Genomic DNA, 56,608 nt, shown 5'->3' with positions numbered 1-56,608 from the left:
CCACGACCACGAGGTCCGCACGCGCGCCCGCGCGCAGGCCATAGTCGGAGAAACCGCAGCCACGCGCGGCGGCATCGCTCACGCAATCGAATGCGATCGCGATATCGTCGTCGCGCCGCAAGTCGTAGCGCAGGCCGATCAACATGGCTCGCTCGAGCATGTCGGGCACGCCATATGGCGACCACGTGTCGCGAATGCCGTCGTTGCCGCCAAACACCGTCACGCCCTTTTCGCGGCACAGTTTGAGCGGCGGCACCGGGCACGAAGGCGGCGCGCTCGTGAGCAAGGCCACGCGCAGTTGCGCGATGCGCTCGATCAATGCGTCGCGCTCGCGCTCCGGCAACGCGCCCAGACAAAATGCGTGGCTCACGACAACCTGACCTTGCATGCCGAGCGCCTGCACGCGATCGAGCAGCAATTTAAGCGTGAACGCCCCAACCTCGCCGGGCTCGTGAAGATGAATATCGATCGGCTTGCGATGGCGCTCCGCCAGTTCGAACGTGGCGTTCAGCGAGGCGACGGGATCGCCGTCGATCAGCGCCGGGTCGAGCGCGCCGAGCACGTCGGCGCCGGCCGCCAGTGCGCTGTCGAGCAGTTCGACCGTACCCGGCCGGATCAGCATGCCCGACTGCGGAAACGCGACGATCTGCATCTCCAGGATATCGCCCATGGTGTGCCGCGTGGCGAACACGCCTTCGAGAAAACGCAAACGCGCGTCAGTGTCGATATCGACATGGGTTCGCATGCGCGTCGTGCCCGCCTGCACGAATGCGCGCGACAGTGCGAGCGACTGCGCAGCGGCGTCGTGGCCCGATGTCTTGCGCCATTCGCGCTCGTTGCCGATGCGATCGGTGAGCAGCGGCCCGACCTCGTTGCGATACCACGGGCGGCCCCAGTTGCTCTTGTCGAGGTGCGTGTGGCCTTCGACGAAACCCGGCAAGAGCAAGGCCGCGCCGCCGTCCACGACCGGCACGTCCGGCTGGGCCGCGACGTGCGGTCCGATTGCCTCGATGCAGCCGTTGGTGACCGCGACGCAAACGCGCTGGCCATCGGCGAGGCGAACGTTGGAGAGATGAAGTGAGGAAGTCATGAATGTCGTGCCGATTCTACGGAGCCAGTACGGAGCCAGGAAAGCGGGTGCCCAGTGTGCGCTGAATTGCGCTGATCGCGACGAAGACGGTTAGCCAATAGCGGAGTTTCATGTGGCTCCAGCATATCTCGTCTTGACTTATGACGCAGCAGGCGGCCAGCAGCGTCAATGAGCGGCGTGGCTGTGCAGCGATTCCCACCCCAACAAAAAAAAACGGCGGCGCCGGGCAAACCCGGCACCGCCGAAGATACTGCTTTCGGAGCGTGAAAAGACTTAGAAGCGGTGAACGATACCGATCGCACCCGCAACCTGGCTGCGCGACGAGGACGGCGCGCTGTTCTGGCCGTCGCCGATGTCGGCCGTCGCGTTGATGATGCTGCTTGCGCCGGTCGCGCTAGGCGTGCCGAGCGTCTGGCCACCCGCGCGCTGGTACGCTTCGACGAAGTAGATACCCGTGCGCTTCGAGAGCGTGTAGTACTGCGACATGTTGTACTGTGCGTACGAAGCGGCGCTCTGGATGCCGTTGGCCTTGGTCGCGCGCGTGTACGCGAAACCGGCCGCGAGGTCGAGCACGGTGATCGGCTTGTAGTGCAGCACGACGCCGCCCGTGTTCCAGATCTGCGTGTCGCCGAAGTGCGAATTCACGCCCGGGATGTACTGAACGTTCGAGTAGGCCACCGAAATATCCCACTGCGAGCTGAACTGGTAGCCGGCCGTCACGGCGAGGCGTTGTTGCGTCTGCGCCCACTGGAAGCCGTTGGTGAGCGCCGAAACGCCCGGCTCGCCGGCGCTGTTCGCCGTCGAGTTCGCGTCCCACGGGCCGCCGCCGTTCGCCGCGTTGCTCAGGCGCTCGAAGCCCACTGCGATGCCTGCCGGACCATGCAGATACTGCGCGGCCAGGCTCCACGACTGGCCTGCACCGGTCGCGCCCGCCACACCGCCCAGCGCGTACATGCCGCTCACGGTCAGGCCCGCGATGTTCGGCGACGTATAGACCAGCGAGTTGTTGATGCGATAGATCGTGTCCATCGAGTCGATATCGCCCGGGTGCGCGCCGTATGCGCCGGTCAGCCACGTGGTCGGGCTGTACGGCGAGAGCAGCGTGTAGTACGGCGCGTACTGGCGGCCAGCCGTCAGCGTGCCGTAGTTGGCGTTCGCGACACCGATCCACGAAGCGCGGCTGAACATCAGACCCGAGGTCGATTGCGCACCGGTTGCCGAGTTGTAGCCCTCTTCGAGCTGGAAGATCGCGCGCGTGCCGCCGCCCAGATCTTCGCTACCCTTGAAGCCGAAACGCGAGCCGGCCCACACGCCCTGCACCATCTTGACAACGGAAGCGCCGCCGGCGTTGCTGCCGAGCTTCGCCGAGCTGCTCTGATAACCAATACCGGTATCGACGATACCGTACAGCGTGACGCTGCTTTGCGCGTGTGCGCCCAGCGCCGCGAGTCCAAGCGCGGAAGCGAGGATAGTTTTTTTCATCGGTAGTCCTATCTTTAGTCGTTGTGGTTTGATACTCGTTAAAACCCTGGTTGCTACATTGCCTCCTGTCCGGCAGGGAGCGCGACACCCCTGAAGCGCTCCTTGCCGAAGGTGTCTCCTTAGTGAATCTCGGGTTCGCCGCCCGCGCTGGCGCACGCGCCGCCCACGCCGTCACGCTGCATGAAGTCGAATTCGCAGCCGTTGTTGGCCTGCATCACGTGCATCTGGTACATCGCGCCATAGCCGCGCTTGAAGCGCGGTTCCGGCGCGACCCACGCGGCCTTGCGGCGCGCCATCTCTTCGTCGGAGATCAGCACGTTCAGGCGGCGCTCCGGCACGTTCAGCTCGATCAGGTCGCCGTCCTGCACGAGTGCGAGCGGACCGCCGATAAACGACTCCGGCGCCACGTGCAGCACGCACGCGCCGTAGCTCGTGCCGCTCATGCGGGCGTCGGAAATACGCAACATGTCGCGCACGCCCTTCTGCAGAATCTTTTGCGGAATCGGCAGCTGGCCCCACTCGGGCATGCCCGGCGCGCCCACCGGACCCGCGTGCTGGAGCACGATCACGCTGTTCTCGTCGCAGTCGAGATCTTCGCTGTCGATGCGCGCGGCCATGTCGTTGTAGTCCTTGAACACGACCGCCTTGCCCGTATGCACGTGCAGGTGCTTTTCCGCTGCGCCCGGCTTGATCACCGCGCCGTCCGGCGCGAGGTTGCCGCGCAGCACGGCGAGACCCGTATCCGGCATGAGCGGCTTCGCACGGCGATAGATCACCTCTTCGCTGTAGATTTCGGCGTCGGCAATGTTCTCGCCGAGCGTCTTGCCGTTCACGGTCATCTGCGTGCCGTCGATCAGGTCGCCCAGTTCCTTGAGCATCGCGCGCAGGCCGCCAGCGTAGTAGAAGTCCTCCATGAGGTACTTGCCGGTCGGGCGGATATTCGCGAGCACCGGCGTGTGGCGTGCGATTTCGTCGTACTGCGCGAGCGTGAGATCGACACCGGCGCGGCGCGCGAGCGCGATCATGTGCACGATCGCGTTGGTCGAACCCGAGAGCGCGAGACACGTGGTCACGGCGTTATCGACCGACTTGCGCGTGATGATGTCCGAAGGCTTCAGGTCTTCCCACACCATTTCGACGATACGCATGCCCGTTTTCGCGGACATCTGCGCATGGCGCGAGTCCGGCGCGGGGATCGAGGCGAAGCCAGGCAGCGTGAAGCCGAGCGCTTCCGCGGCGCTCGTCATCGTCGACGCCGTGCCCATCGTCATGCAGTGGCCCGGCGAGCGTGCGATGCCGCCTTCCACGCCCTTCCAGTCTTCTTCCGTGATCTTGCCCGCGCGCAGGTCGGCCCAGTACTTCCAGGTGTCCGAGCCCGAGCCGAGCGTCACGCCGTTCCAGTTGCCGTTGAGCATCGGGCCCGCGGGCAGGAAGATCGTGGGCAGGTCCATCGAGATCGCGCCCATCAGCAGTGCGGGCGTGGTCTTGTCGCAGCCGCCCATCAGCACGACGCCGTCGGCCGGGTACGAGCGGATCGTCTCTTCCGCTTCCATGGCGAGGAAGTTGCGGTAGAGCATCGTGGTGGGTTTCTGGAACGGCTCGGAGAGCGTTTGCACCGGCAGCTCGATCGGGAAACCGCCCGCTTGCCAGATGCCGCGCTTGACCTCTTCCACGCGCTGCTTGAAGTGCGTATGGCAAGGGTTGATCTCGCTCCACGTATTGAGGATCGCGATCACCGGTTTGCCCGCGTACTCTTCGCGGCTGTAGCCCATCTGCGCGGTGCGCGAGCGGTGGCCGAACGACCGCAGGTCGTTCACGCCATACCAGCGGTGGCTGCGCAGTTCTTCGGGGGTCTTTCGCTTCTTGCTCATCTTGCGTTGCTCCAGGTGTTTCCAGTAAAGCCGCCGGCACTGGCCTAGCGTTGCTCCTTCACGCGCGACACGAGCTGTGTCGGGCTGACGAACTGCAGGGCGACCAGCACCCACGCAAGCGTGATGGCCATATAGATCATCGCCATGGCGTCGATGGATTGCGGCGCACGCACGCCCGTCGAGAAGACGGCGTAGTACAGCGCAACCACCAGCGTTTGCGTGTCGGGTCCGGCGGTAAAGAAAGTGAGTTCAAACATGCCGATCGTGCGCACGAGCACGAGCAGCCCCGCCGCCAGCATCCCGGGCACGAGAAGCGGCAGCAATACATAACGGAAATAGCGCAGCGTGTTTGCGCCGAAAATGCGCGCGGCCGATTCCAGATTCGGATCGATCTGCTCGATGAACGGCGTCATCACGAGGATCACGAACGGCAGCGCGGGCACCAGGTTCGCGAGGATCACGCCGGGCAGCGTGCCCGCGAGGCCGACCTGGTACATGGCGGTCGCCATCGGAATGCCGTACGTGACGGGCGGCACCATGAGCGGCAGCAGGAACACGAGCATGGCCATGCGCTTGCCGGGAAACTGCGCGCGTGCCAATGCGTACGCGGCGGGCACGCCCAGCGCGATGGAGAGCAGCACGACCGAGCCCACCACTTCGAACGTCACCCACAGCACGCTCGAAAGCTGGAAGTCGCGCCACGCCTGTGCATACCAGTGCAGCGTGAAGCCTTGCGGCAACGGCGTGCCGAACCAGCGCGTGGCGATCGAGTTCACGCCCACGGTGGCGATCAGCAGCACCACGTTGAGCAGGAAGAACACCACGCCGCCCCAGATGAACACTTTCCAGAGCACGTCGGGCAGGCGCGAAGCGGGCTTTGCCGGCGCGGCATTGGCGGCGGGCGTGGCACGTTCCTCGCCCACCTGCGCACCCGAACCGAGGCCGGCCGCGTTACGTTGATGTGCGGTCATCAGCCTTTCCCTCCACTCACCGGGCCCGAGTAGAAGAAGCGCTTCGCGCTCAACATCGCGGCCACGACGACCAGCTGCACGAAGCCCATCACGATCGCGATGGTCGAGGCGAGCGAGTAGTCATAGCTCTCGAACGCCGCTTCCGAAGCCGCGATGGAGATCACGCGCGTGGGGCCGGCGGGCGCACCGAGCAGCACCGCCGAAGGGAACACCGAATACGCCTGCACGAACGAAAGGCACGCGGCCATCGTGAGACCGGGCGCGAGCAGCGGCAAATAGATCTGGCGGAACTGCTGCCACGGGCCTGCGCCGAGCGTTGCCGCCGCGCGCGCGAGCGTCGGGTCGATGCCGGTGACGTACGAAAGCGTGAGCAAAAACGCGAACGGGAAACCCGAAACGATCAGCGAGATCAGCACGCCCCAGTAGTTGTGCGTGAGGCGGATCTCTTCGCTCGTGTACAGATGCAGCGCGTGCAGCGCCTGCGGGAACCAGCCGTTCGGGCCGAAGTAGCTGAGCATGCCATCGGCGATCAGCACCGTGCCGAGCGTGACGGGAATCACGAGCAGCGTGGTCACGAGCTTCTGGTACGGCGACTTGCGGCGCAGCGCAAAGGCCACCGGCAGCGAAAGCCCGACGTTGATGAGGGTCGCGGGCACCGCCAGCTTGAGCGTGACGAAAACCGTGGGCCACAGCGCGAGGTCGTGAATGAACTGCAGATAGTTCGCGAACATGCCGCCGCCATTCATCGGCTTGAACGACAGCACGAGACCATAGGCGAACGGATAGAGGAACATCGCGATGATGAAGCCGAGCGCAGGCGTGATGAGCCAGCCGCGCGAATCGCGCGGCGCCCGGGTCAACGACGCAATGAGCGTGCTCACGACGCACGCTCCGCATAGGCCAGCACGTGCGAAGGCGCAACGCGCAGCGTGGCGCGCTCGCCCGCTGCGAATTCGCCTTCCACGCGCGCCCACAACTTGCCGAACGGCGCGTTGGCGAGCAGCAGCGAATCGCGGCCGCCGTACTCGACCATTTCCACTTCCACGTCGAACGCGTTGGCGTCGCCCGCGTTCGCGCGCTCGAAATCTTCGGGACGCATGGCCACCGAGATCTCGCCGCCGTTCAGTTCGCCCATCGGCACGCCAGTGAGCGTGATGCCCGACGACGACATCGCGATATGGTCGCCCTGCTCGCCCGTAATGGCAAACGGCAGCACGTTGCGAAAGCCCATGAAGCGCGCCACATGCAAATTCGACGGCCGGCTATAGACTTCCTTCGGCGTCGCCACCTGCTGCACGGCGCCCTCTTTCATCACGACGATGCGGTCCGCCATCGAAAGCGCTTCGTCCTGATCGTGCGTCACGTAGATGGTGGCGCGTTCGAGCTGGCCGTGAATGCGGCGGATTTCCGCGCGCATTTCAATGCGCAGCTTGGTGTCGAGGTTCGAGAGCGGCTCGTCCATGAGCACGAGCGGCGGCTCGATGACGATGGCGCGGGCAATCGCCACGCGCTGCTGCTGGCCGCCCGAAAGCTGGCCGGGCAGCTTGTTTTCATGACCGACGAGTTGCACGAGCTGCAGTGCCTCGCGCGCGCGGCGCTTTGCCTCTTCGCGCGGCACGCCCTGCATCTTCAGGCCGAAGCCGACGTTTTCCAGCACCGTCATGTGCGGGAACAGCGCGTAGTTCTGGAACACCATGCCGAAGCCGCGCTTCTCGGGCGGCAGCACGTCGATACGCAGGTCGTCCAGCCAGATGCTGCCGCTCGTGAGCGGTTGCAGACCGGCAATGCAATTGAGCGCCGTGGATTTTCCGCAGCCCGAAGGGCCGAGCAGCGCGATGAATTCGCCGCGGCGAATGTCGAGGTCGAGATCGCGCAGCGCGGCGAGCTGCGTCCCCTCCGCGTTGGTGAAGCTACGGCATACCGAGTCGAGGCGCAGACGATCGAAAGAATGCTTCATGACACGTTCCTGACCAACAAGACTATGAGATCAACCTGCGTGAGCAGGGATCGAGGACGGCGCTCGCCAGGCGAAACGACACAAGCACCGTCCGTCCATTGCTGAGTCTTCCTCTTCCTTCCTCTCGTTACTGCGACTTCTGCGAACCAACTTCGCGGTCCCATTTCTGGAATGCCGCGACCATGGCCTGGGCCGAAAGCGGCTGGACATGCGGATAAGCCGTGAGCCACTTCGCGTACTCGGGGCGGCCGTACTTCGCGATCACGTCCTGGCTTTCCTTCGGCGCCATTTGCAGCGTGACGTCCTTCACCGCGGGGCCCGGGTAGAAGTAGCCGTCGTCATACGTCATGGCCTGCTGCTGCGGCTCGAGCATGAAGTTCATGAGCTTGAGCAGCACGGCGAGCTTCTCCTTCGACACGCCCTTCGGCACGACCATGAAGTGGGCGTCGTTCACCCACGTCATGTTGTTGAACGCCTGCACCTTGAAGTCAGCCGGCACGATGCCGAGCGCGCGCGGGTTGATGTCCCAGCCCGTCACGGTCACCGTCATGTCGCGTGTGCCCTCGCCCAGTTCCTTCATCACCGCCGAGGTGCCGCCCGGGTAGTACGGCACGCACGAGTTCAATTCCTTCAGGAACGCCCAGGTCTTGTCCCATCCGTTGATCGGGTCTTGCGGGTTCTTGTCGCCGAGCAGATACGGCAGGCCCATCAGGAACGTGCGGCCCGGGCCTGAGTTGGCCGGACGCGCATAGATCAGCTTGCCGGGGTTCGCCTTGCACCACGCCAGCAGTTCCTGCGGCGTTTGCGGCGGCTTGGCGACCTTGGCCGGGTTGTATTCGATCAGCGGACCGGCCGGCATGTACGACACTTCGAGGCCATAGCCTTGCGCGAGATCCTGCATCTTGCGCGGGCCCGGCGCGTACTTGTCGAGCACGCCCGGCAGCGCTGCCTGCTGATCCGGCAGCAGCTTCATCCACAAATTCTGTTCGATGCCGGCGGCGAGCGCGTCAGTGCCCGTCAGCACGAGATCGATGTCGGCGCGGCCGGCGGCCTGCATTGCCTTGATCTTGCCAGGCAACTGCGGCGCGGGCGCGTTGGTGTAAGTGATATTGGAGACGAGGTTCGGGTTCTTCGCCTTGAACGCTTCGAAGGCCTTCTGCGTGAGCTGCAGGTTACCGGCCACGTCGACAATGTTCAGGGAAACGGGATCGGCCTTGGCCGCGCTCATGCCGAGCGCCGTGGCGGCCGCCACACACACGGCCAGCACGCTGGCCTTCAAGCGTCCATCGAACATCGCATCTCCTCACACTTGTTATGGAATTTGTTCTAACGCGGCCATTTTTTGTATTGCCCAAGCCGGACACAGGATGCCGAACCACGCACCAAGTTGTCAAGCAACGTCAGGCTCTTTGTGAGACTACTGTGAGCCTCTTGTCGGCATCCGTTTGGAGAAAGCGCCTGCAAAGCTTCTGCAGGCGCTTCCCCGACCGCCTTCGCGGGATTACTGCTTCACCAGCTCGCCGTCGCGCAAACGCCACAGCGCGAGCGGATTGTCGTTCTGCAGTGTGACCGGCAGAAGTTCAGCCGGCAGGTCCTGATAGCAGACCGGACGCAGGAAACGCTCGATCGCCATCGCGCCCACCGAAGTCGTGCGCGCGTCCGAGGTGGCCGGGAACGGGCCGCCGTGAACCATCGCATACGAGACTTCGACGCCCGTCGGGAAACCGTTCGCGAGAATGCGGCCGGCCTTGCGCTCGAGAATCGGCATCAGGCGCGCAGCCATTGCGTAGTCGTCGCGGTCGATGTGCAGCGTCGCCGTGAGCTGGCCTTCGAGGTGCTCCGCCACGCGCGCGAGTTCGGCTTCGTCGCGGCACGCCACGACCACCGAGGTCGGCCCGAAGATCTCGTCGGACAACGCGTGCTGCGCGAGGAATTGCTCGGCGCTCGCTTTGAAGAGCACCGGCAGCGCGTCGCAATGCGCGTCCGTCTTCGTGCCTTCGGCCAGGTTCTCGATGCCGGGCAATTGCTTGCGCGCGGCAACGGCTTCGCCATACGTCGAGGCGATGCCCGCCGTCAGCATGCTTTGCGAGGGCTTCTGCGTGAGCGCGGCGCTTGCCGCCTTCACGAAGCGGTCGAGTTCCGGCGAGTCGATCGCGAGCACGAGGCCCGGGTTCGTGCAGAACTGGCCCACGCCCATCGTGAGCGAATCGACGAAGCCTTGCGCGAGCGCTTCGCCGCGAGCGGCCAGCGCCGCGGGCAGCACGAACATCGGGTTGATGCTGCTCATTTCGGCGTAGACCGGAATCGGCTCGGGGCGCGCGGCCGCGATATGCGAAAGCGCGAGACCGCCGCGGCGCGAACCCGTGAAGCCCACCGCCTTGATGGCCGGATGCGCCACGAGCGTTTCGCCCGCTTCATTGCCGCCGCCGAAGACGAGCGAAAACACGCCTTCGGGCAGACCGACGTCAGCCACCGCCTGCTGGATCGCACGGCCCACGAGTTCCGAGGTGCCGGGGTGCGCCAGGTGCGCCTTCACGACGACTGGGCAGCCGGCGGCCAGCGCCGAAGCCGTATCGCCGCCCGCCACCGAGAACGCCAGCGGGAAGTTGCTCGCGCCGAACACGGCCACGGGGCCGACCGGGATGCGATGCGCGCGCAGGTCCGAGCGCGGCAGCGGCTTGCGCTCAGGCAGCGCCGAGTCGAGCACGGCGCCGCACCAGCGACCGTCACGCACGAGCGATGCGAAAAGACGCAGTTGGCCAACCGTGCGGCCACGCTCGCCTTCGAGGCGCGCCTTGGGCAGCGCCGATTCGAGATGCGCGCGCTCGATCAGCGCGTCGCCAATGCCGAGAATGCGTTCGGCGATCGCTTCGAGCAGGCGCGCACGCGTTTCGTGCGGGGCTGCGCGGAAGGCGTCGAACGCCTGCGCCGCGAGTTCGCAAGCGCGCGCGACTTCGGTCTTACCGCCGAGGCCGAACGACGGCTCGATCTCCTGACCGAGCGCCGGCGCGAAGGCGCGCATCTCGCCCGCCTCGCCGCGCACCGCTTGCGCGCCCAGCAGCATGGCTCCAGTAATCTGCATGTTCGCTCCGTTCAATTGCTTTTCGCCGCCGCTTACGCGTTGGCCGTCTGGGCCGAAGCGGCCAGCTTCTGCTCGAATGCGAGCAGCGCCTTGGCAGCCGCGCCGATCGCCGGCAGTGCTTCAGCAGGCGACTGCGAGAGCAGCGGCAGGATCGGACCCATGTCGGCGATGCCTGAGAGCGTCACGGCGTCATGCAGCACGCGGATCAGCGAGATGTCGTCGCGCAGCGTTTCGAGCGGCATGAAGGCATCGTAGAGGCGTTGCGCTTCTTCCGCACGGCCTTCCTTCGCGGCCTTCAAGAGCGCCATGATGGTGTTCGAAGCGATACAGCCCGAGCCCGTGGTCCAGGCGGCCAGACCGAAGTCGCGCACGTGAACGAGCGCCGGGCGCTCGCCCATGCCCGAGACGACCTTCGAAGCCGGCACGCTTTGCAGCAGGCGGCGCAGATACGGGTCGTTCGCCGGGTCCTTGCGCACGATGGCGTACTTGACGGCGATGAGCGTGCCACGGTCGATCAGGCGCACGAGCGTGTCCACGTCGACATAGTCTTCGCTCTTGATATAGAGCGTGAGCGGAATGCCTGCGGTGTCGGCGATGCGCGTGAGGCCCGCTTCCACGCCTGCGGGCGTGGTGAAGCCGGACAACGGCAGCACCATGGCCGTCTTGTACGACGTTTGCGCGAGGATGCGCGCCTGGTCGAGCATCTTGCCGTAGTCGGGACCGATGGCCGGGATCACGCGCGTTTCGGGCGCGGTGAGGTCGGCGAGCATGTCAAGCAACTCACGGAATTCGCTCACGGCGACGTGGTACAGGTTCGCATTGCCGCCGTACAGCAGCGTGCGAATGCCGCCCGCTTCCATATGGCGGATCAGCTTGCCGTTCTGTTCAACGTCGAGGGAGAAGTCGGGGCGGCGTGCGAGCGGCGGCACTGCCATCACAGTCGAGGCGAATTCGCTCTCGACAATCGGGGACACGTTCATGAGGCCTCGTGCTGGGATGGAGGGTTGTCAATACCGTGCACAGTAGCATCGGCCCGCCTTAGTTGTCAAACAACTTGTTGCATTTGTTAGGGTTTGTTCGGAGAGCCCCGTTGCAGGGCCCGCCCCGCCCCTGCGCGGCCGGTACAGGCCCCGTAAAGGAATATTGTAGAATCGCGTCCCAATCGTGGAACCGGTTCCATTTAACATCTGCGTTCCTTGGCCGTCGCGGTGGCATGTCGCGCGCAGCGGGCAAGATCGCTACGCGGACACGATCGAATCACGCCGCGCCGAACTCATACAGAATCCCACAATGTCTGAATCTCCTCTCACGACACGCCGCGGCTTCCTACGCACGGCAGCGGTGCTCGTGCCGGCCAGCGCCCTGGCGGGCTGCGAGGGCGGCAAAGCGCCGTCGGGCGCAACCGCCACGGCGGGCAGCGCCGCCTCTGCGCCGAACGCAGCGCCTCAAGCCGGGCAGGCCGCCGCCTACAAGCCGCGCTTCTTCGACGCGCGCGAGTGGGCCTTTGTCGAAGCCGCCGCAGACCGCCTGATTCCCGCCGATTCCGAAGGCCCCGGCGCGCTGGAAGCGGGCGTGCCCGAATTCATCGACCGGCAGATGGACACGCCCTACGCGCACGGCGCGCTCTGGTACCTGCAGGGGCCGTTCCAGCAAGGCGTGCCCGAACTCGGCTACCAGTTGAAGCTCGTGCCGCGCGACATCTACCGGCTCGGCATCCAGGCCGTGAACGCGTACTGCACGAAGGCGTACGGCAAGGACTTCGACGCGCTCGACGCCAGCACGCGCGACAGCGTGCTCGGCGCGCTCGAAGCGGGCAAGGTCGAACTGGACGGCGTGCCGGCCTCCGTGTTCTTCGGCCAGTTGCTGCAGAACACGCGCGAAGGCTACTTCTGCGACCCGATCCACGGCGGCAACCGCGACATGGCCGCGTGGAAGATGATCGGTTTCCCCGGCGCGCGCGCCGACTTCATGGATTTCGTCAACCAGAACGGCAAGCCTTACCCGTACGGCCCGGTCTCGATCAACGGAGAGCGTACGTAAATGGCGATCAAGAAACCTCACGTCGATGCCGTGGTTGTCGGCTTCGGCTGGACCGGCGCGATCCTCTCGAAGGAACTGACGGAAGCGGGCCTCACCGTGGTCGCGCTCGAGCGCGGCGAGTATCGCGACACCTACCCGGACGGCGCGTACCCCAACACCATCGACGAACTCACGTACAACATCCGCAAGAAGCTCTTCCTCGACCTTTCGAAGACCACCGTCTCGATCCGCCACGGTGTGAACGACACCGCGCTGCCCTACCGCCAGCTCGCCGCGTTCCTGCCTGGCGAAGGCGTGGGCGGCGCGGGCCTGCACTGGTCGGGCGTGCATTTCCGCATCACGCCCGAAGAGCTGCGCCTGAAGAGCCACTACGAGGAGCGCTACGGCAAGAAGTTCATCCCCGAAGGCATGACGATCCAGGACTACGGCGTGAGCTACGACGAACTGGAGCCGCACTTCGACTTCGCGGAGAAGGTATTCGGCACCTCGGGCCAGGCGTACAAGGTCAAAGGCAATGTGGTTGGCGACGGCAACGTGTTCGAAGCCGCACGCAGCGACAACTTTCCGTTGCCCGCGCAACTGAATACGTATTCGGCGCAGCGCTTCTTCGACGCGTCGAAGTCCCTCGGTCTGCATCCGTACCGGCTGCCTTCGGCCAACACGTCGGGGCCGTACACGAACCCGTATGGCGTGCAGATGGGCCCGTGCAACTTCTGCGGCTATTGCAGCGGTTACGCGTGCTACATGTATTCGAAGGCTTCGCCGAATCTCAACATTCTGCCCGCGCTCAAGCAGGAAAAGCACTTCGAATTGCGCTCGAAGTGCCACGTGCTGCGCGTGGAACTCGACGACACGAAAAAGCGCGCCACCGGCGTGACCTACATCGATCCGGCAGGCCAGGAAGTGTTCCAACCCGCCGACCTCGTGATCGTCTCGGCGTTCCAGTATCACAACGTACACCTGCTGCTGCTCTCGGGCATCGGCAAGCCTTATGACCCGGTCTCGGGCGAGGGCGTGGTGGGCCGCAACTTCGCGTACCAGAACCTCTCGACCATCACGGCGTTCTTTGACAAGGACACCTGGACGAATCCGTTCATCGGCGCGGGCGGCAACGGCGTGGCCGTGGACGACTTCAATGCCGACAACTTCGACCACGGGCCGCTCGGTTTCGTGGGCGGCTCGCCGCTGTGGGTGAACCAGGCGGGCGTCAAGCCGATCAGCGGCATCGCCACGCCCGCGGGCACGCCGAACTGGGGCGCCGGGTGGAAGAAGGCCGTGAAGGACCACTACGCGCACACCATTTCGATGGATGCGCACGGCTCCAACATGTCCTACCGCGACGTGTACCTCGACCTCGACCCGACCTACCGCGACTCGTACGGCCAGCCGCTGTTGCGCATGACCTTCGACTGGAAGGACAACGACATCAAGATGGCGCAGTACGTGACGGGCCAGATGCAAAAGATTGCCGAGGCGATGGGCCCGAAGGCCATCAACGTGTACACGCGCGAATTCGGCGCGCACTTCGACTCGCGCCGCTACCAGACCACCCACCTCGTGGGCGGGGCCGTGATGGGCAACGACCCCAACACCAGCGTCATCAACCGTTATCTGCAGAGCTGGGACGTGCACAACGTGTTCGTGATGGGCGCCTCCGCGTTCCCGCAGGGGATCGGCTACAACCCGACCGGCCTCGTCGCCGCCCTCGCCTACTGGAGCGCGAAAGCCATTCGCAACCAGTATCTGAAGAACCCCGGTCCGCTGGTGAGCGTGTGAAGAGCCGCATGAAGAAGAATCTTTTCTCCGCGTGGGCGAACGTTGCACGCGCAACGGTATCGGGTGCGGCTGTCGCGGCGTTCACATCATTCGCGGCGCACGCGGCCGAACTGCCCAACGCCGCGCTCGTCGCGCATGGCGAATACCTCGCGCGCGCCGGCGACTGCATTGCCTGCCACACCGCACAGGGCGGCAAGCCGTTCGCGGGCGGCCTGAAGTTCGACACGCCCATCGGGGCGATCTACTCGACCAACATCACGCCCGACGCGAACACCGGCATCGGCAAGTGGCGCTACGACGACTTCGCCAAAGCCGTGCGCGAAGGCGTGCGGCCGAACGGCGAGACGCTTTACCCCGCGATGCCCTACCCCTCGTACGCACGCCTGAGCGATGACGACATGAAAGCGCTGTACGCGTACTTCATGCGTGGCGTCGGGCCCGTACACGTGCAGAACCGCGCCGTGGACATTCCCTGGCCGCTCTCGATGCGCTGGCCGCTCGGCGCCTGGCGCATGCTGTTCGCACCGAAGGTGCAGGCGTTCGACGGCGCGCACTACAACGATGCGATCGTCGCGCGCGGCGCGCATCTCGTGCAGGGCCTCGGCCACTGCGGCGCGTGCCACACGCCGCGCGCAAGCACGATGCAGGAACTCGCGCTCACCGATCTTGAAGGCGACGACTTCCTCGCAGGCGGCGGCCCGATCGACGGCTGGGTGCCTTCGAGCCTGCGCGGCAACCCGCGCACGGGCTTAGGCAGCTGGAGCGAGGACGACATCGTGCAGTTCCTCAAGTCCGGGCGCAATCTGCATACCGCCGCGTTCGGCGGCATGACCGACGTGGTTCAGCACAGCATGCAGCACGTGAACGACGCGGACCTGCTCGCCATCGCGCGCTACCTGAAGACGCTGCCCACGAGCGACCCGAAGGAGACGTCGTACGCCTACGATCCCGCCGCCGCGAACAAGCTGCAAAACGGCGATGCGAGCGCACGCGGCGCGGCGGTCTATCGCGACAACTGCATGGCCTGCCACCGCAGCGACGGACGCGGCTACACGCGCGTGTTCCCGGCACTCGGCGGCAACCCGGTCGTGCAGGGTAAGGACCCCACTTCGCTGATTCACGTGCTGCTCGCAGGCAGCGCGCTCGAAGGCACGAAATCCGCGCCCTCGTCGTTCACGATGCCGCCGTTCGGCTGGCGTCTGTCCGACCAGGAAGTGGCCGACGTGTCCACCTTCGTGCGCACGAGCTGGGGCAACGCCGGCGCGCCAGTGAGCGCCGAAGACGTCGCGAAGGTCCGCAAGACCGTCACCGTGAGCACGCCGGAATCACCGCCCGGCGCAACGCTCAAGCGCTAACGCACTTAGCGCCGCCCCTTTTCCTCCCCCGCGTTTCGCGCTTGCGGTCTCGTCTACGAGGCCGCGAGCGCGTGCGCGCATAACCAGAAAATCGCTCACGAGGCGATCTATAGACGTTGAAACAACAAATGATGAGAAAACACCTGCTCGCCGCACCAGTTCTGTTCTCGCTGGCCGGCGTCGCGCTGGCGCAAGGTTCGGTCACGCTCTATGGCATTGCCGACGCCGGCATCACGTATCGCAGCAACGAGCGTACGGGCACCACGGGCGCGTACACGGGCCATTCGAACGTGGCGCTCTCCACCGGCAATCTCTCGGGCAGCCGCTGGGGCATCAAGGGCAAGGAGGATCTGGGCAACGGGCTCGCGGCCATCTTCCTGCTCGAAGACGGCTTCGACATCACGAACGGCACCTCGGGCCAAAGCGGGCGCCTGTTCGGCCGCCAGGCCTTCGTGGGGCTCGCGGACCAGCGCTACGGCTCGCTCACCATGGGCCGCCAGTACACCTCGCTCGACGACTTCGTCGGGCCGGTCGCGCCCGTGAACTTCATCGGCGGATTCGGCGCGCATCCGGGCGACATCGACGACCTCGACCAGACCACGCGCGTGGACAACTCGATCAAGTACACGAGCGCGAATTATGCGGGCTTCACGTTCGGCGCGCTGTACGGATTTGGCGGCCAGCCTGGCAGCATGAAGCGCAAGAACACGTGGAGCGTGGGCGCGGGATATGCGAACGGACCGCTGCGCATAGGCGTGGGCTATGAGCGCTCGGACAACAGCAAGACCGGCCTCGACGATCCCACCTACGGCAAGTGGCAGGGCACGTACGACGGCACTTTCAACTCGTCAATCAACGAAGGCTATGCGAGCGCGCAATCGCAGCAGGTCGTGGCGGCAGGCGCGACGTGGGACTTCGGCCCGGCCGTGGTCGGCGTGAACTACAGCAACGTGCAGTACCGCTCGGGCGCGAATTCGCTGTTCTCGGGCAACGCGATCTTCAATATCGCGGGTATTTTCACGCAGTGGAACGTGCAGCCGCGCACCCATTTGTTCGCGGGCTACAGCTACACCCGTGGCAGCGCCGTGGAAGGCGTGGATGAGGACGCGCAGTACCACAACGTTTCGGTAGGCGCGACTTACGATCTTTCGACGCGCTCGACGGTGTATCTGCTCGCGGGCTACCAGCATGCATCGGGCATGACGCTCGACGCCGCCGGCAATCCGGTCGCGGCGACGGCTTCGGTGTCCGACAAGGGCAACGGTCACTCGTCGGCCACGCAGTCGCAAGCCATCGTGAGCGTGGGCTTGCGTCAGAAGTTCTAAGCAAACTTCGACTTCGTTGCCGATGCAACGAAGCTGCGGGCGCTCACGGCGTGAGCGCCCGCTTTTTTTCAGCGTCGCTGCCGTTCAGTGCAGCACCTCGGGCCGGTCCAGCAGGCCGTAGAACTCGTCGATCGTCACAGTAGGCGCGAACTGCGAAAGCGTGGCGGCGATCACATCGTCGCAAATTGCCGATCCTGCCGCCGATTCGAACTGAACCCCGGCCGCGGCGGCCTGGCTTTCGGCCAGTTCGAGGGCGATCGACAGGATGAAGCGTGCGTCGGTCTGGGTGAGTAGGGTTTTCATGCATGCTCTAACGGCGCACGCGCGGGGAATCTTTAGGGTTTTGTGGGGTTTCGTGAGGTCTGGTAATGGTTGCGCGCGCCCCTATGCTTAACGCGTACGCGCCACGAACTGCCCGGGACTCGTGCCCGTCAATCGTCGGAACATTGCAATGAAAGCCGACGACGTGGCGTACCCCAAATCCAGCGCCACGGCCTCGACGCTGCGCCCCGCGTGCAGCATGGGCAGCGCGTTCACGAGCCGGATGCGCTGGCGCCACTCCGTCAACGACATGCCCAGCTCGTTTTGCGCGCGGCGCATGAGCGTGCGCTCGCTCATGTGAAATGCATCGGCCAGTTCAGCGAGCGAGCGATTGTCGGCAGGATTCTGGCGCAGCACCTGGAGGATCGCGTTGAGATCGGCGTCGTCGGTATGCGGCACGAAGCTGCCCGTGGTCGCGCAGGTCGACAGCTGATCCACGAGCACGCGCAACAGACGCGCGCGCGGCGCTTCCCCCTCTTCTTCCACCGGCGTCACGCGCAGATGCTCGAGAATCGCGCGCACGAGCGGCGACACCATGACCGCGCAACTCGTTGCCGGCATGCGCGAGCACAGGTCGCGGCTGATGTACACCGAGCAATGCACCGTCTCCTGCTCGTTGAAGCCCACGTGTTCCGTGCCCGGCGCGATCCAGAGCCCGAGATGCGGCGGCGTGATGTAGTGCTCGTCGCCCGCCTTCACCTCGGTCGTGCCGCTGAACGCGTAGACGAACTCGCCCCACGGGTGGCACATCTGCGGATAAGTGGCGTGCGAAGGCATGTGCTCCATGCGGAAGAATACGGGCGTGGGCAGCACATCGGTAAAGGGCGGCAGGCGCAGATGGCGCGCCGGGCGCGCACGGTCAGGCACTTTAGGCATGTTGGGCATGGCGGTCTGAGGCTATCGATTGTCAGTTTTGCGCTATATGCGCGCATCCCGACGCATCAATACTACGCCCACTGCCAACAAACTTCAGCCGAATCCTTCAAGTCAGCGAGTCCGCAATGAGAAAGCAAGTCGACGCAACGGCCGTGGCCATCATGGTGGCGCTATGCCTCGCATGGGGTCTGCAGCAGGCCGCGATCAAGGCGGTGGCCGGGGACATCCCGCCCATGCTGCAGATCGGGCTGCGCTCGGGCGTGGCGGCGGCGCTCGTCTGGCTCTTCAACCGGCTCGTTTCGCGCGAGCGCTGGCTGCCGGGCGTCGCGCGCGGCGCCGGGCTCGTCACGGGTGGCCTGTTCGCGATCGAATTCGTGTTCGTGGCGATGGGCCTGCGCTGGACCAATGCCTCGCACATGGCCGTGTTTCTCTATACCGCGCCGATGTTCGCCGCCATCGGCCTGCATGTGCGCCTGCCAGACGAACGCCTCGCGCGGCTGCAATGGGTCGGCATTGCGATCGCCTTCGCGGGCATCGCCATCACGTTCCTCGGGCCCGCGCTGCTGGGCGACGGCACACCGGGCTCGCCGTTGTGGCTGCTCGGCGACTTCATGGGCCTGTGCGCGGGCGCGGCGTGGGGGCTCACCACCGTTGTCGTGCGCACGAGCCGCCTGAGCGAGGCCCCCGCCACGCAAACGCTCTTCTATCAACTGGCGGGCGCTTTCGTCGTGCTGATGCCGTTCGCGTTTCTGACCGGCCAGGCGCATTTTCGGGGCACGCCGCTCGCCTTGGCCTCCCTCGCGTTCCAGACGCTGCTCGTCTCGTTCGTCAGCTATCTCGTGTGGTTCTGGCTGCTGCGCCGCTATCTGGCCGCGCGCCTCGGCATTCTCTCGTTCATGACGCCGCTGTTCGGCGTGGCGTTCGGCGTCGTGCTGCTGCACGAGCGCGTGGAGCCCGCGTTCCTCTTTGGCTCGGCGCTCGTGCTGGTGGGTCTGCTGGTGGTGAACGCGCAAAGCTGGGTCCGCCAGGCATTCGGCCGCCGCGCCGCCAACGCGCGCGGCGCGCAGGCTTCCTGAGCGGAAGTCGTACGCTACGCCACCGCGTCGCCGCGCTTGCCCATCGGCAGTTCGCGCACGACCACATACTCCGGATCGCGCTGCTGGCGCGCGAAGATCCCAAGAATCTCGCGCCACGCTGGCCACAGTCCCGCGTAGGGCTTCGGCATTTGCGAAGCTACCGCAGCATGAAAACCGGGCAGCGCGTGAAACGGCACGCTCGGAAACATGTGATGCTCGATGTGATAGTTCATGTTCCAGTAGAGAAGGCGCACCACGGGATTGAGCAGCACCGTGCGGCTCGACACGCGGTGATCGAGCACATTCTCCTTGAGCCCCGTGTGCTGCGTGAGCGCGCACAGCTCATGCAGCCAGGTGCCATAGGCACGCGAAACGAACAGGAACAGGACTGGCAGCCCGCTATGCGCGAGCAGCGCCCACGCGAACACGGCCACGTAGCACGCGAGCAGCACGCGTGAATTCGCGCACATCTTGCGGTACTCGGCTGGCGGCACCACGTCTTTCGCGCCCTTCGTCACGATGCCGAAGCTGTGCAGCACGATCGCGCCGAGAAACTGGATGCCATGCGAAATGCGCAAGAAATCCGTCACGAGCTTCACGTAACTGAGCGGCCGCTTGAACGCCAGTTCGGGGTCCTGATAAGGTTCGGCGGTCAGATGCGTGAAGGTGTGGTGCCGCGCATGCAGCCAGCGGCTGTACACCTGTTCGCGCCACGACATGAAGCAAATGATCCAGTAGGCGGTCTCGTTCATCCAGCGCGTCTTGAACGCGGTCCCGTGCCCCAGCTCGTGCGCGGCGGCCTCGCTGAACGCGAACACCGTGCCGTACAGGAAGAAGGCGGGAATCGCCCAGGCCGTGCCGAGCGAATACCACGCGAGCGCGCCGGTCGCCACGACGAGCGCGAGGAAGCCGCCCACCTGAATCAGCCCCCGCGCGTTGGTGCGCGTGGAAAATGCCTTGAGACGCTTGCGGTCGATTTCCACCCGGTACCACGCATTCATGTCGATGTTCATTTGCCGTGCTCCGCGCGAGAGGTTGTCTCTTTCATGCCTGCTTTCACCGGTACGAACCCGCGTACTTCTGCACGGGCGCGAGGTTGTCTCGCGTGACGAAGCTCGGACCGGAACTCACCGTCGAACCGGTATAAACCGGCTTGAGGTCGTACTTCGCGAGACGCGCCGCCACCTTCTTGTCGTCCTTGAGCGCGGCGACGATATGGGCCGGGTCAGTGGTCTTGTCGCGCACCGCAATCGCCATGGCCGCCACCGAGAGATAACCCTGAAGATAGGGCTGCTGATCGATTGCGAACTGGATCTGCCCTGCCTGAACGGCCTTGAGGATATCCGGCGAAAGATCGAACGTCGCGACATAGAGCTTGCCGGCCTTGCCCGCGTCGGTCACGCCGCGCAGCACGCCCATCGCCTGATCGGGGCCGAGCGCGAGAATCGCCTGGGTGTTGGGATGCGAGCGCAGATACGCGGCCACCTTGCTTTCGATGACAGTCGGGTCTTCGCCGCTATCCATCGTGGACTTCTTGTAGTCGGCGCCGATGGCGTCGGCAAAACCCTTGCAGCGGTCCCACAGCGCCTGGATGTCCGCACCGTGATTCACACACAGAAAGTCGTGAATGCCGGCAGCTTTCGCGCGCTCGCCCGCGGCTTTGCCCGCTTCGTATTCGGGCTGGCCGATGTGCAGGATCGCACCGAGCTTCATGCCCGCTTCCGGGCCGCCGTTGATCGTGATGACCGGAATATGCTTCGCCTTCACACCCGCGAGGCCTTTCTGGATCATCTCCTGATTCGGCACCGTGGTGATGACGCCCGCGTAGTTGCGCGCCGAGGCCTGTTCGAGAATGCGGACCATGTCGCCGGTGTCGCCCGTGGGCGGATTGCGGTAATCGACCGGCACGCCGAAGTCTTCACTCGCGTCGCGCATGCCGTTTTTCACGGTGTTCCACCACACGTTCGAATCCGAGCCGTGACTCACCATCACGAAGCGCTCGTCGGCATGCGCCGCATTCGCCGCGAATCCGCTACAGAGCGCCATTGCCGCGAGCGCGGCCGCGCACATGCGGCCCACGCGAAATCTCGTCATGTTCATGGGGTGTCTCCAGTTTGTGTCGTGTCGATGTCCGCGCGGACAGCCCGTTTGGATGGTTAAAATGTAGTTGAATGAATTTCCGCTCTCAAACGGATTCTTGAGGAGAATTCCTCAGAATCACTCGTCTACTGGAAAGCACGGAAAGCGCGCATGAACACGAGACGCAAACCCACGATGGAAGACGTCGCGAAGGCCTCGGGCGTGAGCTATTCCACGGTCGAGCGCGTGTTGAACGGGCGCGGCGGCGTGGCGCGCGACAAGGAAGCGCGCGTGCTCGAATGGGCGCGCAAGCTCAAGATGGATCGCGCGCTGGACGAAGTGTCCGTGCGCTGGCTGCGCGTTGCCATCGTCACCCAGAAGCCCGATTCGCCCTACTACGTCGCCTTGCGGCACGGCTTCGAGCTTGCGCAGAAGTCGTTCGAAACCTACCGCGTGATGTGTCAGCTCACGTTTTTCGACGACCTCGAACCGAAGTCGCTCGCGCGCGTAATCGAGCGCGCCGCGCAGAAGGCCGACGCCATGATCGTCGTCGCTTATGAGCATCCCGTGGTCGTGGATGCGCTCACGCGCGTGGCGCGCAAGATGCCGCTCGTCACCCTTGCGAGCGATCTGCCCGACACGGGCCGCCTCGCTTATGTGGGCATCGACAACCGCTGCGCGGGGCGCACGGCGGGCGAATTGATGGGCCGCTTTCTCGGCGAGACGGGCGGCCAGGTCCTGGTGATCGCGGGCCTGCGCACCTACCTGGGGCACGAGGAACGCGACGGCGCCTTCCGCTCGGTGCTGCGCAGCCGCTTCCCGGCTTGCGAAGTTGTCACCACGGTAGAAAGCCGCGAAGACGCCGCCTCGACCGAACGCCTCACGCGCGACGCCTTCAAGAAATACCCGGCATTACGCGGCATCTACAATCTTTCGGTTGGCGACGAAGGCATTGCGCGTGCGCTCAAGGCGCTCAAGCGCGAGCACGCAACGACCCTGATCGGCCACGAACTCACGACTATCAGCCGTGCGCTGCTCGCCGAAGGCGTGATGGACGCGGTGCTCGATCAAAGCCCGTTCGTCGAGGCCGTACGCGCCGTCGAGGTGATTCTCGCCCACTACAACCGCGGCGCCGCCGCGAGCTTGCCGCTCCAAACGCCGATGTCGATTTATCTGCAGGCGAATTTACCGCCAGCAACGGCGTAATGCGCGATTCAAGCGCAAAGCGGTGACGGCCTCGCGCCGCAAGCTTCGGCTTTCTGAGGTAAAGTCGCTCGGGTTCCGACTCACAGCGAATCCAACGCCGATGGAAAACCACTCCACTTTCACGCCGGTAGCGCTCGAACACGCGAGCCGCCTCATCAACCACGGCCCCACGGTGCTCGTCACCAGCAGCGACGGCAAGCGCCACAACGTCATGGCCGCCGCGTGGTCGATGCCCGTGGAATTCACGCCGCCGCGCATCGCCATTGTGATCGACAAGCGCACGTTCACGCGCGAACTGATCCATGCGAGCGGCACGTTCGGCGTAATCATTCCGGGCGCCGCCGCCATCGACCTGACCTATGCCGTGGGCAGTGTGAGCGGCCGCGAGACCGACAAGTTCGAGCGCTTCAAGATCGCCGCCATTACCGGCCCGAAGCTCGGCTTGCCTTTGCTCGAAACGGGCTGCTCCGCGTGGATGGAATGCCGCCTGATTCCCGAGCGGCACACGGAAGACGCCTACGACACGTGCTTCGCCGAAGTGGTTTCAGCCGCAGCCGATCCGCGCGCCTTCCGCAATGGCCACTGGGAACTCGACAGCAGCAACGCGGACCTGCACACGATCCACCATCTGGGCGCCGGCAATTTCGTGCGCGCGAGCGACACGATCAAGGCGCGCGAACTCGCGTAAGCGCGCAAGCGTCGTCAAGCCGATTCGAGCTCGCGCCCACGTGTTTCAGGCAGCGTGAGCGCGGCCACGATCAGCACGCCATAGGCCGCGATCGCGAAGATGCCGATGCTCGGCCCAAGACCGAACTGCTTGGCGAGGGCGCCGATCAGAAACGGAAACAGCGCGCCAATTGCACGGCCCACGTTGTAACAGAAGCCCTGCCCCGAGCCCCGCACGCGCGTGGGAAAGAGTTCGGTGAGAAACGCGCCCATGCCCGAGAAAATGCCCGACGCGAAGAAGCCGAGTGGAAAGCCGAGCCACAGCATCGAGGCATTCGTGAGCGGCAACGAGGTGTAGGCGAAAGCAATGACCATCGAGCCCGCCGCAAACAGGATGAAGTTCGGCTTGCGGCCGATCCGGTCGGTGAGCCAGGCGCTCGAGAGATACCCCACGTATGACCCTGCGATGATCATCGCGAGATAGCCGCCCGTGCCCATCACCGTGAGATGGCGCTCGGTCTTGAGAAACGTGGGCAGCCAGGTGGTGATGGCGTAATAGCCGCCTTGCGCCCCCGTTGCGAGCAGCGCCGCGCGCAAGGTGGTCCAGCGCAGCTTCGGTGCGAAGATTTCCGTGAAGCGCGGCGCGTCGCCCGCTTCGGCCTGTGCCGCCTTGGCGCTCCGGAATACTTCGGGTTCCTTCACATACCGGCGAATCACGAGCACGAGCAGCGCCGGAACGAGACCCACGAGGAATAGCGAGCGCCACGCCAGTTCGGCCGGCAAAACCGAGAACAGGACCGCATAGAGCAGCGCGGCGAGCCCCCAGCCGAGCGCCCAGCCCGCTTGCACGAGGCCCACGGCCTTGCCGCGATCCTTCGCGCGGATCACCTCGCCGATCAGCACGGCGCCCGCGGTCCATTCGCCGCCAAAACCGAAGCCCATCAACGCACGCGCGGCCAGCAACTGCCCGTAGTTCTGCGCGAGGCCGCACAGGCCCGTGAAGACCGCGAACCATAGCACCGTGAGCTGCAGCGTGCGCACGCGGCCAATGCGGTCGGAGAGGATGCCCGCGAGCCAGCCGCCAAGCGCCGACGAAAGCAGCGTGAGCGTGCCGATGAAGCCCGCATTGCCAAGGCTGATGCCCCAACTCGCGACCAGCGTGGGAATCACGAACGAGAGCATTTGCGTATCCATGCCGTCGAGCATGTAGCCGACCTTGCAGCTCCAGAACGCCTGTCGCGCCTGCGGCGAAGCGTGCGCGTACCAGGAACGCTCCTGCGCCGAAGATAGCGCCGAGTCAGCGGCAGGCGACGCGAGTGTCTTGCTGTCCATCTGTTGCTCCTTTTGATAGACGTGCTGATGAATACGGGCGCGGCTGGCTCAGAACACCGCTAGCGATGCGTTGGTGATGTCGGTCATGAGCATGTGGCCCGGCGCGTGCGCAATCGCGAGCGGCAGCTTCGCGTCCATCAACGCCGTTTGCGGCGTCACGCCGCAGGCCCAGTACACCGGCAGTTCGCCCGCGCGGATCGTGACCGCGTCGCCGAACTCGGGCCGCGCGAGGTCCGCAATGCCCAGTTCCGCCGCATCGCCGATATGCACCGGCGCGCCGTGCACGCCTGGAAAGCGGCTCGTGATCTGCACCGCGCGTATGGCGTCGGCGCCGCGCATGGGACGCATCGAGACAACGAGATCGCCGCCGAACACACCCGCGCGCTGGTTTGCGCGGCGCGTGCGGTACATCGGCACATTGCACCCCTCTTCCACGTGACGCAAAGGAATGCCTTCGAGCGCGAGCATGTGCTCGAACGAGAACGAGCAGCCAATGGCGAACACGACGAAATCGTCCTGCCAGAACGCTTCGAGCGAATCCACGCGTTCGCTCAGTTCGCCATGGCGATACACGTTGTACGCCGGCACGTCGGTGCGGATATCGATATCGCGGCCGAGCACCGGCACACGGAAATCGCCGGGCGCGCCCACGCCAAGCAACGGACACGCCTTCGGATTCGCATGACAAAAGCGCAGAAAGTCGTGCGCGTACGGCTCGGGCAGGATCGCAAGATTGGCCTGCGCGTACTCGCCGCAATGTCCGGCCGTGGGGCCGCGAAAGTCGCGTGTGCGTACAGCAAGCCGGAATTCGTATGGGGTCATGGCTTCGGGGCGTGACTGGATTAGGCCGAAGCATAGAAAAGACAAAATATTGACGCCAACTAGTTTTTCTTCAGTCGGACGAATAGAATTTCTTAACGGAATCGCGGGTTTTCCCGAGGTTTCATCGTTACTCTCGCCCACGCGCGCCATGAATACGCGATTCCTCGAAACCTTCGTCACGCTCGCGAAGCTGCGCAGCTTTCGCACCACGGCCACGGCGCTGCACGCCACGCCCGCCGCCATTTCGCAGCGTCTCAAGGCGCTCGAAGACGAACTGCACACCGTGCTCGTCGATCGCGAGAGCCGCGAATTCCGCCTCACACCCAATGGCGAACATCTGCTCGGCTACGCGAAAGCGGTGGTCGAGGCGACGCGCCAGTTGCAGGCCGCAGCGTCCACCGAAGGCACCATGCGAGGCAAGCTGCGCCTCGGCGTGATCGAAACGGTGGTGCATAGCTGGCTCGCCGATTACATGCGCCGGCTCAGCCAGGACTATCCGCAACTCGAAGTGGAGCTTGCTGTGGATGTGAGCGTCGTGTTGCAGCGGCGTCTCATGGCGGGCGAGCTCGACCTCATCATTCGCGTGGAGGGCAGCGACGAGGCCTCGGTGGTGTGCGACGCGCTCGCCAACTACCCCGTGCACTGGATCGCACGCGCGGGCCTCTTTCCTCCCTCGCGCAGCTCGCTCGCGCGGCGCGTGCTACAGCATCCAATCCTGACCTTCGGCCGCGGAACGGCGCCGCATCGCGCACTCGAAGACATCGTGAGCAAGCTCGCGCTTGCGAACGGGGTGAACATCTCCGACACACGCATTACCGGGTCGCCCTCGATCTCGGTGATCGTGCAGCTCGTGCGCGACGGCTTCGGTGTCGCCGCCATTCCGCGCCTCTTCGTCGACGATCTCATTGCACGCGGCGAGGTGGTCGAATTGCCGCTGCAGCCATCGCCGCCTTCGATCGTCGTCTCGATGTCGCGGCGCACCGACGCGCCGCTATTCGTGCACGGCGCGGCGAACGCCGCGCGTGCGGCGTGTCACGACTATTGCGCGCACAGCGAAAAGCGGCTGATCGAGCGGCTTTGAGTCGCGCGCCCTGGCGCTTGCATTTGCATCAGGCCGCTATGATCGCGTGTGGCGCGAAATAGCCACCCATACTTCGCACGACAAACATTTAGAAACATCCTGCGGTGCGTTTTTCGAACGGCCAGGAGCCACGCATGAGCGATAGCATCGAAACGCCGACCTCGTTTGGCAGTCCGCAGGCGAGCACGCAGACCGGACGACTCGGCTACCTGCCCGTTGCGCTGTTCGGTTCGGTCATGGGGCTCGCCGGGCTCTCTTCCGCATGGCGGCTCGCGCACCGCGTGTATGGCATGCCGCTGTGGGTCGCCCAGGCCTTCGGCGTGCTTGCGTTGCTGGCGTTCTTGTTGATCGGCTTTGGCTACGCCGTCAAATGGGTCACCGGCCCCCATGCCGTAAAAGCCGAACTCAACCACCCCATTGCCGGCAATCTCTTTGGGACCGTGTTCATCAGCCTGCTTCTGCTACCCATCCCGCTTGCCGACTTGAGCGTGCCATTCGCGCGCGCGGTGTGGATCGTCGGCACAATCGGCATGATCGTATTTGCGTGGTTCGTCATCACGCGCTGGCTCAGTCAGCGTCAGCAGCCGTCGCACGCCACGCCCGCGTGGATCGTGCCGGTCGTCGGGCTCATCGACATTCCACTCGCCACGCCGGCCATTCAGATCACGGGGGTGAATGGCGTCCTGCTGCTTGCGCTCGCGGTAGGCCTCTTTTTCGCTGTGCCGCTCTTCACGCTCATCTTTTCGCGCCTGATGTTCGAAGAGCCGATGCCCCACAATCTGCAGCCGACGCTCCTCATTCTGCTCGCGCCGTTCGCCGTGGGCTTCTCGGCCTATGTCACCGTGACGGGCGAAGTCGATCGCTTTGCCGACGCGCTCTACATGCTCACGCTGTTCCTGCTCACCGTGCTCGTGGGCCGCTTGCGTTACATCGCGATAACCTGCCCTTTCCGGCTCTCGTGGTGGGCCGTGAGTTTTCCGCTTGCGGGCTCGGTGAGTTGCGCCGAACGCTACGCCGACCATGCGCCGGGCCCCGTCACGCATGGCATCGCGATCTTCTTGCTCGCAACGGTCACGCCGCTGCTGCTCCTGTTGGCCGCCCGCACGTTGTGGGGCGTGCTGCGCGGAGAACTCGAAGCACTGGCCCACTAGCGAGCCAGCACGACCGCGCTTGAATTTTATAGACGATCGGTCTAATATCGTCGACATGGAACCGACCATCGACAAACCGCGCCGCGGCAGGCCGCCGAAAGACCCGCGCGCGCATGCCGACACACGCGCAACGCTCATTCGCGCGGGCATGGAAATGCTGACCGAACAGAGCTTCGCGGCCACGGGGCTGGACGCCGTACTCAAGCGCGTGAACATTCCCAAGGGCTCGTTCTACCATTACTTCGAGAGCAAGGAAGCGTTCGGGCGCGAATTGATGAGCGCGTACGACACGTATTTCTGCGCGAAGCTCGACCGCTGGCTGCAGGACGACACGCGCCCCGCTTTGGAGCGCCTTGGCGCCTTTGTCGAAGACGCCAGCAAAGGCATGGCCCGCCACCACTACACGCGCGGCTGCCTCGTCGGCAATCTCGGCGTGGAGGTGGACATCCTGCCCGACGACTTTCGCGAAACGCTCGAACGCATTCTGCAGGGCTGGCAGGCGCGTATCGTGGCGTGCCTGCGCGAGGCCCAGCGCGAAGGGGTGCTCGCGAAGCGAATCGACCTGACTTCCCTCGCCGCTTTCTTCTGGATTGGCTGGGAAGGCGCCGTGCTGAGAGCGCGACTCGTGCGCAGCGCGGCTCCCCTCGACACCTTCTTCAAAGGCTTCATCGCCGGTTTGCCTCGCGCGTGAGCCGAGACAACGCCAACCATTCACCGTTTCAGGAGCAGGATGCATCATGTTCAAGGCCATTCTCATTGATAAGGAATCCGGATCGTATGAGGCACGCATCGCCGAGCTAGACGACGCACGTTTGCCGGAAGGCGACGTGCTCGTCGATGTCGGCTACAGCACACTGAACTACAAGGATGGCCTCGCGATCACCGGCAAAGGCCCGGTCGTGCGCAGCTTTCCCATGGTTCCGGGCATCGATTTCGCCGGCACGGTCGCGCACAGCGCCAACCCTGCCTATGCGGTGGGCGACGCGGTCGTGCTCAACGGCTGGGGCGTTGGCGAACAGCACTGGGGCGGGCTCGCGCAAAAGGCGCGCGTTAAGGGCGATTGGCTCATTCCGCTTCCGCCGGGGTTCACGCCGCGCCAAACGATGGCAGTCGGCACGGCCGGATACACGGCCATGCTGTGTATTCTCGCGCTCGAACGGCACGGCATCACACCCTCGCATGGTGAGGTGCTCGTCACCGGCGCGAGCGGCGGCGTAGGCAGCTTTGCCATTGCGATGCTCACGCGCCGAGGCTATCGCGTGGCGGCCTCGACCGGCAGGCCGCAAGAGGCGGAGTATTTGAAACAGCTTGGCGCCGTCGAAATCATCGACCGTGCCTCGCTATCGGAGCCGGGCCGCCCGCTGCAAAAAGAACGCTGGGCTGCCGCGATCGATTCGGTGGGCGGCCACACGCTGGCGAACGTGTGCGCGAGCTTGCGCGCAGACGGCGCAGTGGCCGCTTGCGGCCTTGCACAAGGCATGGATTTTCCGGCCACGGTCGCGCCATTCATTCTGCGCGGCGTGAGCCTGCTCGGCATCAATAGTGTGACGCGTCCGTTCGCGGAGCGGCAGCAAGCGTGGCATGCGTTGGGAGAAACGCTCGACCTCAAGCAGCTCGATACGATTACGCATGAAATCGGTCTGGCCGAAGCCATTCCGGCCGCAAGCGAACTGCTCGCCGGGCGTGTGCGCGGGCGGCTCGTAGTCGACGTCAAGCGCTAACAGGCGCAGCAGCGGCGATTCAACGCTTCATGATTTCGCCGCTTTCGCGAACCAACCAGTCACGCCCCCCTTCGCGAACGCGCGCGGCGTGACGCCGAGTAGCCGCGTCATCCAGTGCGCCATATGGCTTTGATGCGCAAACCCCGCTTCGAGCGCCACCTGGCTCAGGCTGAGTTTGCCTTCGATAAGGAGCGCCCTCGCCCGCTCCACGCGCCGCCGCACGACATATTGATGCACCGGCATGCCCAGCGTCTCGCGAAACAGCGCCTTGAAATGCGGCACGCTCAAGTCGACTAGCGCGGCAAGTTCGCCGAGCGTGAGGCGCTGATCGAGATGGCTCTCGATGTAATCGGTCACGCGCGCCGCTTTATGTGCCGCCAGCACGGCGGGCCGGCCTTGAGGTGCATCCGCGCCACTGAGCAGCCGTACGACCATTGCGGTGGAAATGCTCTCGGCGAACAGCGGGTCGCAAGCGGTGCCCGCTTCGATCTCGGCCAGCAGCGCTCCCGCCAGCGCATTGATACGTGGATCGCGCAACTGGAGATGCGGCCGGATCTCGCGCTGCCCCCACGGGTTCTTCATCTGCTGCGCAATCGATCTCACGAAACGGTCGTCGAACCATACGCGCAGAATCGTGCAATCGCCATCGTCCGTCCATTCGCCTTCAACCCCGGCCGGCACCACATCGGCGTCGCCGTGCGCCTGGAGCCGCGATTGCCGGCGGCCGTCGCACGCACATCTCGCACGCACCGGCGTGCCGATATGGATGCCGACGCGGTGATACGTCATCGCGGGAAGGCGATGCTGCCCCGCACTCACACGCAGCAGTTCGGCACCGCCGCCATGCCAGCCCAACCCAACGCTCGAACGCAGGCTGATGCTGGCTCCCGCCTGCTGGTTCGAATCTGCAGTCACTGCGCTCATGACATTCCTTTTCGACGCTCAAGCCGTGCGGGAAATCGTGCGATGTTCGCGGCCAGTTTACTGGATTACGGCAACGCTCGCGCACCGTGCAATGGCGGACGTATTCAATCATCCGTTTCTGCGCAACGCCATCCTTTCCTGCGCGCCACAGTGCGTTGGTTTTCCTACGATGACGCAGACCTCGCAAACCAGGAGAAAGCGATCATGTTCGTGATTTTTGGAGCATCGGGAAAGGCCGGGCGCGTCACCGCTGCCGCGTTGCGCCGTGCGGGCAAGCCGGTACGCGCCGTGGTGCGCCAAGCACGCCAGGGCGAGAGTCTCGCGGCGCTGGGCTGCGAAATCGCGCTCGCCGATCTCACCGACCCGCACTCGGTCGCGGCCGCGATCAAGGGCGCACATGCCGTGCAGTTGTTATGCCCCGTTCCATCCGGTGATACGGATCCCGAAACAACCATGCGCGCGATGATCGACGTCGCCACCGACGCCTTGCGCGAAAATCCGCCCGCCGCGCTACTCGCCATTTCCGACTATGGTGCGGAACTGCCGTTGAATACGGGTATTACGCGGCTGTATCACTACCTGGAAAAGCGGCTGAAGCCCGTTGCAACGCAACTCACGCTGCTGCGCTCAGCGGAACACCTGCAGAACTGGGCGGCGTTCATTCCCGGCGCGCTTGCCAGCGGTACGCTGCCAAGCCTCCATCTGCCTTTGGAGCACCGCTTTCCCTCGGTGGCCGCACAGGACGTCGGCGCAGCGTGCGCCGAGTTGCTGCTCGATTCGCAGCAGTCAGACACGGCGCGAATTGTGAGCATCGAGGGACCGCAGAGAATCAGTGTGAACGACATCGCGGCGGCACTCAGCGAAGCGGGCGATCGCACGATCACGCCTCATGCGCTGCCGCGCGAATCGTGGACGCCTATGCTGCTCAAGGCCGGACTCAGCGAGAATCACGCGCGGCTCATCACCGACCTTTACGACGTCTACAACACCGGCCGCATCGATGTGGAAGCGAGCCGCAGCGAGCGGCGTTTCGGCACGACCGCATTACCAGACGTGCTCGGCCCGCTCGCTGCGAAATTCAAGCACCAATAACACGCACGCCGAAATGAAAAATCGGCCAGGCGCCATGCACGCCTGGCCGCTCCCGCCTGACTACGCGGCGATCAGAACCACTTGCCGAACGGGCCGCCCGGCGCCAGCGACACGCCACGCAGCACTTCGCCGAAGCCCGCATTGCGCAGCGTCACGAAGCGCTCGTTCGCAGCACTTGTCGCCGTGCTGTTGCGCAGCACGTCGCGCACGGCGACGAGGCGATTCGGGTCCGCGCCCTGGTCGCCGTTGCCGCTCACCGTCGAGGTGATGGCCCAGATCGTGACCGTGCCGTCCTGCTCGACGTGGCCCGTGATGTTACGCAAGCCGTCGGTGGCGGGCGACCACGGCAGGTTGGTCGCGCTGTTCGTGCCGACCGGATAGCCTGCCACGGTGTACGACGTACCCAGGTTCAGGCCGTTCTGGAGCGTGTATGCGAGCTTCCACGATTTCGTGCCCGCGTTGTACACCCATTTTTGCAGGCCCGCAGTGGTCTGCTGTGCCGCATGCGTGTACAGGTCCGTGCCACCCGCATAGCCGTCGCCCTCGTCGGCGACATAAAGCGTATTCGCGTCGGCGAACCACAGCCCGAAGGGGTACGAAAGCGTCGTTGCCGACTTGTTCGGCGTGGCCGGGAAGCCCGCGAGCACGCATACATTGCTCGGCAAGCCGCTGGTCGTCAACGTGGACGCGTCGTACGCGAGCGGGTTGGTGGGCAGTTTCGCGCCCGCCACCGGCACGCCTACCCCGCTCGTGGGACACGCCTTGCCCGTGGTGTCGACGAAGTACACCGTGTTCACGCCGTTGCTGCCGCTGCCCTTCGTGAAGTACACCACGTTGTTGAAGACGGTAAGGCCGCGGTAGTTGTCGTCCTTGCCGACCTTGTCGGCCTTCGCACCGAGCTGCGTGACCGAAAAACTCGCGAGCGGCGTGGGCGTGCCAGGCGTTTGCTGCGCTTCGTGCTGGTGCGTCGCTTCGATGAATTGCGAACCCGCGCCAAGAATCACGCCTGCCGGCTGCGGATTCGCGCCGTTGCCTGCATTGCCCACCGTGTAGTAAAAGCCGTTGCCTTCGCCGTTGCCGTTGCCGTTGCCGTTGTTGAGCAGCGCGCTGCGGCCGTTGTTGCCGCTGTAGGCATTGGTCTCCGTGAAGGAAAAGTGCCCTTCGGCATCGAGCCGCGCCACGGCGCGATAGAACACCTGACCGTCCGGATTCGTCGGGTCGATCGCGCCAGGCGTATTCGAGTTCGATACGTCGATCGCGTTGACCGGCGCAACGTAGCCCATGAAAGTCAGGTATCGGCCGTCGCTCGAGAGGTTGAGCGCGAGTTCGGACTTGGAGCTGAAGCTCGTCACGAGCTGGTCGTGATCATGGCCCGGATGCAGGCTGTTGGGCACTTCCAGCGTGTGGACGACCTGGCCTCCCGGCGTGATGGTGTCGAGGAAAATGCGCGACGTGATACCAAAGCTCGGATCGTAAAGAACGTTGTTCCAGACTGCCGGGTAGGTGCCGTCACTCGGCGCGCCGCCCGTGGGGCAGCTCGCCTGCGCGCTATTGCAACTGGGCGGCAGCGCCATACCGGCGGTGACGTTGCTCGACACATTGTCGTACACACTGCGGCTCACGACGAGCAAGCCCGAACCACCGAAAAACGCGTCCGTATTTTGCGTGGTTGCGGCGGCTCCGGCACTGGTACAGACCAAGGCAGCGGCAATGGCAAGACGCGAAGGACGTGCGGCAAAGCAGGCGCCGCACAAGGCTGAGCGAAGGGTATGGATGGCCATCTGTAGCGTCTCCGAAAGGAATTACAAGCATTTTGTCAAGACGAACTCGGGGTCAATCCCGCTTACCGTAGCGAAATATTGTGAAAGATTCGTTGCAGTGTTTCCGCTTCGCCCATGCGATTTCCTCTGCGGAAACCGGTCTCTTCAGCCAGGCTTCGGCGTAGATCACATAGTTTGTTATCCTCATCATCTAGCGAATCGCGCGTGCAACGCTTCGTCAAAAACCGCGGCACGATAGCAGGATTCAATTTGAATCCTGCCTGTCATCATCCTGTAATTGACTCTACGCGGACGCGATCAGACATCCGCGAAGCCCCGCAGAACATGAATAACGGGAGAGGCTAGTGAGACCATTGCGCCCCCTGATTGCCGCGCTCATTTGCGGTGTTTGTGCGCTGACGTGCCGCGCGCAAGATGTGACTGGCTGCGGCAGCACGCTCGCCGCCCCCCTCTACACCCACTGGGCTACCGACTACCAGAAGTCCGGTGGCGGCAAGGTGATCTATCACAGCACTGGCTCGACAGACGGCCTCAAGCAGATCGTCGCGCACACGGTCGACTTCGCCGGTTCCGACGCCCCGCTCACGAGCGAGGAATTGAGCAAGGAAGGATTGCGGCAGTTTCCCACCGCGATCGGCGGCGTGGTTCCCGTCGTGAATCTTCCCGGCATCAAGGCCGGGCAGTTGATGCTGACCGGCGAGGTGCTGGGCCAGATCTTTCTCGGCAAGATCCTGTATTGGGACGACCCGGCGATTGCGCGGCTCAATCCGAATCTGAAGATGCCCGACACGCCAATCGCTGTCGTACGGCGCCTGGATGGTTCGGGCACGACGCTGATCTGGACGCACTATCTCTCGCAGGTGAGCCCCGAATGGAAACACAAGGTTGGCGAAGGCACCAGCGTTCACTGGCCCCTGGGAATAGGCGGCAAGGGCAATGAGGGCGTTGCCACGTTCGTCGGCTATCTGCCCGGGGCGATAGGCTATATCGCCTGGGACTTTACGAAGCAGAATCATCTGACCTACACGGCCATGACCAACGCGGCGGGCACGGTTGTGGAGCCGGGCGTCCAGACATTCAGCGCGGCTGCCGCGAATGCGGACTGGTCGAGCTCGCTCTTTCAGGTGCTGACCAATCAGCCGGGTAAGGACGCATGGCCCGTAATGGGCGCGACCTATGTGCTGCTGCAGGCAACGCCGGACCATGCGGCGCGTAGCGCCGAAACGTTGAAGTTCTTCGATTGGGCGTTCACGCACGGCGCGCCGACGATCCAGGCGCTGGACTATATTCCGCTGCCCGCGGTAGTCGTGGCAAAAATCCGCGCGCAATGGCACGGAGATAAAAGCGACGACGTCGCAAATAAAGCGGTTGCCGTGCAATAACTTCCACGTCAGTGCACGAGTGTTCTCACGCCAGGCGCCTTTGCGCCAGGGAGGCGTTGATGAAACAGGAAGCTGCAGAAGAGATCGTGAAGGCGATCGCGACCGAAACGCAAACGCCGCTGGAAATCGTCGCGCAGATGTATGAGCAAACGTGGGCGGAGTTCAGTGACGGCGCACGCGTGATGGATTATCTGACCGTGCTCGTCTCGCGGCGCGTTCGGGAGGACCTTCGGAACATGCGCAAGAATGCGCACTGAACGCTTGCGCGGCAGCATGCCAATGCCACGCGCATGCTCGAATCAGCGCTTGCCGGCTTTGCGCCTGCGGAGATCGGCTTTACGGCAAAGGTCGGTCAACACCCAGCGTGCAATGATCTCGGGACGATTCGTTCCGTGCTGCGCCGACTTGATTTCGTTTTCGAAGTAGACGATGACGCTTCCAGCCATCACGCGGTATGTGCCCGCGTAGTTCACGCCATCCAGTTCGATATTCAACGGATGCGCGGTTTCGTATTCTGCAAGAGCCAAGGTAAACGCGGAAATGTCTAAATTATGACAATAGCGTTTCGCGCCCCCATTGGTCAATTAAATATGCGTTTTGTTTCATATTAACGGCTGCGGTCCCGATATAGCGCATTACATATGGCTTTCGCGACCCCTTATTGGGACTCGCATCAAAGCCGCATGATTAAGCCTGCCATAGGGGCTTGCTGCGAACCATCGCTCGCCCACGGAAGCGCTCCAGGCATTCACCCAGCGCGTCGCCATCATTTTTTCGGTTGCCGCTTCGGCATTCATCAGCCGCTTCATGGCCAGACCAAGGCGGTGCATGGCGTACCGCTTGCGGCGTGCTTCGGTGTCGATTCGCGCGTTCATCGTTTCGCCTTTTCCGACTGAGTATTGCGCAGACAAAAGCCTGGAGACCCACCTGCACCGATACCTTGCGAAGCTGCTGCTTCACTCGCGCTGAACCTCGCGTGAACGCACATTAAGGCACGGAAAAAAAGGCGGAAACATCAGGGAGAGTATTGAGGGCGGTTTTTCTGAAAGCGCTTTCGCCCCGCAGCGCGAATCAGGGCACATAGCCCACGGCGATCTGACTCTCCATTCACCAACGACGTTACGCCGGCCATATGACACCTATGCCACTCGGCTCGTCAGTGAGCCATGGAATCATGCCTTTTTTTGTCGAAATTCAACCGATGAATGGCGGCGGCTTAACGTCGCGCCGCGCGATCATGATGAATCGGCAACCTCGTTCCAGAAGGTTCACAGCGCGCAAATCCATGCGAACCACGACACACGGCGGCCCCCGATTCGCGCTCGGACGCGCACTGAAGCAACCGCTGCTCAACGCGGTGGCCCGGCTGCCCGACGGCGTGCAGCGCGCGATGTTCATATCGCCGATACGCCGCATCTTCATTCGCGTGCCGGTATTGCGCGCCGTGTATTCAGGCTGCCTGCGGCGCCATCCCATCGACCTGCAGTACGGCACCGACACGAGCGGTCTGGTCGATTCCAACGCGCTGCAGCGCGACGCCCGCCTTGCCGGGCAGCTAAGGCCCTACATGGGCTCGCAACCGAGCATCATCCGCCGCGCGCTCGACACCCTGGGCGAGATTGGCGGCTATACGTTCGTGGACATCGGTTGCGGCAAAGGCCGGCCAATGATCGTCGCCTCCGAGTATCCGTTCGCTTTGGCGCTGGGCTACGACATCAGTGCGGACCTGGTGAGAACGGCGAACGCGAACGCGGTCGTCATGGCGCGGCGCTTTCCGCAACGGCCGCCCATTCGCGCATTGCACGCCAATGTCGCCGATTTGCAGGTGCCGTCAGGAAAAGTCGTCGTATTTCTGTTCAATCCGTTCGGTCCAGAGTTGATGGCATCATTGCTGGAAAAACTCGAAGCAGGCCTTTCGAGCGGCGCCATCCAGCATCTATTCATCGTCTACGACAACCCTGTATGTAGTGAAATCTTCGACAGATCGCAACTGTTGCAACGCTGGTTCGCTGGCGTATTTCCGTACGATCATGGCGAAGTCGGCTTCGGCCCCGAAGACCACGAGAACGTCGTCGTCTGGCAGAGCGTGAGCGGCGCGCGCGCTGCTATTTTCGCGGACCGCAACCGCCGCATTACAACGAAAGACCGGCTCAGCACGTCCTTTGAAAGCTGAGTCATCAGCACGACGAATCGATTCAGGAGACACAAGTGCCGACCTCTGCCGTGGCGATATACGAGTCGTCGCCGGCCGCATCCCTGCGGTACGCGTTACGCACGTGCGAGACCGTCGATGCGTTTCGCGCCTTCGAGCCGCAATGGCAGGCGCTTTTATCCGGCGCCGAGGCCTGGTCGCCTTTCATCAGCTTTGCCTATTGCGAGGCGGCGGTTGCGGCAGCACTGAAGAGCGGCGCAAAGGTCGAAGTTGCGACGGTGCACGACGCGCGCGACCTGCTGGTGCTATGGCCCGTTGCCATCACGCGCCAAGGCGCGTGGCGAGCGGCCCACACGCTGGGCTGCGGATGCGGCGAGGAATACGGCGGCCCGCTGATCGCCGACACCCGGCGCGCGGAACTTTACGACGCGGCAGTCCAGGCAGTCTCGCGAATACACGCCGACCTGCTCTACATTCCGATGCTGGAATACGGCAGCACGCTGCAACGCGCGCTCGACGCCGCGCCACAGTCTTGGGTGCAGCGCGCGCTGCCGCCGCGCTGGCGCGTGATGCCCGGCTATTCGATCCATCTTCGGGCCGCGCCCACATGGACCGACTTCCTCGCCACGCGGCACTCAACGCTGCGCGCCGCGCTGCGCTCGAGCGCAAAACGGTTGCGGCGCGAAGGCGAAGTCGGTTTTGGGTGGTGTGAAAGCGCCGAGGACACCGAACGCGTATTGCGATGGCTATTCGCGAACAAACGTCAATGGGCGCTCAAGCGCGGCGTCGAGTCGCCCTATTTGATGGACGACCGCGTACGCGATTTCTTCATCGGCCTCGCCAAGCTAACCGACCTGGCCCGCCTGCCGCTCGTCGCTTATGTGCAGGTCAACGGGCAGCCGGTGGCGGCCTCGGTCAATCTCGTCGGTGCGCGCAGCGTCGAGTATTTGATCACCACCTATGACGAGGCGTTCAGCGTGTTTTCAGTGGGCAACCTGCTGATCGAATACATCGCACAATGGGCCCACGCGCATGGCCGCGATTTCGACTTCCGGCCGCTGCACGGCGACTACAAGGTGCGTTGGGCGGATCGCGAAACCCGCCACGAGTCGCGCATTGTCGTGCTCAATGCGCGCGGACGGCTCGTCGAGTTGGCGCTGTCATGGGCGCAGGTCAAGCGCGTCTATCGCAAAGTCGCGACGCTTGTGATGGCGCGCTTGAAGTGAGCCAACAGCGTGCATACGCACCGTTCACGGCCTCACCACACCGCCCTCCCCGGGCGTTTCGCTGAGCGCCGATTCGTCGAGCGTTTCGAGCGCCGGGTTGTGATGAAGGACGAGCGCAGCGCCCGCGCCCACGAGTCCGGCTCCCGCAAGACATAGCAGGCCCGCGCCGAAGCCGCCTGTGCTGTCCTTGATCCAGCCCATTGCATAGGGGCCGAAAAAGCCCGCGAGGTTACCGAGCGAGTTGACGGCGGCGATACCGCCAGCCGCTGCCGCGCCGGAAAGGAACGCGGCCGGCAGCGTCCAGATCACCGGCAGGCAACCGAAAATGCCAAAGCCCGCAATGGAGAGCGCCAGCATTTTGAGCACCGGATTGTCGAGCCCTGCCGAAGCCGCAATACCCGCGGCTGCAACAGCCAGCGCAAACGCCACATGACGCTTGCGCTCCATGCGGCGGTCGGAATGCCGGCCCCATAGCACCATCGAAACGACGCCTACCGCGTACGGCAGCGCAGTGACGAAGCCGGTTTGCACATTCGTGAGCCCGAACGCCTTGACGATCTGCGGCAGGAAGAAGCTCAGGCCGTAATTGGTTGCGTTCGCACCGAAATAGATCAGCGCCACGGCCAGCACGCGCGGATTGATCAGCGCCTCCAGCACGCCGAACGTACGCACCTTCTCGCGATGACGGCGCTCCTGCGCCTGGCGCTCGACGAGCCAGCGGCGCTCGTCGTCGGCGAGCCAGCCGGCGTCGGCGGGCTTGTCGGTCAGATAGTACAGCACGGCCACGGCGAGCACGAGCGCGGGTATCGCCTCGATCAAATAGACCCATTGCCAGCCTGCGAGCCCTCCTTTTCCGTCCAGCGAAAGCAGCGTGCCGGACACGGGGCCGCCAATGACCGTCGACAAGGGAATCGCCGCCATGAAATAGCTCACCACACGCGCGCGATATTTGGCGGGAAACCAGAGCGTGAGCAAAAAGATGATGCCGGGGAAGAAGCCCGCCTCGGCGATGCCCAGCAAGATACGCAGTCCATAGAAAACATGCGCGTTCGACATGCCGGTGATGCGGGCGATATCAGGGATAAACGCCATCGCCCCCGCGATGATGCCCCACGTGAACATGATGCGCGCGATCCAGCGCCTTGCGCCAAAGCGCTCGAGCAGCAGGTTCGAAGGCACCTCGAAAAAGAAATAGGCAATGAAGAAGATCCCTGCCCCAAAGCCGAACGCACTCGCCGAAAGATCGAGCGCCTTGTTCATCTGCAGTGCAGCAAAGCCGACGTTGACCCGATCGAGATACGCCACGAAATAGCAAACGATCAGGAACGGCACGAGCCTCGCGGTCACGCGCGCCATGGTCCGGGCTTCAAGCTCCATAGGTGTCTCCTTCGAGGCCCGCGGTGCGGCGCGGTGCGCCAGTCACGGGCCGGTCGGCTTGGTATCGATACAGACTAGTCGCTCACGGCGCGATACGAAAGGACGGTTCACATGGTGGGAAATGAGCCAAACGCGGAGCCAAATGCGGAGCCAAACGCGGAGACAAGCGCGAAGCCAAAAGCGCGATTAAAGCCGAATTAAAGCTTCGGACACGAAAGCACTTGCAATGGCTGAGCGGCAACACCGGGCTGGGCGCCAGGTGTCGGCGTGCCCTGTGGCGGCGTTGAAACGAGGCGCACACTGTCTGGACCCGCGTTCGCGAGTGCGTATTTTTCTTCGCTGCCTTGTGGCTGCCAATAGGCACGAAATACCGGGCCGTCGCTGAACACGAGCAGCGTGCCGTGCGTGGCCTGTCCTGCGGAAACGAAATCAACTGGCTCGCCGCTGCGCAAGGCGAAGCCCCCCGCCGCGTTCGTCCCCACGAGCCTGCCGCACGGCGGCGCGGCATCAGGACTGGGAGTGGGATCTGCGCCATATGCCGGTTGGGTCGCGAGCAACGCCAAGCCAAGACATGACGACAACGCGAGCGTAAGAGTCGTATTCACGCGCCACCTCGTCAACTCGTCACCAGTCGCTACGGCGCGCGCAAACCGCATTCCTGCGTGTGCGGGCCAGGAACGGCCGCCCAGTCTGGCTAACGGGGTGGCGAGCGTTAAACGCCGCCGGAGGCCTTGCCGAGCGTGTCGATATCGATCTCGAGAACGCGGCAGACATCGCGCACGAATTCTTCCATGGCAGCCGTGCACTCCGGGCTCCCTGCCGGGAAATCCTCGGGGTTCTTCTTGCCTTGCGCGCGGCGAATGGCGCGAATGCTCGCCTCGAGCGCGCGCGCCTCGGCCCAGATGGGCAGTTTGTCGGGATAGTCTGGATGTTTGCGCGCCATGACTGGTATTTCGGCAACGGCCAGACGAACTTTAGGCTGGCGCAGTGGACTCCCCTTCGAATTAAAAAACGTACGCAACCCTTCGCCCACTTAGATGAGGACGCCAAACGTTTGCGCCTGCACTATGCGCGCTGCTGAAACCCCGCAATGGCCCGCCACATCGCGACCGGATTCGAATACATGGGGAAGTGCCCGCAATTCGCAATTTCGGCCAAGGCCACACCCTGCTCGCGAATGTGATCGAGGTACGAAAGCGACGCGTTCTGCTGCCCATACATAAACATACGCGGGAACGGCAGAGCGAGGAATTTGCGCATCAAGTCGCCGTTGTCGGAGAGTTCGACCATCGAGCGGAATATCGGCCCTACCGCCTCGGCCCTGACCTTGCAGCGCAAACTCGCGGCATAGAGCGCACTGGCATAAGCCGGTGCGTGGCGCGTGCGCTCGATGAAATCGCTGAAGAAGCGCTCGGCGTCCGTGTGTGGATAGTCCACGATCTGCCTGCTGAGAAAGCAGTCCTCGGGCGCGATATTGCCTTCGATATCCACGAAGCTGAGCACGCGCTCCGGGTGCCGGTGCGCGAGCATGAGCGCGGTCAGTCCGCCCATGGAGTGGCCGACCAGATGGAAGCGGTCAAAGCCAACGCGTTCAAGCGCGGCGAGTGCGGTATCGACGAGAAACGGTATGCCGACTTTCGAGAGATCGGCACACTGCGTTTCGCCGCAGCCCGGCGCGTCATACGCGATGAACGGGTGCCCCGCGAATTCGGCGTAACGCACGATATCGGCGTAATCCTCTTTCGTGGACCCGAACCCGTGAAGGAACACGATCGGCGCTTTGTCGCCTTCACGGTGAATGGCGGAAAGCGCGATCGCCTTGCCGTCTACATCGAACGAAAACGCCGAGCGGGTAAATTCTTGAAGCATCGTCACTCCCCAAGTGTGTGGCAGAAGTTCTGGATTGCGGTGCAAGCATGCCGCAGAGACACGTCATCCAGTGCATAGGCGATACGGATATAGGGCCCAAGTCCGAACGCGCTGCCATGCACCGTTGCTACGCCGGTTTCGTCGAGCAGCGCGTTGGCCACTGCTTCGTCATCCTTGAGATATGCCCCTCCTCGCGTCGTTTTACCGATCAGGCCTTCGCATGAGGCGAATGCGTAGAACGCGCCTTGCGGCGCCGCGCAGCGCAGCCCCGGCGCCTGATTCAGTTGATCGACCACGAGATCGCGTCGGCGCTGAAATACCCTGCGCGCGTGCTCGATGAAATCCTGCGGCCCGCTCAGCGCCGCCAGCGCGGCATGCTGCGAAATGCTCGATGCCCCGGACGTTTGCTGGCCCTGCAACTTTTCCATCGCGTCGATCAGCCATCGCGGTCCGGTACAAAAGCCAATGCGCCAGCCCGTCATCGCATAGGCCTTCGAGACGCCGTTCATCGTCAGCACGCGCTCGCGCATGCGGGGCTCGACCTGCGCAAGCGTGGAAAATTCGAGGCCATCGAAAATCAAATGCTCGTAAATGTCGTCGGAAAGAACCAGCACCTGCGGGTGGGCCAGCAGCACTTGCGCAAGCTGCTGCAGTTCGGGACGACTATAAACCGCACCGGTCGGATTGGAGGGCGAATTCAGAATCAACCAGCGCGTACGCGGCGTAATCGCGGCGTGCAGCGCGTCGGCGGTCAGCTTGAAGCCGCTTTGCGCGCCACATGGCACGATCACGGATCTCGCGCCGCACAACTGCACGATCTCGGGGTAACTGACCCAATACGGTGCAGGCACGATGACTTCGTCATCCTCATTGAGCGTCGCCGCGAGTGCGTTGAAGATCACCTGCTTGCCGCCGCTGCATACGAGCGTGTCGCGCCAGTTTACGTCGAGCCGGTTTTCGCGCTGAAATTTTCCCGCGATCGCTTCACGCAAGGCCCGCAACCCTGCGACTTGCGTATAGCGCGTATGGCCTGCCCGAATCGCCGCGATGCCGGCTTCGCAAACGTGCGGGGGCGTGTCGAAATCAGGCTCGCCCGCGCTAAGCGAAATGACCGTTGCGCCACTCGCGCGCCGTGCGGCCACACGGTCCATGACCTTGTATGTGGCCGAAGGCTTCGCGGCCGCGAGGAAGCGGTTCAATACCGGGACTTTCTCGCTCATCGGACTGCAATCGCCTCGAACGCCTTGTCGTGCATGACGTCCGCAACCGGACGCCCAGCACGCACCGCCGCCACCATGCCGTCCTGGCGGCGCGCGATCCGCTCGCCAAGCTCCAGCACCGCTTCGATCTCGCCTTCGGGAACGAACACCGTGCCGCATCGATCGGCGATCACATAGTCGTTTTCATGCACGGTGATGCCCGCCATTTGCACCGGCTTGCCCGACTCGACCTGCACCACGCGATTGCGCGCGCTGATCATCGTGACGCCACGGCCGTACACGGGATAGCCAATCGCCTCGCTGCCGTCGATATCGCGGCTCACGCCGTCGATGACCGAGCCGCGTATCTGCTTCGCCGTGGCGGCATTGGCGAGAATGTCGCCCCAGCACGAAATGCCCTCCACGCCGCCCGCGATCACCAGCACGCGATCGCTCGTCGTGACCGCATCGACAACGGGAGAGATGAGGTGCACCCCGGGTTCAGCGTCTTGCTTGGGCCCGAGCAAGATGGTGCTCGCGCGGCCGACGATCTTCGGGCAGTCCCAAAGCGGGCGCAGGCCGTAAGTCGCGCCGGGCAGGCCGAGAAAGTCGAGCGCGTCGGACACCGTGTTGGTGTCCAGCGACGCGAGTCGATCGAGGAAGGAAGGCGTAGTCATCACACTCGGCTCCGTTGGAAAGTCCGCCCATCCTCGCGCCGCGCGGCTGATATGTAAATTTCTCAGTTCGTATCTCGGTGATACGATTTCCGGAACAGCAATTGACCACCGGAAAATGCGTGCACCATGAACACTACGATCGACTTCAGGCTGATACGGCAACTATGGATGTTTCTCGCGGTTGCAGAGGAACAGCATTTTGGGCGCGCCGCCCAGCGGCTGAACATGTCGCAGCCGCCGCTTACCGAGCAGATCAAGGTGCTCGAGCAATCGCTCAAGCTGGAACTGTTCTACCGGTCCCGGCAGGGCACGCAACTGAGCCCGGCGGGCGCCGCGATACTGCCTGCCGTTCGGCAATTCGCCGGCCAGGTCGAGCGGCTCGCGCGGGTCGTGCGCGAAGTCGCCGCCGGTCAGTCGGGCGTGCTGCATGTCGGGGCGATCACGTCCGCCATGCTCGAAACGGTGCCACCCGTGCTGGATGCGCTCAAACGCGCTCACCCGCAACTGACCGTGCTCGTGAAGGAGATCGATAGCGTCGACGCCATACCCATGCTCGAAGCCGGCGAACTCGATCTCGCCTTCGTGCGCATCGACGGCGAGGTAGGCAGCGGCATCGCCACCATGCCGCTGGCCGAGGACCGCCTGGCCGTGGCGCTGCCGAAGGACCATCCTCTGGCGGCCCTGCCCCGCGTGCGGCTGCAGTCGCTAGCCGGCGAACAACTGGTGATGTCGTCGCGGCAGGTCAGCCCGGTGTACTTCGACTTCCTGACTTCGGTTTGCCGTTCGCATGGCCTGACGCCGCACGTCACTCACGAGGTGCGCACCGTCACTTCGCAAATTGCCTATGTCGGCTGTGGTCAGGGCGTGGCGCTCGTGCCGGCGTCAATGCGCAAGCTCGCACCCGGCAATGTGGTCGTGCGGCCATTGAAGGAAAAAATCTCAGTGGTCACGGCCGCGCTGCTGTGGAACACGCACCGTCATCACCCTATGGTCGACGAGGTCGTCGCTTCGCTGCAGAAACGAAAGACACGAACAGGCGCGTTGAAAGCCTGACGAAAAATGGGGCCGCGCACACGACAATGAAAAGCACGCGCGTTTCCTCCAGAAATCATGCGGGCGGTCGTAAACGGAGGTATTACATTTCGTTCCCGGCGGCTGCAACGGGACGACATCGACTCGCAAGACCATGTTCAACGTTGTGGCCCAGTATTGGGGAACGATTCGGCGCACTGTCGCCGGAAACAGCGCAGCATTGAAGCTCGCGCAGTTGCGCGTGATGATCTATCAGCTTCCCATGATGTATGGGCTGCTGGTCGTCAACACGTGGGGCATGGTGCTGCCTCACGAGAACGAGATTCCCGCATGGCAGGGCGTGTTCTGTCCGCTCGTGCTCACGGTATTTTGTTTCGTACGCGTCCTCTCCTGGTTGCGCCTCGCGAGGATGCGTGTGAGCGCGGACGATGCAGTGACGATCCTGCGCAATTCCGGCAGGCTCGCGTGGGTCTTCTCCATCTCGTTCACGGCCTGGTCGCTGTCCCTTCTGCCTCATGGCGGCGCGGCCTTCAAGCTTCATGTTGCCTTTTACATGGCCATCACGGTCATCGGCGTCATCTTCTGTCTGATGAATGTCGTGAAGGCCGCTTTCACCGTTACCGCCATTGTCAACGGCGCGCTCGTCGTCACGTTTCTGAGTTCCGGCAATGGCGTATTCCAGGCAATTGCCATCGACACGTCACTGGTATCGCTGGCGATGCTGATCGTGGCATTCACGCAATTCAAGAACTTCTCCGACCTCGTTGCCACGCAAGGCGAAAACAAGCGCCTCGCGAATATCGACAGTCTCACGAACCTGCCCAACCGGCGGGCCTTTTTCGCTTCGCTCGACAAGCATTTCGATGCCGCCATGGCGTCGGGTGGCCGGCTCGCGGTGGGACTCGTCGATCTCGACGGTTTCAAGTCCGTCAACGACATTCACGGCCACTCGCTGGGAGACCACGTGCTGGCCGAAGTCGCGGCGCGCCTCGCGCAAGCTGCTCGCGGCACGATCACGCTTGCACGGCTGGGGGGCGACGAGTTCGGCGTCATTGTCACCAGCGACTGCTCGGACGCCGGCCTCTCGCAACTGGGCCGATCCATTTGCGATGTCTTTCATTATCCCGTGCGTGTTGGCGAGATCTCCGTGCGGCTCGGGGCGACGATCGGTTTCTCGACCTATCCGCACATTTCGCGCAACAAGGCCGATCTATTCGAAACAGCGGACTACGCGCTTTACGAAGGCAAACGCCGCTCGCGCGGCTCGGTGACGATCTTTTCGGAGACCCATCGCAACGCGATCATCCGCGAGTCGCAGATCGCCCAGGCGCTGCGCTCCCCCGATCTCGCCGGCGAACTTCACCTCGCCTTCCAGCCGATCTTCTCGCTCGAGCGCCAGCGCACTGTCGGCTTCGAAGCGCTTGCGCGCTGGCAAAGCGCCTTGCTCGGCACGGTCCCGCCCGGCGAATTCATTCCTGCCGCGGAACGCAACGGGGTCATCAACGGCTTGACCCTCGCGCTGTTCGCGAAGGCCCTCGCCTGCGCGAAACAATGGCCGGCGCGTATCGGCTTGTCCTTTAACCTCTCCGCGCATGATTTCGCCAGCGAATCGGCGGTGAAAGAACTGGCGCAGTGCATTGTCAGCAGCGGCATCGACCCGGCGCGGCTTGACTTCGAGATCACGGAAACCGCAATGGCCAAGGACTTCGAGCAGGTCCAGAAAGCCGCCAAGGTGCTGCGCGCGCTGGGCTGTGGTTTGTCGGTCGACGATTTCGGCACCGGCTATTCGAGCCTCTCGTACCTGTGCAAGCTGCCGCTCACGCGCCTGAAGATCGACAGGATGTTCGTGAGCGGTCTGAAGGAACGCACGACGGCATTCACCGTCGTGCGCACGCTGCTCAATCTCAGCCGGCAGATGTCGCTCGACTGCGTGGTCGAAGGTGTGGAAACGGCCGCCGAACTGCAAACGGTCACGGCGCTCGGAGCAACGCTGATTCAGGGATATTATTGTTCCCGCCCGATGGACGCGTCTGCGGTGTCCGCATTTCTGGAGCGCGAGTGCGAGCGCGAAACGACAGGCAGGACGCGCGCATTGTCAGCGCCTACGGGGTTCCGGTAAAGCCATGAAGAAGGGCACACTTTGGCGCGCTAGTCGAATCGTTTCGCCTGCTATTGCCGCGAGCGCGATGGTAGCGTGCACGTCGGCCGCCAACGTGAGCGCCCCTGTCACGACATCGCTCGGCGACGGCAGTAGCGGACACATTACGTTCGAATCGATCACGCCCACGAATACCCTCGACTTTCTGCTGCATTACGCCAGTGCCCGCAAGGTCGCCATTACGGGGGATCTGAGCATGCCGGACAACGCGCCGCGCGCCGTACCCGCTGTGATCATTCTGCATGGAAGCAGCGGCGTAAATCCCGGTGAGCGGATGTGGGCACAACGCATGAACGCACTGGGTTACGCCAGCTTCGTCGTGGACAGTTTCACAGGCCGCGGTATCAGGAATACTGAAAAAGACCAGTCGCAGCTTTCCATGAGCGCCGACATTGCAGACGCCTATGCCGCCTTGCGCCTGTTAGCCACGGATCCTCGAATCGACAAAGAGAAGATCGCCGTCATGGGATTTTCGCGTGGAGGCGTGGCAGCACTCTATTCGTCGCTGGAGCCTTTCCGCCAGGCCGCAATAGACGGCAATCTGCGCTTTGCCGCCCATGTCGCTTTTTATCCGTCGTGCGGCATCGCTTACAGCTCGGCGCATCTGGACGGCGCGCCCGTCATGTTGCTGCTCGGCGGCAAGGACAACTACACGCCGGCGCCCGCCTGCATGGCCTACGCCCAGACGTTGCGAGCGGAAGGCGCACAGGTCACGGTTCAAACGTTTCCGGATGCGTATCATGGTTTCGACCGGCCGACGCGCCTGCATGCATTGCCGCTTGCAACCAGCGCACGCGATTGCCACGGCTCCTACGACCTCGACACCCGAACGCTCACCATGATCCGCGACGGCCAGACGCTCTCCGGTTCCTCGGCCGTGGCCGAATCGAAACGTTGCCTGACGCGGGGCGTCATGTTGGGCGGCGACCCGCAAGCCCAGCAGCAATCTCCTGCCGAAGTCGCGGCGTTTCTCAGGGCGGCGTTCGACCCCACGCCTCGTCTTTCCTTACATTAAGCAGACATTCCGCCAAAACAGCGGCCGCACGATCGCGCCTGGCCGAGGCGCAGGCGCCCCGCGCTCACTGTCACCTCGTTGCCGCAGTCGCAGCGGCACACCCACATACCGTCGCCGGCGTACCGGTCGGTCGTCAGTTGGCCGAACACCTCGCCGCCTTTCAGCGCAGGCGAGCCCGGCCGGGAGCGCCACACGCGGCGCTGCTCGCGGCAGCCGCAGTCCCGCGTCTGGCCGCTCTCCACCGCCTCGAGCGCGGCCGTGACGTGCGCGCCGCATCGGCACCGCCACAGCCACACGCCAGCGCCGCGATATTGAAGCGCGACGAGATCGCCGAACGCGCGGCCGGAGACGTCGCGATACGGCGGAAAAGGCCATTCAGGCGGCAAGGGGGGACGAATGCGCTGGTTCACAAAAGCTAAATGGGATTCGGCGTCCTGTTCTCAAGCGTGGCCGGCCGCCTTCGATGCGCAGGCCTGGCTCAGCAAAGAGGGGCGGATCGTCCCGCACATTCGGTGCGGCGCCGCCTCGTTTCGGGTTGTGCGCCTATTTTGGCACCAATTCGCGAGGCCTGGGCGGCGCGGTGTCGCGCCAGTCGATGCGCGACGCAATCATCTATAGCGGCAGCGTTCCCAACTACGCCGAGGCGAACTGAACCGCTTCGGTGCTGAACACGGCCCTGACCAGCTTCGTCGACCCGGGAGGATCGAACCACGCACAAGAAAGCTGGGGCCCATAGGCCGTAGGCACGACCTGGTTCACCGTCATCAACGGGCCGCCTGAACACAGGCGCACCGTCCTGCCTTTATATCGCTCAGCGACCGAACTCAGCGTCCCGGAACGCGAGTCACTGTGGATCGCACACACTGCGGACATGTCCCCTCCCGGATTCTCGCGACTCGTTGGCGAAGCGCCACCCGCTCTCGACAACGTCTGGAACGCGTATCTTCTCCCCTGCGCGCCTGCGCTGAATATAAATATTTCGCCTTCCTGGCGGAACAAATTCGCCATCGAAAGTCATTCCCGAACATCCTGTTCGCGCGACGGACCGCGTGCCAGCAAACAGGCGTTGGCCGTGAATCTCCGCAGCCTTCGTCGCTCGAGCGCGTTGCGCACCTGGCCGAGGAACAACGAACTGGCAATCAGCGCGAGATACAGCGTGACGAGATCGTGACGCACGCCGTTGAGGGCGGCTTGATGAACGACGAGCGCGGCATCGACGGGCGGAAGCAGGTGGCGCTTGCCCTCGACGACCCGCATCATGTGGATGAAGCCCGCAGCGGAAAGCAGCGGCAGCAGGACAAAGAGTGTCAACAGCGCCAGCCGCATGCGACGCGCCCACGCATGGTGGCGCAGCCGGAACCATAGCCCGAGGCATCCGTGTATCCAACCAGGCGCCAGCAGCGCGAGTTGCAGCCCCTGGGTGCCGCTCGTGAGCAGCACGACGATGACACGCTCGTAGTTGGGCTCGAAACCATAGAGCGAAGACGCAAGCCGTGTCGTCACAGCATGGCGGATCAGAAGGAGCGGCAAGCTGAGCCCTGCCCACAGACGAATCCATTCCGCGGGCGGCAGCGCCCAGTGACGCCGCCCATAGATCGTGCGCAACGCCAACACGAAATGCACCGATGCGGCGCCATACAGCGCGAGCGTTCCGGGCGAGCTGCGCCAAAGCCGCAGCGCGAGCACGAGACCGCGTCCGGCAAGCTCGAGCGACCAGATGCCGAGCGCGTGATTGACCAGATGCAGAAAAAGGTAAGTCAGCATCACGAGGCCCGACGCGAGCTGCATTCGACGTAGAACGACTTGCAGCTTGATTCTCATTTCGCCGGCGCGGCGACGGCTCATCTCGATGATGTCCATTTTCGTTTCCGCCATCTCGTTTCGCACGCCTGCACTACCGCACACCCACGCCGGTTATTCCCGTGCGACAACCGGGAATAAAACAGCAGCGTTTGCGGTATTGCACGTGAAGCCCGCCCGGGAGGCGCTCCCGATCGCACCAGATCGCACTGGCGGTCGACTTCCTGAACCCAGTCGAGAGGACATCATGTCGTCAGATCTTCCTTCCCAACCGTCACGCCGCAACGCCCTGAAGTGCCTCGCCTTCGGTGGCATGGGCACCGTGTTTGTTCTGGCCGGAGGCGTCCTCACACCCGTGGAGCTATCGCTGGCAGCCAGCACCAAAGAAAACGCCGCGGATTCCGGCGTGCCGCTCTTTCTGCAGATCAGCGACTCGCATATTGGTTTTAACAAGGAGGCGAATCCCGATGTCGCGGCTACGCTGAAGCAGACGATCGACTACGTCAACGCCATGCCGGTCAAACCGGCGCTGGCCATTCACACGGGCGATATCACCCATCTCTCGAAGCCCGCGGAATTCGATCTGGCGGCGCAATTGCTGTCGGGTCTCACCATCACGGAATTGCACACCACGCCTGGCGAGCACGATGTGACCGACGGACCGCAAGGCGAATACTTCAAGCGTTTCGGCAAGGCATCGGACAACCGGGGCTATTACAGCTTCGACCACAGCGGCGTGCACTTCATCGCGCTCGTCAACGTGATGCATTTCAAGCCGAACGGGCTCGGAAATCTGGGCGAGGACCAGCTCGCATGGCTGGAAAACGACCTGAAGGGCCGCACGTCCAGCACGCCGATCGTCGTCTTTACTCACATGCCTATGTGGACGATCTATGAACCGTGGGGCTGGGGTACCGGCGATGCGGGCCAGGCAATGGATTATCTGAAGCGCTTTGGCTCGGTGACCGTGCTCAACGGTCATATTCATCAGATCGTTTCGAAGGTGGAGGGCAATATCACGTTCCACACGGCACGCTCGACCGCGTATCCGCAACCGACTGCCGGCGATGGCCCCGGACCTGGGCCGCTCAAGGTGGCAAGCGACCAGTTGCCGAAGATGCTTGGCGTCACCAGCATCCGGATTTCGCGCCATCCCCTCGCGGCGACGCTGTCCGACATGTCCCTCGCGTGACTTTGCTTATCGCTCATTCAACAAGGATCCGAGCCATGTTCTCCCTTCACTATCGTCGCGCGTTCGCCCTCTTTTACGGACTCGGCATGCTCATGGCGGGGACGTCCCTTGGCATGCCTGCCGCTCACGCGCAGGAGCCCAATGAGATCGTCATCAAGAATTTCATGTTTTCGCCCATGGCCATCACGGTCAAGGCGGGCACGACCGTCACCTGGAAAAACATGGACGGCGAACCGCATACGGTCGTCAACGACGCGGGCGTATTTCACTCGGCGGCGCTCGACCAGAACGATACGTATCAGTTCAAGTTCGACAAGCCGGGGGTATACAAGGTGTTCTGCGGCATTCACCCGTATATGAAGGCCACCATCACGGTGCAGTAGCACCTGGCCGAAAACTTTTCTGCGCAACTATTATTCGGACTGCTGATATACGCTCGCGCGTGCGCTCAACGTGCTTGCGCGAGCATCGAAGGTCAGCGTTTCGCGATATCGTCGCCGTGCGAGTCCTTGTGTACGACCTCCACGTCGATGGTGCGGCCATCGTCGCCGCGCGAGTCCTTGTGTACGACCTCCACGTCGATGGTGCGGCCATCGTCGCCGAACTCGCGCGCCTGCCGGCGCAGCGCGCGTATTCTCCACCACAGATAGCCGGCCACGACCACGCCCACCGCGAACAGCACGGCAAGCAGCACCAGCGACAACATTGCGGCCACCACGAGCACGATTGCGCTCACGACGACGGCCACCATTCGCCCGAACCATCCAGTCCCGCCGATCCGGAGCCCTTTCTCGTACGTCGCGCCCTGTGGCGACGGTTTGTCGTCTTGCATCCCTCTTCTCCCAGCCGCCATCCGGCTGAACTTGAAGTGTTCCGAAACATCTCTGTCCACGCACGCCAGTCGTCGTTCGGCAAATTGAAAACTTAGCCCTCGCGAGCACGCGCCTGTGTCTATTCTAAAGAAGTAACGCAAGCCGTATCGAGTCGTTTCCAGTCGCATTTGAATGGGACAACCTATCATGGCTGACACGAGCTACATGGCGCGCAAGTCCGTCGCCGACATAGTGGGAAGCGCCGATGCCGAAGGCGGCCGCGCGCTCTCGAAGACCCTTGGGGCGCCCAGCATCACGGCGATGGGCATCGGCGCCATTATCGGCGCCGGTATTTTTGTCCTCACGGGCACCGCGGCGGCGCAATTTGCTGGACCGGGCATCATTCTGTCGTTTGTGCTGGGCGGAATTGCGTGTGCGTTCGTGGGCCTTTGCTACTCCGAACTGGCCGCCATGCTCCCCGTATGCGGCAGCACGTACACGTATACCTATGCGACGCTTGGCGAAGTGTTTGCGTGGATCATCGGCTGGGACCTGATTCTCGAGTACGCCATGGGTGCCGCAACGGTCGCGGTCGGGTGGTCCGGGTATATCGTCAGTCTGTTGCATAACGTCGGCATCACTATCCCGCCAACGCTCGCTGCCGCTCCAGGCACCGCCGTCCAGCTTCCTGACGGCACCACTGCCACCGGCACGATCAATCTCCCCGCAGTGTTGATCATCGCGATCCTCACCACGATGCTGGTGCTCGGCACGCGGGAGTCTGCACGTATCAACAACATCATGGTGGCAGTCAAGCTGACGGTCGTCGTGGCCTTCATCGCCATCGGCGCGTTCTTCGTGCATTCCGCCAACTGGCATCCCTTCGTGCCGCCCAACACCGGCACATTCGGCAGCTTCGGGGCGAGCGGCATTCTGCGCGGCTCTGCGGTGGTGTTCTTCGCGTTCATCGGCTTCGACGCGGTATCGACCGCTGCGCAGGAAGCGAAAAGGCCGCAGCGCGACATGCCGATCGGTATTCTCGGGTCGCTCGTTATCTGCACCCTGCTCTATATCCTCGTGGCCGCCGTGCTTACCGGACTCGTTCCCTACGCACAACTGAACGTCCCCGATCCGATTGCCAAAGGGGTGGACGCCATTGGTTTCACCTGGTTCTCGGTGCTCATCAAGATCGGCGCGCTAACGGGGCTGACCACCGTGATACTCGTGCTGCTCTATGGGCAGAGCCGTATTTTCTTCACGATGTCGGAGGACAAGCTGCTGCCCCATCTGTTCTCCACCGTCCATCCGCGCTTGCACACGCCGCATCGAAGCCAGATCATGATCGGCATAGTCGTCGCCATCGTGGCGGCCCTCACGCCCATCGGCGTACTCGGCGAAATGGTCAGCATCGGGACGCTGTTTGCGTTCGTGCTCGTGTGCGGCGCCGTCATCTATCTGCGGCGCAGCGACTCCGACGCGAACCGCCCCTTCCGCGCGCCCGGCGTGCCCATTGTCCCCATTCTCGGGATCGCGTTTTGCCTGTTGCTGATGGTGGGTCTTCCGCTCGTCACCTGGGTACGGCTGATCGTCTGGCTGCTGATCGGCATGCTGATCTACATGTCTTATGGCCGCCATCATTCGCGACTGCGCCATCCGGAGCGCGGTTGACGCGGGCCTCGAACCATCATGAACGTTCACCACGCGTGTTTCGTTCGTCCGGCGTTCGCTGCGATTTGCGTGACTTCCCTCGCAACGCTTGCCGCTTGCGGCGGGAACGCCTGCATCGGTCTCGGCAGTTGCGGCGGCACAACCGTGACACCCAACCTCACCCTCTCCGGCACGGCCGCCACCGGTTCGGCGCTCGCCAGCGCGACGCTCAACGTCAGTTGTGTGCAGGGTTCGGCGTCCGCCCTATCCGACGGTGGCGGGCACTACACGATCGCGTTCAATGCCACGCCGCCCTGCATCCTCACCGTGACCTCCGGCGGCGTGAGCCTGCACTCGCTGGCATTTGCCGGTGGGACCTTCAATACGACGCCGGAGACCGAGCTGATGGTTGTCTACATGGCTTCGCAACTCGGCACGAACGAGAATGGCTTGATAGCGGGCTTCCCGACCAACTCGCAGTACCAGCAAGCGCTGGCTAGCCAGGCCGACGTGCAGGCGGCGCAATCCGCAGTCGTCACGAATCTGCAGCAGCACTACGCGCTCACGCTGGCGGTACCGGCGTTTCTCACGACATCCTTCACGGTTGGCCAGCCAGGCGTCGACAGCGATCTGGTCGCGCTAGCGGCGGCGGGAGCGATCGATGCCAATGGCATGCCCGATCCGGCCGCCGTATCGCTGTTGTCCACGGCGGGCCTCGCCCATCCGCTTACCGCAACGTCCGCCCCTTCTTCCGGCACGGGCGGAACGGGCAGCGGCAGCGGAACCATGTGACGAGAGCTTGCCGATGTCCGAGCGGCGTCGTGCCTCGACGCCCACCCGACAACCTTAGCTGCTCTTTTCAAGGTCGCCTGGCTTCCACGTTTGGTCGAAGAACGCCTGTTCCGGCGAATACAGGCGGAAGATCACGAAGTAACCCTTGCCTGGCACCGTGCGCAGCCAGTTTTTCTCCTTGCCCGGGGGCGCCGTGGGACCGAAGTAGAGATCGGTCGATCCATCGGCGTTCTGCACCGGCTTGTCCATCTGGTTCAGCGATGGGAACGGCTGGCCGTTGTCGAGACCCGAGGCCGTCGTGGCGTCGTAGACCGTCGCGGACCAGAAGTTCTTCGCCGGAATATGCGGCGGCAAGCGCAACGTGTACGACTGGCCGCCGTCGAGGAAATGGCCATCCTTGTCACGGAACGTGACGGGGTACTTGGCGCCCGCTCCCACGAGATTCTTCACCATGCCCGGGCTCGCCGAATAGGCGCTCGTAAAGTACCCGGAGCGCTGTTCGAGATTGGTGAACGTCTCGCTTGACTGGAATGCCGTGTTCTCGCCGGCGAAGACGTTGATCCACTGACGATCCGGATAGTATTTGCCGCCTGGCTCGCGCGCGATCATGTCCGTGATGACCACCTTGCTCATCTTGAAGCCGGTTGCAGCGGCTTTGTCGAGCAGCGCGCGCATCTCGGCCGAAGGCTCGAAGGGCTTACCCTTGTCGATGCCGATCGTATGCAGGAAGCCACGCATGTCGAGATCGGCGGGGTCGACATATTCGCTGTCGATGAAGCGCGACATCATGTCGAAGTAGCTGGCATCGTGCGCAAACAGCAGGTTGGCGGGCTTCTCGTTGGCATTCGGAAACTGCATCGGCTTTGCCGTTTCCTTGTGCCCGAGCGGATAGATATGCGTAGCAGCGATCTCGGCATTCGGTTTTGATAGATCCTTTGGATCGCTAAAGAAGGCGCGCCAGAACAGGAACACGTTATACGTCCGCGAGCGGTAGATGAACGCATCCTTCGGCACGTTCTTTGGCTCGCCTTTGTAGTCGGGTGGCAGCAGCACATAGGTGCCGCCCTTGCCCTTGTCAGGGCCGGCAAAGCCGACGTCGCCCGTCCAGGTCTGGCCGCCGATCGTCGGGCCGACGAGAGGACGCTGGAAGAAGTCGTCGAACATGCCTTGCACGCCGGGCGGCACCTCGACCACGAGCGGTCCGTCCTTGTGCAGGTCGAGATAGCCCATCGCGTATACGACGTCCGAGTTCGGCGTCGTGACCTGCGTCGAGGCCTTGATGCGCTCCTTCCACACCGGCAGCACGTTATAGCCCGCACCGAATATTTTCTCCGAGCCTTCCTTCATTGCCCACATGTTGATGGCGGGCAGCCCCCACAGGTAGGCCTGTGTGGCGCGCTGGAAGATCAGTTCCTCTTGCATGCTGCGCGACGTGGCGGCGGTCGGATAGTCTTTGTCGAACGGTGCGTTGGCGAGCGCGTCGTAATGCGAGTCTTGCCCGAAGGCAACTTTTGCACCGACGAGCGCGAGACCCGCAAGCGTGAGAAAGGCGAAACACTGGCCCTGACGTTTCATGAAGGCTTTCCTCCAAGCGATGGTTACCGGAAAAATCGTGTGCCGTGCAGGCCCTGTATCCAACGGGCACCAAGGAGGCTAGCACAGGCGGATTCCTGCATAGTCGAGCGTGACCGGTAGCCGCCGTCACCACCGGGCCTGTATGCTTACCGGGCGAATCCTCTGGATCAGGGCCGATCGTTTGCAATCCTTCTGATACCCGATCACCGCCCCGCAAAACACCTCGATGCATCCGCATTCAAGACCCGCCGTTCTCGCCGACCGTCTACCGGGCCGAGGAAAATGGCCTGAAGCGCGTATTCATGACCAGGCGCCCGGTGTGATTCCCGCCTGCACGCGCTTCGGCGCAGCCGGAAATGGCTCAGACGGTCTGTCTTCGCGGGTCTTCCCAACCTCGTTATCGAGCGCGCCGGAGCGAATCGGCTTTCCCTCGTATCGTCCCGATGCCGCAACGCCGCCACGCCGGACGGCGTTTCACCGCGCAACCCGCCGGCGAACACCACCACTTTAGGGTGGGCTCGCCCCCTTGAGCCGCCGTCTATCCTAGAAGCCGTAGAGCCCACAGAACAAGGCGCGGAGCACGACATGCCGCGTCTGGATGCCAAGGAGACAGGCGTAGTGACCCACGTCATCGACCCACAACACGCGGCGCCACCCTGGCGCGCCGCCCGATTTCCTCAACGGCGAACGCTGGTCGAGCGCCGCGTTGACGGCACGCTGATTCTGCGCTCCGCGAACCCGCCGCCCGCTATCAGCCAGACGAGCTTTGCCGATTTCATTGCGCAATGGGCGCAGCAGCGCGGCGACACGGCGGCCTTCTGCCAGCGCGGCGAAGACGGCGCGTGGCGCGCGATGACATGGCGGCAACTGTGGGAGCAGGTCCAGTGCGTTGCGGCCGCATTGCTCGACCTGGGGCTGGGCCCGGACCGGCCGCTCATGCTGCTTTCGGGCAACTCCCTCGAGCAGGCCGTGTTGCTGCTCGCCGCCGAATACGTGCGCGTACCCACTGCACCGGTCTGCCCTGCTTACGCCATGCTCAGCAAGGACTTTGCGAGGCTCAAGGGGGTCGTCGAGCTCGTGCCGCCTGCCGCGATTTTCGTACAGTCAGCGAGCGTGTTCGAGCGTGCACTGGACCTGCTCAAGGACATTGAAGCACCCGTCATTGCCGTCGAAGAACCGCGCGGCGACCAGCTTGCGTGGAGCGCCCTCGCGGCCACGTCGCTTACGCCGGCGCGCCGTGCCGCGGTCGCGGCGGCGCACGCCGCGATCCGGCTCGACGACACCGTGCGGGTGCTGTTCACATCCGGCTCGACGGGTGTGCCCAAAGGCGTGGCGCTGACCTATCGCAACTTCCGGGCAGTCGCCTCCTACTATGCGGACAATCTCGCGTGGCTGCACGATGCGCAGCCCGTGTTCCTCGACTGGCTCCCCTGGCATCATGCCCTTGGCGGCGTGCTGAACCTCGGCCGCTCGGTCGAATTCGGCGCAACCCATTACATCGACGACGGACGCCCGCTGCCGGGTCTCATCGAGCGCATCGTGCGCAACCTGCGTGAAGTCTCGCCGACGATCTTCACGAGCGTGCCTTCCGCATGGGCGGTCCTCGCGAACGAGCTGGAGCGCGAT

The 56,608-nt window shown here is 63.7% G+C and carries 54 protein-coding genes (2 of these 54 running past the window's edge); 24 read left to right on the top strand and 30 right to left on the bottom strand.

What is annotated here, in order from left to right; genetic code table 11:
- From U5A57_RS11040 to U5A57_RS11000, 9 genes are all read right to left on the bottom strand, one after another.
- On the bottom strand, positions 1-1,090 hold the 5' portion of the coding sequence (locus tag U5A57_RS11040) for an amidohydrolase family protein (RefSeq protein WP_321910741.1). It extends 101 nt beyond the left edge of the window; only the first 1,090 of its 1,191 coding nucleotides appear in the window; the start codon lies at positions 1,088-1,090; its stop codon lies off the left edge, out of view.
- A 273-nt stretch (positions 1,091-1,363) separates the two neighbouring features.
- The gene (locus U5A57_RS11035) at positions 1,364-2,572 is read right to left on the bottom strand and encodes a porin (RefSeq protein WP_321910740.1); all 1,209 of its coding nucleotides are present in this window, start codon (positions 2,570-2,572) and stop codon (positions 1,364-1,366) included.
- Positions 2,573-2,691: 119 nt separating this feature from the next.
- On the bottom strand, positions 2,692-4,443 hold the full coding sequence (araD, locus tag U5A57_RS11030; RefSeq protein WP_158759603.1) for an L-arabinonate dehydratase: 1,752 nt from the start codon (positions 4,441-4,443) through the stop codon (positions 2,692-2,694).
- A gap of 44 nt (positions 4,444-4,487) precedes the next feature.
- The gene (locus tag U5A57_RS11025; protein WP_321910738.1) at positions 4,488-5,414 is read right to left on the bottom strand and encodes an ABC transporter permease; all 927 of its coding nucleotides are present in this window, start codon (positions 5,412-5,414) and stop codon (positions 4,488-4,490) included.
- Positions 5,414-6,295: a sugar ABC transporter permease gene (locus U5A57_RS11020; protein ID WP_321910736.1), complete on the bottom strand. Its 882-nt coding sequence runs from the start codon at positions 6,293-6,295 to the stop codon at positions 5,414-5,416. Before U5A57_RS11020 ends, U5A57_RS11025 begins: the two co-directional genes overlap by 1 nt.
- Positions 6,292-7,371: an ABC transporter ATP-binding protein gene (locus U5A57_RS11015; RefSeq protein ID WP_321910735.1), complete on the bottom strand. Its 1,080-nt coding sequence runs from the start codon at positions 7,369-7,371 to the stop codon at positions 6,292-6,294. Before U5A57_RS11015 ends, U5A57_RS11020 begins: the two co-directional genes overlap by 4 nt.
- Before the next feature lie 127 nt (positions 7,372-7,498).
- On the bottom strand, positions 7,499-8,599 hold the full coding sequence (locus U5A57_RS11010; RefSeq protein WP_233886549.1) for an ABC transporter substrate-binding protein: 1,101 nt from the start codon (positions 8,597-8,599) through the stop codon (positions 7,499-7,501).
- A gap of 273 nt (positions 8,600-8,872) precedes the next feature.
- Positions 8,873-10,453 carry an aldehyde dehydrogenase (NADP(+)) gene (locus U5A57_RS11005; RefSeq protein WP_321910733.1) on the bottom strand — a complete coding sequence of 527 codons (1,581 nt, stop codon included), beginning with the start codon at positions 10,451-10,453 and terminating at the stop codon, positions 8,873-8,875.
- A gap of 32 nt (positions 10,454-10,485) precedes the next feature.
- Positions 10,486-11,433 carry a dihydrodipicolinate synthase family protein gene (locus U5A57_RS11000; protein WP_321910732.1) on the bottom strand — a complete coding sequence of 316 codons (948 nt, stop codon included), beginning with the start codon at positions 11,431-11,433 and terminating at the stop codon, positions 10,486-10,488.
- Positions 11,434-11,743: 310 nt separating this feature from the next.
- Here U5A57_RS11000 and U5A57_RS10995 point away from each other — a divergent pair, with 310 nt between their 5' ends.
- The 4 genes from U5A57_RS10995 (at position 11,744) to U5A57_RS10980 (ending at position 16,949) form a co-directional block, all read left to right on the top strand.
- Positions 11,744-12,493, top strand: a complete 750-nt coding sequence (locus tag U5A57_RS10995) for a gluconate 2-dehydrogenase subunit 3 family protein (protein WP_321910731.1) — start codon at positions 11,744-11,746, stop codon at positions 12,491-12,493.
- The gene (locus tag U5A57_RS10990; RefSeq protein WP_321910730.1) at positions 12,494-14,269 is read left to right on the top strand and encodes a GMC family oxidoreductase; all 1,776 of its coding nucleotides are present in this window, start codon (positions 12,494-12,496) and stop codon (positions 14,267-14,269) included. It abuts the gene before it with no gap.
- Positions 14,270-14,277: 8 nt separating this feature from the next.
- Positions 14,278-15,624, top strand: a complete 1,347-nt coding sequence (locus U5A57_RS10985) for a cytochrome c (RefSeq protein WP_321910729.1) — start codon at positions 14,278-14,280, stop codon at positions 15,622-15,624.
- Between the two features lie 131 nt (positions 15,625-15,755).
- On the top strand, positions 15,756-16,949 hold the full coding sequence (locus tag U5A57_RS10980; RefSeq protein WP_321910872.1) for a porin: 1,194 nt from the start codon (positions 15,756-15,758) through the stop codon (positions 16,947-16,949).
- An 84-nt stretch (positions 16,950-17,033) separates the two neighbouring features.
- Here the strand turns inward: U5A57_RS10980 and U5A57_RS10975 are convergent, their stop codons facing one another.
- Together U5A57_RS10975 and U5A57_RS10970 are read right to left on the bottom strand one after the other, a co-directional pair.
- A complete protein-coding gene (locus U5A57_RS10975) occupies positions 17,034-17,252 on the bottom strand; it encodes a hypothetical protein (protein ID WP_321910728.1) in 219 nt (72 codons plus the stop codon).
- A gap of 87 nt (positions 17,253-17,339) precedes the next feature.
- The gene (locus tag U5A57_RS10970) at positions 17,340-18,146 is read right to left on the bottom strand and encodes a helix-turn-helix transcriptional regulator (RefSeq protein ID WP_321910727.1); all 807 of its coding nucleotides are present in this window, start codon (positions 18,144-18,146) and stop codon (positions 17,340-17,342) included.
- A 125-nt stretch (positions 18,147-18,271) separates the two neighbouring features.
- Here U5A57_RS10970 and U5A57_RS10965 point away from each other — a divergent pair, with 125 nt between their 5' ends.
- Positions 18,272-19,222, top strand: a complete 951-nt coding sequence (locus U5A57_RS10965; RefSeq protein ID WP_321910726.1) for a DMT family transporter — start codon at positions 18,272-18,274, stop codon at positions 19,220-19,222.
- A gap of 14 nt (positions 19,223-19,236) precedes the next feature.
- Here U5A57_RS10965 and U5A57_RS10960 read toward each other — a convergent pair whose 3' ends face one another.
- Both U5A57_RS10960 and U5A57_RS10955 read right to left on the bottom strand, forming a co-directional pair.
- A complete protein-coding gene (locus U5A57_RS10960; RefSeq protein ID WP_321910725.1) occupies positions 19,237-20,235 on the bottom strand; it encodes a fatty acid desaturase in 999 nt (332 codons plus the stop codon).
- Between the two features lie 43 nt (positions 20,236-20,278).
- Positions 20,279-21,316 (bottom strand): sugar ABC transporter substrate-binding protein, encoded by a 1,038-nt coding sequence (locus tag U5A57_RS10955; protein WP_415774022.1) that lies wholly within the window; start codon positions 21,314-21,316, stop codon positions 20,279-20,281.
- Positions 21,317-21,472: 156 nt separating this feature from the next.
- Between U5A57_RS10955 and U5A57_RS10950 the strand changes: the two genes are divergently transcribed.
- Complete coding sequence (locus U5A57_RS10950) at positions 21,473-22,507, top strand: LacI family DNA-binding transcriptional regulator (RefSeq protein WP_321910723.1); 1,035 nt, start codon at positions 21,473-21,475, stop codon at positions 22,505-22,507.
- 100 nt (positions 22,508-22,607) lie between these two features.
- Positions 22,608-23,195 (top strand): flavin reductase family protein, encoded by a 588-nt coding sequence (locus U5A57_RS10945; protein ID WP_321910721.1) that lies wholly within the window; start codon positions 22,608-22,610, stop codon positions 23,193-23,195.
- A gap of 14 nt (positions 23,196-23,209) precedes the next feature.
- Here the strand turns inward: U5A57_RS10945 and U5A57_RS10940 are convergent, their stop codons facing one another.
- Together U5A57_RS10940 and U5A57_RS10935 are read right to left on the bottom strand one after the other, a co-directional pair.
- Positions 23,210-24,505: an MFS transporter gene (locus tag U5A57_RS10940; protein WP_321910719.1), complete on the bottom strand. Its 1,296-nt coding sequence runs from the start codon at positions 24,503-24,505 to the stop codon at positions 23,210-23,212.
- A gap of 48 nt (positions 24,506-24,553) precedes the next feature.
- Complete coding sequence (locus tag U5A57_RS10935) at positions 24,554-25,327, bottom strand: putative hydro-lyase (protein WP_321910717.1); 774 nt, start codon at positions 25,325-25,327, stop codon at positions 24,554-24,556.
- Positions 25,328-25,475: 148 nt separating this feature from the next.
- Here U5A57_RS10935 and U5A57_RS10930 point away from each other — a divergent pair, with 148 nt between their 5' ends.
- From U5A57_RS10930 to U5A57_RS10915, 4 genes are all read left to right on the top strand, one after another.
- Entirely contained in the window at positions 25,476-26,408 is a 933-nt protein-coding gene (locus tag U5A57_RS10930; RefSeq protein WP_321910714.1) for a LysR family transcriptional regulator, read from the top strand.
- A gap of 134 nt (positions 26,409-26,542) precedes the next feature.
- A complete protein-coding gene (locus U5A57_RS10925) occupies positions 26,543-27,559 on the top strand; it encodes an SLAC1 anion channel family protein (RefSeq protein WP_321910711.1) in 1,017 nt (338 codons plus the stop codon).
- 55 nt (positions 27,560-27,614) lie between these two features.
- Positions 27,615-28,250: a TetR/AcrR family transcriptional regulator gene (locus U5A57_RS10920; RefSeq protein ID WP_321910708.1), complete on the top strand. Its 636-nt coding sequence runs from the start codon at positions 27,615-27,617 to the stop codon at positions 28,248-28,250.
- A 46-nt stretch (positions 28,251-28,296) separates the two neighbouring features.
- Positions 28,297-29,280 (top strand): MDR family oxidoreductase, encoded by a 984-nt coding sequence (locus U5A57_RS10915; RefSeq protein WP_321910706.1) that lies wholly within the window; start codon positions 28,297-28,299, stop codon positions 29,278-29,280.
- Between the two features lie 27 nt (positions 29,281-29,307).
- Here the strand turns inward: U5A57_RS10915 and U5A57_RS10910 are convergent, their stop codons facing one another.
- On the bottom strand, positions 29,308-30,204 hold the full coding sequence (locus U5A57_RS10910; RefSeq protein ID WP_321910704.1) for an AraC family transcriptional regulator: 897 nt from the start codon (positions 30,202-30,204) through the stop codon (positions 29,308-29,310).
- Between the two features lie 204 nt (positions 30,205-30,408).
- On the opposite strand from U5A57_RS10910, the gene U5A57_RS10905 reads away from it, so the two are divergent.
- Complete coding sequence (locus U5A57_RS10905; RefSeq protein WP_321910701.1) at positions 30,409-31,296, top strand: NAD(P)H-binding protein; 888 nt, start codon at positions 30,409-30,411, stop codon at positions 31,294-31,296.
- A 71-nt stretch (positions 31,297-31,367) separates the two neighbouring features.
- On the opposite strand, the gene U5A57_RS10900 is transcribed toward U5A57_RS10905, so the two are convergent.
- Positions 31,368-33,077, bottom strand: a complete 1,710-nt coding sequence (locus U5A57_RS10900) for a hypothetical protein (RefSeq protein WP_321910698.1) — start codon at positions 33,075-33,077, stop codon at positions 31,368-31,370.
- A 344-nt stretch (positions 33,078-33,421) separates the two neighbouring features.
- Between U5A57_RS10900 and pstS the strand changes: the two genes are divergently transcribed.
- Positions 33,422-34,459 (top strand): phosphate ABC transporter substrate-binding protein PstS, encoded by a 1,038-nt coding sequence (gene pstS / locus U5A57_RS10895; protein WP_415764858.1) that lies wholly within the window; start codon positions 33,422-33,424, stop codon positions 34,457-34,459.
- A gap of 59 nt (positions 34,460-34,518) precedes the next feature.
- On the top strand, positions 34,519-34,716 hold the full coding sequence (locus U5A57_RS10890) for a DUF3562 domain-containing protein (RefSeq protein WP_321910696.1): 198 nt from the start codon (positions 34,519-34,521) through the stop codon (positions 34,714-34,716).
- Positions 34,717-34,758: 42 nt separating this feature from the next.
- Here U5A57_RS10890 and U5A57_RS10885 read toward each other — a convergent pair whose 3' ends face one another.
- The gene (locus U5A57_RS10885) at positions 34,759-35,043 is read right to left on the bottom strand and encodes a hypothetical protein (RefSeq protein ID WP_321910694.1); all 285 of its coding nucleotides are present in this window, start codon (positions 35,041-35,043) and stop codon (positions 34,759-34,761) included.
- Positions 35,044-35,094: 51 nt separating this feature from the next.
- Positions 35,095-35,334, bottom strand: a complete 240-nt coding sequence (locus U5A57_RS10880) for a hypothetical protein (RefSeq protein WP_321910692.1) — start codon at positions 35,332-35,334, stop codon at positions 35,095-35,097.
- A 410-nt stretch (positions 35,335-35,744) separates the two neighbouring features.
- Here U5A57_RS10880 and U5A57_RS10875 point away from each other — a divergent pair, with 410 nt between their 5' ends.
- Together U5A57_RS10875 and U5A57_RS10870 are read left to right on the top strand one after the other, a co-directional pair.
- On the top strand, positions 35,745-36,632 hold the full coding sequence (locus U5A57_RS10875) for a class I SAM-dependent methyltransferase (protein WP_321910691.1): 888 nt from the start codon (positions 35,745-35,747) through the stop codon (positions 36,630-36,632).
- A gap of 35 nt (positions 36,633-36,667) precedes the next feature.
- Positions 36,668-37,837: a GNAT family N-acetyltransferase gene (locus tag U5A57_RS10870; protein ID WP_321910690.1), complete on the top strand. Its 1,170-nt coding sequence runs from the start codon at positions 36,668-36,670 to the stop codon at positions 37,835-37,837.
- Between the two features lie 24 nt (positions 37,838-37,861).
- Here the strand turns inward: U5A57_RS10870 and U5A57_RS10865 are convergent, their stop codons facing one another.
- From U5A57_RS10865 to U5A57_RS10840, 6 genes are all read right to left on the bottom strand, one after another.
- Positions 37,862-39,214, bottom strand: a complete 1,353-nt coding sequence (locus tag U5A57_RS10865; RefSeq protein WP_321910689.1) for an MFS transporter — start codon at positions 39,212-39,214, stop codon at positions 37,862-37,864.
- Between the two features lie 197 nt (positions 39,215-39,411).
- On the bottom strand, positions 39,412-39,819 hold the full coding sequence (locus U5A57_RS10860) for a hypothetical protein (RefSeq protein ID WP_321910687.1): 408 nt from the start codon (positions 39,817-39,819) through the stop codon (positions 39,412-39,414).
- A 107-nt stretch (positions 39,820-39,926) separates the two neighbouring features.
- On the bottom strand, positions 39,927-40,157 hold the full coding sequence (locus U5A57_RS10855; protein WP_321910686.1) for a hypothetical protein: 231 nt from the start codon (positions 40,155-40,157) through the stop codon (positions 39,927-39,929).
- Between the two features lie 122 nt (positions 40,158-40,279).
- Positions 40,280-41,083 carry an alpha/beta hydrolase gene (locus U5A57_RS10850; protein ID WP_321910684.1) on the bottom strand — a complete coding sequence of 268 codons (804 nt, stop codon included), beginning with the start codon at positions 41,081-41,083 and terminating at the stop codon, positions 40,280-40,282.
- Positions 41,084-41,085: 2 nt separating this feature from the next.
- Positions 41,086-42,303, bottom strand: a complete 1,218-nt coding sequence (locus U5A57_RS10845; protein ID WP_321910681.1) for a pyridoxal phosphate-dependent aminotransferase — start codon at positions 42,301-42,303, stop codon at positions 41,086-41,088.
- Positions 42,300-42,959 (bottom strand): RraA family protein, encoded by a 660-nt coding sequence (locus U5A57_RS10840; protein ID WP_321910680.1) that lies wholly within the window; start codon positions 42,957-42,959, stop codon positions 42,300-42,302. Before U5A57_RS10840 ends, U5A57_RS10845 begins: the two co-directional genes overlap by 4 nt.
- 126 nt (positions 42,960-43,085) lie before the next feature.
- On the opposite strand from U5A57_RS10840, the gene U5A57_RS10835 reads away from it, so the two are divergent.
- The 3 genes from U5A57_RS10835 (at position 43,086) to U5A57_RS10825 (ending at position 47,164) form a co-directional block, all read left to right on the top strand.
- Positions 43,086-44,012, top strand: coding sequence for a LysR substrate-binding domain-containing protein (locus tag U5A57_RS10835; protein ID WP_321910678.1), 927 nt, complete (start codon positions 43,086-43,088; stop codon positions 44,010-44,012).
- Between the two features lie 133 nt (positions 44,013-44,145).
- On the top strand, positions 44,146-46,110 hold the full coding sequence (locus U5A57_RS10830) for a putative bifunctional diguanylate cyclase/phosphodiesterase (RefSeq protein ID WP_321910676.1): 1,965 nt from the start codon (positions 44,146-44,148) through the stop codon (positions 46,108-46,110).
- Between the two features lie 4 nt (positions 46,111-46,114).
- Positions 46,115-47,164 (top strand): dienelactone hydrolase family protein, encoded by a 1,050-nt coding sequence (locus U5A57_RS10825; protein ID WP_321910674.1) that lies wholly within the window; start codon positions 46,115-46,117, stop codon positions 47,162-47,164.
- On the opposite strand, the gene U5A57_RS10820 is transcribed toward U5A57_RS10825, so the two are convergent.
- The 3 genes from U5A57_RS10820 to U5A57_RS10815 form a co-directional block, all read right to left on the bottom strand.
- Complete coding sequence (locus tag U5A57_RS10820) at positions 47,161-47,574, bottom strand: hypothetical protein (protein WP_321910673.1); 414 nt, start codon at positions 47,572-47,574, stop codon at positions 47,161-47,163. The two genes, U5A57_RS10825 and U5A57_RS10820, sit on opposite strands and share 4 nt — an antisense overlap.
- Positions 47,575-47,797: 223 nt before the next feature.
- Positions 47,798-48,037 (bottom strand): DUF2158 domain-containing protein, encoded by a 240-nt coding sequence (locus U5A57_RS41670; protein ID WP_415774602.1) that lies wholly within the window; start codon positions 48,035-48,037, stop codon positions 47,798-47,800.
- Positions 48,038-48,178: 141 nt separating this feature from the next.
- Positions 48,179-49,024 (bottom strand): hypothetical protein, encoded by an 846-nt coding sequence (locus tag U5A57_RS10815; RefSeq protein ID WP_415774601.1) that lies wholly within the window; start codon positions 49,022-49,024, stop codon positions 48,179-48,181.
- A 187-nt stretch (positions 49,025-49,211) separates the two neighbouring features.
- Here U5A57_RS10815 and U5A57_RS10810 point away from each other — a divergent pair, with 187 nt between their 5' ends.
- Together U5A57_RS10810 and U5A57_RS10805 are read left to right on the top strand one after the other, a co-directional pair.
- Positions 49,212-50,156, top strand: a complete 945-nt coding sequence (locus U5A57_RS10810; RefSeq protein ID WP_321910867.1) for a metallophosphoesterase family protein — start codon at positions 49,212-49,214, stop codon at positions 50,154-50,156.
- Positions 50,157-50,242: 86 nt separating this feature from the next.
- Complete coding sequence (locus U5A57_RS10805) at positions 50,243-50,539, top strand: cupredoxin family copper-binding protein (protein WP_321910865.1); 297 nt, start codon at positions 50,243-50,245, stop codon at positions 50,537-50,539.
- A 92-nt stretch (positions 50,540-50,631) separates the two neighbouring features.
- Here U5A57_RS10805 and U5A57_RS10800 read toward each other — a convergent pair whose 3' ends face one another.
- A complete protein-coding gene (locus U5A57_RS10800; RefSeq protein ID WP_321910672.1) occupies positions 50,632-50,988 on the bottom strand; it encodes a hypothetical protein in 357 nt (118 codons plus the stop codon).
- Positions 50,989-51,175: 187 nt separating this feature from the next.
- On the opposite strand from U5A57_RS10800, the gene U5A57_RS10795 reads away from it, so the two are divergent.
- Positions 51,176-52,636: an amino acid permease gene (locus U5A57_RS10795; RefSeq protein ID WP_321910671.1), complete on the top strand. Its 1,461-nt coding sequence runs from the start codon at positions 51,176-51,178 to the stop codon at positions 52,634-52,636.
- An 18-nt stretch (positions 52,637-52,654) separates the two neighbouring features.
- Positions 52,655-53,407: a hypothetical protein gene (locus U5A57_RS10790; RefSeq protein ID WP_321910669.1), complete on the top strand. Its 753-nt coding sequence runs from the start codon at positions 52,655-52,657 to the stop codon at positions 53,405-53,407.
- A gap of 54 nt (positions 53,408-53,461) precedes the next feature.
- Here the strand turns inward: U5A57_RS10790 and U5A57_RS10785 are convergent, their stop codons facing one another.
- Positions 53,462-54,982 (bottom strand): DUF1254 domain-containing protein, encoded by a 1,521-nt coding sequence (locus U5A57_RS10785; protein WP_321910668.1) that lies wholly within the window; start codon positions 54,980-54,982, stop codon positions 53,462-53,464.
- Between the two features lie 585 nt (positions 54,983-55,567).
- On the opposite strand from U5A57_RS10785, the gene U5A57_RS10780 reads away from it, so the two are divergent.
- Positions 55,568-56,608, top strand: partial view of a feruloyl-CoA synthase gene (locus U5A57_RS10780; RefSeq protein WP_321910666.1) — the 5' portion only. 873 nt of this gene lie beyond the right edge of the window; only the first 1,041 of its 1,914 coding nucleotides appear in the window; the start codon lies at positions 55,568-55,570; its stop codon lies off the right edge, out of view.

Source organism: Paraburkholderia sp. J11-2, assembly GCF_905220185.1.
GTDB lineage: Bacteria > Pseudomonadota > Gammaproteobacteria > Burkholderiales > Burkholderiaceae > Paraburkholderia.
Note: the sequence above shows the minus strand (reverse complement) of the source record. Positions and strands in the feature narration are given on the sequence as shown.

Coding starts and splice junctions, on each gene's coding strand:
- U5A57_RS11035 (WP_321910740.1), bottom strand. CDS start 2,572: ATGAAAAAAACTATCCTCGCTTCCGCGCTTGGACTCGCGGCGCTGGGC.
- araD (WP_158759603.1), bottom strand. CDS start 4,443: ATGAGCAAGAAGCGAAAGACCCCCGAAGAACTGCGCAGCCACCGCTGG.
- U5A57_RS11025 (WP_321910738.1), bottom strand. CDS start 5,414: ATGACCGCACATCAACGTAACGCGGCCGGCCTCGGTTCGGGTGCGCAG.
- U5A57_RS11015 (WP_321910735.1), bottom strand. CDS start 7,371: ATGAAGCATTCTTTCGATCGTCTGCGCCTCGACTCGGTATGCCGTAGC.
- U5A57_RS11010 (WP_233886549.1), bottom strand. CDS start 8,599: ATGAGCGCGGCCAAGGCCGATCCCGTTTCCCTGAACATTGTCGACGTG.
- U5A57_RS11005 (WP_321910733.1), bottom strand. CDS start 10,453: ATGCAGATTACTGGAGCCATGCTGCTGGGCGCGCAAGCGGTGCGCGGC.
- U5A57_RS11000 (WP_321910732.1), bottom strand. CDS start 11,433: ATGAACGTGTCCCCGATTGTCGAGAGCGAATTCGCCTCGACTGTGATG.
- U5A57_RS10995 (WP_321910731.1), top strand. CDS start 11,744: ATGTCTGAATCTCCTCTCACGACACGCCGCGGCTTCCTACGCACGGCA.
- U5A57_RS10990 (WP_321910730.1), top strand. CDS start 12,494: ATGGCGATCAAGAAACCTCACGTCGATGCCGTGGTTGTCGGCTTCGGC.
- U5A57_RS10985 (WP_321910729.1), top strand. CDS start 14,278: ATGAAGAAGAATCTTTTCTCCGCGTGGGCGAACGTTGCACGCGCAACG.
- U5A57_RS10980 (WP_321910872.1), top strand. CDS start 15,756: ATGAGAAAACACCTGCTCGCCGCACCAGTTCTGTTCTCGCTGGCCGGC.
- U5A57_RS10975 (WP_321910728.1), bottom strand. CDS start 17,252: ATGAAAACCCTACTCACCCAGACCGACGCACGCTTCATCCTGTCGATC.
- U5A57_RS10970 (WP_321910727.1), bottom strand. CDS start 18,146: ATGCCTAAAGTGCCTGACCGTGCGCGCCCGGCGCGCCATCTGCGCCTG.
- U5A57_RS10965 (WP_321910726.1), top strand. CDS start 18,272: ATGAGAAAGCAAGTCGACGCAACGGCCGTGGCCATCATGGTGGCGCTA.
- U5A57_RS10960 (WP_321910725.1), bottom strand. CDS start 20,235: ATGAACATCGACATGAATGCGTGGTACCGGGTGGAAATCGACCGCAAG.
- U5A57_RS10955 (WP_415774022.1), bottom strand. CDS start 21,316: ATGACGAGATTTCGCGTGGGCCGCATGTGCGCGGCCGCGCTCGCGGCA.
- U5A57_RS10950 (WP_321910723.1), top strand. CDS start 21,473: ATGAACACGAGACGCAAACCCACGATGGAAGACGTCGCGAAGGCCTCG.
- U5A57_RS10945 (WP_321910721.1), top strand. CDS start 22,608: ATGGAAAACCACTCCACTTTCACGCCGGTAGCGCTCGAACACGCGAGC.
- U5A57_RS10940 (WP_321910719.1), bottom strand. CDS start 24,505: ATGGACAGCAAGACACTCGCGTCGCCTGCCGCTGACTCGGCGCTATCT.
- U5A57_RS10935 (WP_321910717.1), bottom strand. CDS start 25,327: ATGACCCCATACGAATTCCGGCTTGCTGTACGCACACGCGACTTTCGC.
- U5A57_RS10930 (WP_321910714.1), top strand. CDS start 25,476: ATGAATACGCGATTCCTCGAAACCTTCGTCACGCTCGCGAAGCTGCGC.
- U5A57_RS10925 (WP_321910711.1), top strand. CDS start 26,543: ATGAGCGATAGCATCGAAACGCCGACCTCGTTTGGCAGTCCGCAGGCG.
- U5A57_RS10920 (WP_321910708.1), top strand. CDS start 27,615: ATGGAACCGACCATCGACAAACCGCGCCGCGGCAGGCCGCCGAAAGAC.
- U5A57_RS10915 (WP_321910706.1), top strand. CDS start 28,297: ATGTTCAAGGCCATTCTCATTGATAAGGAATCCGGATCGTATGAGGCA.
- U5A57_RS10910 (WP_321910704.1), bottom strand. CDS start 30,204: ATGAGCGCAGTGACTGCAGATTCGAACCAGCAGGCGGGAGCCAGCATC.
- U5A57_RS10905 (WP_321910701.1), top strand. CDS start 30,409: ATGTTCGTGATTTTTGGAGCATCGGGAAAGGCCGGGCGCGTCACCGCT.
- U5A57_RS10900 (WP_321910698.1), bottom strand. CDS start 33,077: ATGGCCATCCATACCCTTCGCTCAGCCTTGTGCGGCGCCTGCTTTGCC.
- U5A57_RS10890 (WP_321910696.1), top strand. CDS start 34,519: ATGAAACAGGAAGCTGCAGAAGAGATCGTGAAGGCGATCGCGACCGAA.
- U5A57_RS10880 (WP_321910692.1), bottom strand. CDS start 35,334: ATGAACGCGCGAATCGACACCGAAGCACGCCGCAAGCGGTACGCCATG.
- U5A57_RS10875 (WP_321910691.1), top strand. CDS start 35,745: ATGCGAACCACGACACACGGCGGCCCCCGATTCGCGCTCGGACGCGCA.
- U5A57_RS10865 (WP_321910689.1), bottom strand. CDS start 39,214: ATGGAGCTTGAAGCCCGGACCATGGCGCGCGTGACCGCGAGGCTCGTG.
- U5A57_RS10855 (WP_321910686.1), bottom strand. CDS start 40,157: ATGGCGCGCAAACATCCAGACTATCCCGACAAACTGCCCATCTGGGCC.
- U5A57_RS10850 (WP_321910684.1), bottom strand. CDS start 41,083: ATGCTTCAAGAATTTACCCGCTCGGCGTTTTCGTTCGATGTAGACGGC.
- U5A57_RS10845 (WP_321910681.1), bottom strand. CDS start 42,303: ATGAGCGAGAAAGTCCCGGTATTGAACCGCTTCCTCGCGGCCGCGAAG.
- U5A57_RS10840 (WP_321910680.1), bottom strand. CDS start 42,959: ATGACTACGCCTTCCTTCCTCGATCGACTCGCGTCGCTGGACACCAAC.
- U5A57_RS10835 (WP_321910678.1), top strand. CDS start 43,086: ATGAACACTACGATCGACTTCAGGCTGATACGGCAACTATGGATGTTT.
- U5A57_RS10830 (WP_321910676.1), top strand. CDS start 44,146: ATGTTCAACGTTGTGGCCCAGTATTGGGGAACGATTCGGCGCACTGTC.
- U5A57_RS10825 (WP_321910674.1), top strand. CDS start 46,115: ATGAAGAAGGGCACACTTTGGCGCGCTAGTCGAATCGTTTCGCCTGCT.
- U5A57_RS41670 (WP_415774602.1), bottom strand. CDS start 48,037: ATGTCCGCAGTGTGTGCGATCCACAGTGACTCGCGTTCCGGGACGCTG.
- U5A57_RS10815 (WP_415774601.1), bottom strand. CDS start 49,024: ATGGACATCATCGAGATGAGCCGTCGCCGCGCCGGCGAAATGAGAATC.
- U5A57_RS10810 (WP_321910867.1), top strand. CDS start 49,212: ATGTCGTCAGATCTTCCTTCCCAACCGTCACGCCGCAACGCCCTGAAG.
- U5A57_RS10805 (WP_321910865.1), top strand. CDS start 50,243: ATGCTCATGGCGGGGACGTCCCTTGGCATGCCTGCCGCTCACGCGCAG.
- U5A57_RS10800 (WP_321910672.1), bottom strand. CDS start 50,988: ATGCAAGACGACAAACCGTCGCCACAGGGCGCGACGTACGAGAAAGGG.
- U5A57_RS10795 (WP_321910671.1), top strand. CDS start 51,176: ATGGCTGACACGAGCTACATGGCGCGCAAGTCCGTCGCCGACATAGTG.
- U5A57_RS10790 (WP_321910669.1), top strand. CDS start 52,655: ATGAACGTTCACCACGCGTGTTTCGTTCGTCCGGCGTTCGCTGCGATT.
- U5A57_RS10785 (WP_321910668.1), bottom strand. CDS start 54,982: ATGAAACGTCAGGGCCAGTGTTTCGCCTTTCTCACGCTTGCGGGTCTC.